This window comes from Acinetobacter sp. TUM15071 (assembly GCF_008980925.1).
Taxonomy (GTDB): Bacteria; Pseudomonadota; Gammaproteobacteria; order Pseudomonadales; family Moraxellaceae; genus Acinetobacter; species Acinetobacter dispersus.
Window position 1 is genome coordinate 173,015 of sequence record NZ_BKGB01000002.1, and the last position, 57,671, is coordinate 230,685.

The window sequence follows — 57,671 nt, forward strand, 5'->3', positions numbered from 1 at the left end:
ACGCCAACTCACCAGACGACTTCGCCCCCACCATTCTTCCAGAGCCTTTCAGCGTATGGAAATGGCGACGAATATCTGTAAGCACATCTTGCTGATGTGGTTGTTCCGTCCATTGAACTAATAATGGTTCTAACTCAACAAAGATTTCATCTAATTCTTCAATAAAAATTTCAAGAATCTCTGCATCTTGTTCAAGATAACTGTCTTCAGGAAGCGTCATCGTTTCAACTAACGTTTTTAATATTTGTTTCATAGCTGCTTCTTTCGTTTTTATCCACCAATCGTGGGTAAAAATTACGTATATCTATCACACAAGATGTAGTTCCATTTCGCCATCACCTTGTTGAGATATCCAACATCTCTAAAATAAATGGAAAGACAGACACCCCCATCTGCCTTTCCAATTCGGTTTAATCAGGTAACTTAAAGTCAGTTACTGATTCACGTAATGATTCAGCCATATTTGCCAGCTCAGAAACTGAGCGCGCTGTATCAAACGTTGCAGTTGTCGTTTGTGAAGTAATTTCCTGCACGACATTCATCGTGGTTGCAATATGGCTGGCAGAAGCAGACTGAAGTTTTGCTGCATCCGAAATGCTTGCAATCAGTTTTGCCAAGTCACCCGATACAGTCTGAATTTCATCCAGTGCAATACCAGCATCTTTTGCAAGGTTCGCACCACGTACAACTTCCGACGTGGTTTGTTCCATTGAAATTACAGCTTCGTTAGTATCTGTTTGAATGGTTTTTACCAAGCTCTCGATCTGTTTGGTTGCTGATGCAGAACGTTCTGCAAGACGTTGTACCTCATCCGCTACCACTGCGAAACCACGACCTGCTTCACCAGCCATCGATGCTTGAATTGCAGCATTTAATGCCAAGATGTTCGTTTGGTCAGCAATATCGTTAATCAGCGAGACGATGTTACCAATCTCTTGTGAAGATTCACCCAAACGTTTAATACGTTTTGAAGTCTCTTGAATCTGTTCACGAATGTGATCCATACCTTCGATCGAACGGTTTACCACTTGCGCACCATTGGTTGCAATTTGTACCGAACGTTGTGCTACGTCAGCAGACTCAGAAGCGTTGGCAGATACTTGGTCAATCGACAATGCCATTTCGTTCATCGCGGCTGATGCACCTGCAATTTCTTGTGCCTGATGTTCAGAAGCTTCCGCTAACTGGTTAGTAATACTCTGCGTATCTTGGGTATAACGTGCGACTTCTTGCGAGGTATCGGTAATTCGAGATACAAGGTCACGTAACTGGTCAATCGCAAAGTTAATCGAGTCGGCAATCGCACCCGTAAAGTCTTCCGATACCGTTGCATATGAACGCAAGTCACCGTCCGCTAAGTCGGCAATCTCATCCAGTAAACGTAAAATCGCGTTTTGGTTACGGTCATATTCATCTTGTAAGCGTGTCACACGCTCTTTATCGGTATTACTACGTAGTGCAAGTAATTGTAGTGCAGAGAATACAAGTAAACCTAAAGCACCAATCAGTACGATACCTGCGATTACGTTACCCCAACCACCTTCTGCTTTATTCGACAAATCATTCAGTGAAGTCAAAAGTGCATCAGACTGAGAGAAAATTTGTGAAGATGCCTGACGTACGCGAACAATCTGGTTGGCGTTTTGCAATACTGTTGCTGCCGCAGATTTCAAAACAGCGTCATAATCAGATTTGATGCTATCGACTGACTCACGTAAAGCAGAAGAACTAATACGGTCTACGCCGAGCTCAGAACTACCGTTTAATTGCGCATTCAGATAAACACCAAAAGTATCAATATCGGCACCGAAGTCATTTGCGGACACGCTAGAATTGTCTGTACCAACCAACACTGAGTTGATCGAACGTAAAATACGTTCTGCAATAAACACCTGGTTTTTAGTGATGATTACCTGACTACTTGGCATGTTTTCACGGACCATCTGGTCGACCATCAAGTTATATTCCGCCTGAATTTCAGGAATCGTTTCACTGATCGAGATGTTGGTATCGTAAAGTTGGTTAATGACTTTTTGTTGTGATGCAATCAGATCAATATTCTTTGAGACATTATCCCAAAGCCCACTCACCTTTTTATATTCATCTGAGCCTTTACCATAGACACTTTCAACTGTATCTAAGTTTTCAGCAAATTGCTTTTCTGACTCAACCAGTTTTTTCATTGCTTCTGGCGTACCAGATGCTGTTGCTTCTGTCGCTTGACGTGAAATCGTTTGCGATAACAAACGTAACTCACCCAAACTACGAGTCAATTGATTCGAACGCGGTACGCTAACGAATAAGTAAATTAAGAGGATGACTGCAAGGGCCAACGCAATTAAAGCACGATAGATAATCGGTTTTGATTTCTCAGTTTCACCGAATAAGCGTGAAAACTGGTCAAGTTGTGCTCGAATATTATCTAAGAACACACCGCCTTTTTTCAGCCCTGCACTATCGCCATTGCCGTTCTTTTTTTTAAGTTTAAAGCCCATATCAGCTTCTCCCCAAATACGCGTTTATCTTCCGTAGCGTATTAAATTAGTTTATAAATTTTATTGATGCATTCATGTACTGAGGATTGTTTAACAAACGACTCAATAAAAATACATGCCATTGTTGATTATGTTGATGGAAATGACCTTGGCAATAATCTTTCAATTTATTATCCAGCTCATTATTTTGGGAGAAAAAACTCTTCTTATTAAAGTGTTGAATCCCCAATACCTGATCAACGACCAACCCCACATAATGGTCTTGATGGCTAATACAAATCACTTTTTGCGTCGGGGAAAACTGACTTCGTTGTCCTGAGATAAAATGTGTTAAATCAGAAACTGAAAGTAGTCTTCCGCGAATATTGGCCAAACCACGTACCCACGCCTGAGTATTTGGTACAGGTGTATATTTCGGAGGATAAATCACCTCCGAAATTTCCCCTAAAGGCGCAACAAAATATTGCCCCAACATCTCAAATGCGATACCAGACCAACGGCTGACTTCGTTTTGAGTTGCAGTATATTGCTTGTTACCTCGCTTGGATAAGCGAAGCAATTCGATAAATCCATTTGCTGCCATACCCTATCCCGTATTGAGAAGGCTCATCTTGAGCAAAAAATTAACTTAATAATTGTTTAATCACATCAATCAGCTGTTGTTCATCAATCGGCTTAGTCAAATAATCACAAGCCCCTTGACGCTTACCCCATACACGGTCTGTAGCCTGATCTTTTGTACTTACGATCACAACAGGAATATGCTGTGTGTCTTTACCTTTACTGATTTGGCGTGTCGCCTGAAAGCCATTCATCCCTGGCATCACCACATCCATTAGCACGAGGTCAGGAAGTTCTGCCTGCGCCATGGTCACCCCATCAGCACCATTGGTCGCTTCTATAACGTCATAACCGTGCTTCGTCAAAATTTCTCTAAAGCGAAATGTTTCAGTAGGTGAATCATCTACAATAAGTATACGAGCCATTTTTTCCTCAATCTTTAATTTTATGCGCTAACGTGGTTGCGAATCGCATTTAACAGCTCATCTTTACTAAATGGCTTGGTTAAATATTCATCCGACCCCACAACACGCCCTTTAGCCTGATCAAACAAACCGTCTTTGCTTGATAACATAATCACTGGAATATTTTGATAATTTAGAGAATTTTTAATTAATGCACAGGTTTGATAACCGTCTAAACGAGGCATCATGATGTCTACAAAAACGATATCTGGATTGGCTTCTGCGATTTTTGATAATGCTTCAAAGCCATCAACAGCAGTAATGACCTCACAACCTTCACGTTGCAACAAGGTCTCAGCTGTACGACGAATCGTTTTTGAATCGTCAATCACCATCACCTTTAAATTTTGAAATTTATCTTCCATTTATTGTCCTGCCCCAATACTCAATACAAATTATGGTTGGTTTAATTTGTTTTATACAGATTAGTTGATATTTTTAACATATCTTTACTTGCATTATCAATGAAGTTTTTTGAACCAATCTATCAGTTTCTCTAAACAATCCTAAACAGTTCACACTTTTGATTAAATTCCTATTTTTTTTGCTGAATAACTATTTTTAAATGTATAAATTAGCACTAATATACAACTGATTATTATTTAAAAATAAGTGATTTAATTAACTTTTTTACGGGGAATGTAATGACTGGTTCGTTAAAGTGCGGTTTCCGCATTCGTCACTTTACAACGATTACTCGTACTTACATTTGTTGTTTTTTCCTTTTGCTATTTATGAGCAGTTCATCTTTTGCAACGACTGAACAGTCTAAAGCGGTTTGGTATCGTTATTATGACAAAAACAGAGTTGCCAATGTCAGCACCTCAGTCACACCAGAACATATCCGCTACGGTTATGAAGCACTTGACCGCAATATGCAAGTGATCAAACGTAACCGACCATATAACGCTGCCGTTGATGCTCAACAATCCTCTCAACGCGAATCGATTGCTCGTCGCCGAGAACAGGACTTGAAGCTAAAGCGCGCCTATGGCAGCCCGCAAATTGCAGCAGCGAAACGAGATCAGATTTTAGCAAACCTAAAAAAACAGCTGAACTACCAACAAGAACAATTACAACAATTACAGAAGGACAAAATTGGCTTTAAACGCCAAGAAATGGAATATCACCGTAAAGGTGAAATGCTGCCAACGCAGCTCAAAAGTAATCTGGAAAATAATGCTCAAAATATCGAGAACGTCAAAAAAACTGTTGAAAGCTTACGCAATGCCTATCATAAGACCGAAGTGGAATATAGCGATATTATCAATCGTTTAAATGCTCTCGGCTCGACCTAAACCCTGAATATGCAATAATCCCCTGATCATCTCGACATTAATCTTTAAACAATTCCAATATTTAAAGCCATTGCGGTACTTTATACTGCGCGAAATTGAATGATTCATGTCATAATGCCAATTGCTCAAAACTGAGCCCATTATTTTGCTCATTTTATAGCACTTTTTAAATAACACTTAACTTTAGGACAGTTTCCATGCGCGCAAGCCGCTTTTTATTTGCAACGTTAAGAGAAACCCCAAATGATGCTGAAGTGATTTCTCACCAGCTCATGTTACGTGCGGGGATGATTCGTAAATTAGCTTCTGGCTTATACTCTTGGTTGCCCATGGGAACGCGCGTTTTAAAGAAAGTGGATGCGATTGTTCGCGAAGAAATGAATCGTTCAGGCGCATTGGAAGTGTTCATGCCGGTTACGCAACCTGCTGCACTTTGGGAAGAATCTGGTCGTTTCGAACAATACGGCCCAGAGCTATTGCGCTTTAAAGATCGCCATGACAATCCTTTCGTGTTGGGCCCAACTCACGAAGAAGTCATTACCGACTTGGCGCGTAACGAGCTAAAAAGCTATAAGCAACTGCCATTGAATTTCTATCAAATTCAAACCAAATTCCGTGATGAAATTCGTCCACGTTTTGGTGTGATGCGCTCGCGTGAATTCATCATGAAAGATGCTTACTCTTTCCATGCTGACCAAGCATCATTACAAGAAACCTATGATGTCATGTATGACACCTATAGCCGTATCTTTACACGCTTAGGCCTGGATTTCCGTCCAGTACAAGCTGATACAGGTTCAATTGGTGGTTCTGCATCGCATGAATTCCATGTACTTGCATCAAGTGGTGAAGATGACATCGCTTTCTCGACAGAATCTGACTTTGCCGCAAACGTTGAAATGGCAGAAGCGCTTTTAGTCGGTGAGCGTGCTGCTGCAACTCAAGCATTAACGCTAGTTGATACACCAAACCAAAAAACCATTGCTGATGTTTGCCAGTTCTTAAATGCTGATGCCAAACAGTCTGTTAAAGCATTACTGGTACAAGGTCCAACTGACGACAAAGGCAATACACCAGTTGTTGCATTGTTCCTCCGTGGCGACCATGAACTCAATGATATTAAAGCTGAAAAGCATCCATTGATTGCTGCACCTTTGGCATTTGCAACTGAAGAACAATTGCAACAACACGGCCTAACAGCTGGTTTCTGCGGTCCACAAGGTCTGCTTGAAAAAGGCTTAACTGTGATTGTAGATCGTGCTGCATCGGTATTGTCTGACTTTGTGGCGGGTGCAAATGAAGTCGACAAGCATGCAACAGGTGTAAACTGGGACCGCGATGCGAAATTCACGGAAGTGTTTGACCTACGTAATGTGGTTGAAGGCGACCCTTCTCCAGATGGTAAAGGTACGATCCAAATTAGACGTGGTATTGAAGTTGGTCATATTTTCCAACTCGGTACAAAGTATTCTGAAGCTTTGGGCTGTAAAGTCTTAGGTGAAGATGGCAAACCATTTACCGTCACCATGGGTTGTTACGGAATTGGTGTAACACGTGTTGTCGCTGCTGCGATCGAACAAAACTTCGATGATAAAGGTATTATTTGGCCACAAGCGATTGCACCTTTTGAAGTTGCAATTGTGCCAATGAATGCACATAAATCACCACGTACGCTTGAAGCAGCTGAAGCACTCTATGCTGAATTACAAGCACAAGGCTATGATGTATTACTAGATGACCGTAACGAACGTCCAGGCGTGAAATTCTCTGATCTTGAATTGATGGGTATTCCACATCGTATCGTGATTGGTGAGAAAGGCTTGGATGCGGGTACTTTTGAATATAAAGGCCGTCGTGATGCTGAAGCGACTAACCTCAATAAAGAAGAATTATTAGCAAAACTTGTTCGCTAATCTCAATTCTATCTGTAAAAAAGCCGTTTCATTGAAACGGCTTTTTTTATTGCTGATTTAAACAGTCAAATCTTTAATGGTTTCTGATGGCCCATTATTTTTAACAGACTCAATGCCTTTATCACGAGACTGTTCATTTGAATACAGCTGACTGGTACCAATCACCTGATGGTTAGCGGCTTTCAAATTAAAATAAGGCTTATCATTCTTAGACGTTAATCGCTCATAGCGTGCATCATCTGGACTATTTTTTTGTACAGATGCAATTCCATTCTGCGCAGCTGCTTTGGTTTTATATAATTCACTATTTAAAATTGGCTCACCATTTCCTGCTTTTAATACAAAACGATATTGCCCATCACTCGCTTGACTTACTTCGAACCATCCTGCCATAAGGACCTCTATTTTTGGAGTTAGTATTGATTGTTATCTCATCCAATATAGATCAGCAATTGCCGTTTAAGAAGATTAAATTTTGTTCATTTTTGGTAATTTATGTAATGAATAAAAAAGGAGCATTTTCATGCTCCCCAATAAAAATAAATTAAACTTTTTTCACAAATTCAGATTTTAATTTCATGGCACCCACACCATCAATTTTACAATCAATGTTATGACCATCGCTTGCATCAGGCACCAAACGAATACTTTTGACCTTCGTTCCAACCTTAACGACAGATGATGAACCTTTAATTTTTAAATCTTTAACAACCGTAACGCTATCACCATCAGCCAATACATTACCGTTGGCGTCTTTAATAATGTCTTGCAATTCTGAAGCAGATGCTTCCCCTTCCTTCCATTCATGTGAACATTCAGGACAAATCAATAAGTCGCCATCTTGGTAAGTATATTCTGATTGGCATTGTGGGCAATTTGGAAAAGACATAAAAGAAACTCAAAACGACTATTATGATGGATAGATGCAGTTTTTCAAAATTTAGGCTTGAATCGCTTTGCCAAGTAAATAATTTTTAAGTACCAAAGCATGATTAAGCTCAGGATCTTTAGCTGCATAAATCAGCGTCAATTGCTGTTGCTCTGCCATTTCTCGGAGCTGGTGCACATAAGGATTATCTTTAAGCTCTTGATAATACCTTTCTTGAAAGCTGAGCCAGTGCTCAGCCTTATGACAAAAGGCCTGTCGCAATTCTGTAGAAGGTGCAATTTCCTTCATCCAAACATCCAAATGCGCACGCTCTTTAGAAATTCCTCTTGGCCACAAACGGTCAACCAATACACGCTGTCCATCGGTTGGTTCTACAGGATCATAAATACGTTTGATCTCGATTTGCACATGACTCTCCAGCACCTTACCCGTTCAACTTTCCATTGAAATATCTATGACCTGCCCTTTGGAATCAAAGCTCACACAAATCACATAGTTGGTAATTTCGTCTGGTAAGGTAAAATCCAGCATATCATAACTGTCTAAATCCTCATCTTGCCACTGATGAGCAAGCACCAAAAACTCTAACACCTGTATAGGTGATGGCGTTGACGTTGCAAAATGCTTTTTCCAATATGCTGGCTCCACTTCCTCCAGATGGTGTTGAATAAACAATTCCACACTATCTTCGGCTTGTTGATTTTCCAAAGCTTCACGCATGGCGATACGCGCAAGTTGTTCACGGCGTTCAACAATCGCTTGTTCTGACATAGCATCCCCCGATGTAATGATCATCAAAACTCTGTATTTAAGATTTAAACTGTTTTCCTTATTGATCTGGTATGTCTGCTTGTACCAATAAGCTCAATAAATAAAGTGATTCTTGCCAACCCAGATAACATGCCTCTACAGGAATCACATCAGGGATTCCCTCTTGTGTAATCTGCACTTCTGTACCGACCAATACTTGCTTCAATTGAATTGTGACTTGAATGTCACCCGGTAAATTCGGATCGTCAAAGCGATCGGTGTAACGCAGAAGCTCATTGGGTACCAGTTCAACATAGGTTCCACCAAAGGAATGCGAGCTCCCCGTTGAGAAATTGGTAAATGACATTTTATAAGTTCCACCTTGTTGTGGATCTAAATGATGAACTTTTGCGGTAAATCCATGCGGAGGCAGCCATTTAACCAATGCATCAGGATCAAGAAATGCGTTATACACACGTGCAGGTGGCGCATTAAATACGCGATGTAATCGAACTGTGCCTGTCATTATTATTCTCCAATATCACTATTATTCTGTTGGATCGATTCATCATAGCGATTTATTGTACAAAAGCTATGCCTTCAATCGCTCATTTGAGCACGAATATCGAGAATCTCAAGCTGCTTTTTTGTGAAAAATGGCGCAAAATAACAATCCATATTTTAGTGTCCAGAACGCAGATTTAGGATTGATCTATGAGTCAGCTTGCTTTTACTGCTTTTAGTTTAAATGGTGTCGATGCACAAAAATTTTTACAAGGTCAAGTGACGGTTCATGTAGAACGCTTGCCTGAAAATGAAAGTCGCTATACTGCTATTTGTGACTTAAAAGGACGTATTCATTTTGGTTTATGGATTAAAAGATTAAATCCAGAAAGTTTTGAACTTGTGACCACTCAGGATCAGGCTGAAGAGTTTTCTAAGCATATTAAAAAGTTTGGTGCTTTTTCTAAAATGAAGCTAGAAGAAGTTGGAACAGTTTATCCAACAGTTGTCGGCACACAAACCGAGTTTTCTGCAACAACGACAGATATCGATACTTGGCAAGTTCAAGCAATCCAGTCTGGGCAAGCTTGGATTACCCAAACAACAGAACATTTGTTCCAACCTCAAGAATTACGTTTACATCAACGTGATGGTGTGCATTTCGATAAAGGCTGTTACCTTGGTCAGGAAATCGTGGCACGTCTTTGGTTTAAAGCTAAACCAAAGCACTGGCTTCATTTAATCCAAGCCAAAGGTGATCTTCCTGCCTCTGCAACTCAACTCAATAAAGATGTTGAAGTGGTGAATAGCGTTGCATTTGAAGAAGGCTATTTAGCACTGGTGATTGCAAAACCCGCTGCTTTAGAAGAACTTGGCGTAACCGTTTTAGATTTACCAGAAACGCTTAATGGTGATGTAGCAAGACCAAGCTAAATACTTGTCAAAATCAGGCTTTGATTTTATATTAAAAACTCATGTGTTATCGCGGCTGCTGAACCCGATCAACTCATGAGTTTTTTAATATGGATGATGTAGCACAACAACGTAATCGAGCGTGGCGACGTAAACAAAAATTTCTATTTCGTGGTCGAGGCTGTAGGCATAGTTCTCTCTATTGGAAGCCTCCTAAACAATGGAAATATCTGTATACACGACAAGATAAACTTGCACGCGCTAAGCAATTAAGAATTGAATACCCTCGAATTTCCAAAGCAAAATATTTACGTGAAGCTCATTTCAACTCTTGGATTTAACATACTGAACACTCTTTTTATTTGCAGTCGCAATCAATGGCGTAGTCCTACAGCCGAACGTATTTTCGCTCAAGGGTATGGCCTACATACCCGTTCAGCGGGAACTAGCCGCCACGCCAAATATACAATTTCATTCAAAGATATCGCTTGGGCCGAGCAAATTTTTGTGATGGAATCTCGACATAAACAACAACTCAAACAACAATTTTCCAAACAACTTATGCATAAGAAAGTCTTTGTGCTCGACATCCCTGACGACTATCAATATATGGATGCTGAACTAATCGAATTACTGCAATTGGCAATGCAGCCTTATTTCAAATAAAGTTGAACGATCGTTCTTGTCGAAAATCGAAATGAAGGTTATTGTTCACCTATTCTCAATACAACCGATTTCTCATGAAAATAATGATCAAAACATGGTTATCTGTACTCAGTCTGAGCCTGCTCAGCGTACAAAACCTGCATGCCGACAGCAAAACCCTTGAGCAAAACTTTAAACAGAATTATCCAGATATTCCAGTCAAATCCGTCAGTCCCTCTCCTTTACCTGGTATTTATGAAGTCTATGCCGCGGGTAAAATTATCTATACCGATGAAACAGCCAAATACCTGTTTTTTGGCAACCTCCTCGATGTAAAAAATAAGAAAAATCTAACCGAAGAGCGTTTAGCTGAGTTTGGTAAGATTGATGTCAAACAACTACCACTCGATCAGGCAATTAAATATGTAAAAGGCAATGGGAAACGTATCCTCTATGTCTTTAGTGATCCTGATTGTCCTTATTGCCAAAAGCTCGAACAGCACATGACTTCAGTTGATAATGTCACCGTGTATCTGTTCTTGTTCCCGCTTAAAAAATTACATCCGCAAGCTGAAGCGGTTGCCAATAAAATTTGGTGTTCGAAAAATCAGTATGAAGCTTGGGAAGACTATATGCTACACCGCAAAGCACCTAAAAATGCTGCACAGTGCGAGACTCCAATACAGAAAAATCTCGCCTTAGGTCAAAAATTACAAATCGATGGGACACCAACCTTATTCTTGCAAAATGGTATGCGACTTTCAGGTAGCCCGCAAAATGCTGAACAAATTGAACAGCTCTTACAAGAAGCCAGTCGCTAAAAACAAAGATAAAATATGAAGGCTTGTTGACCATTTTGCCACAAATGACTCGCAAGCCATTCTTTTAAAATTAACCATAATTATTTGATTTTAATTAATTTAATAAAAAATAAGATCAATAGCACTTTTCGCCTTTGCTACGATTTATACAAAATCCTTATTTACATTTTGCAGCAAGCTTTTATGATGGGAACAGCATATTGAGTTCTGCTATGCAAAGGATGAAAGCAGATCAACGTGAAAGGAAAAAAAGATGAAAAAATTGCTCATTGCGAGTTTAATCACTATTGCAAGCCATGCAGCATTCGCCGCAGACAATAAGACTCCAACCACTAAAGCAGATCCTCTGTTTACTAAAGCAACCCAACTTTACGAAGCGAAGGACTATCCTGCCGCTTTTCAAGAAATGCAACGTTTAGCCAATACAGGAAACTTGCAAGCGATCTATAACATTGGATATATGACTCAAGCTGGACAAGGCACTGCAAAAGATGAGAAAAAAGCTGTGCAATACTATCAAGATGCATCCAATAAAGGATATGGACCTGCAAGCTTTAGTTTGGCTCAAGCCTATCACAAAGGCACGTTAGGTCTTGCCAAAGATCCACAAAAATATAAACAATATTTAGAAAAAGCATCTGTTCAAGGTTCAGATGAAGCAACCGTTGAATTTGCTGATTTATTATTTAGGCAGGGAAAACCTGAATATGACCAATTGGCTGTGCAAAAGTTACTGCCACTACTTCGCAAGGATTATTATCCAGCGAAAAACCTAAAGGCCGTGTATGACCTTGGAATTGGAGTTAAAAATAAAAATCCATTTATGCAACAGCAAGCCATTGAAAGCTTAAAAGATTTAGCTAAAAAGGACTATGCGCCTTCTCTCGTGATTCTTGGTAATATGCTGGCCAATGGAACAATTATCGATCAAGACCTAGACCAAGCGAAAAATATTTTTTCTCGCTTAGCTGCTGTCAATTATCCAAATGCACAAGAATCATTAGCCAAAGTTGAAGAAGCAATTGCTGCAAAAAAAGCTGCACCTGCTCAAACAGCAAAGAAATAAATCGTTAAAGCAGCACCTAAATATTTAGGTGCTGCTTGTCCTTCATTTAGAATTGCTTGCTAACTTTAATTCCAGCACTCCAGTTACGTCCATCTGCAGGCTCGAAGACGCGACTATTGCTATCATTCACGATGACTGAACCTGCATAGTTTTTATCAAACAGGTTATCGACACGTGCAAAGCCATTAATCCCCCAATCTGCGTATTTCCATGCATATCCAGTATATACCGAAGCAACGGTATAACTTGGTGCTGCATCACTATTGATATCATCAACATAGACCTTGTCTAGATACTGAGCATCAATACCTGCATAGAAGCCTTGCTCTGGTTTCCAAGCTAAACCCATAAAGGCTTGGTTTTTAGCCACACCTGGGATTGCATTGCCCTTTTCAACAGCCTTTACAGCTCCGATGGCTGGAATAGCAGCATCAAATTTAGCATCCAAATAACCATAACTGGCATTCATTTCCAAGTCTTTCCAGAGCTTTTTATTCCATGCGAATTCAGCACCTTGGCGTATTGTTTTATCAGCATTTCTAAACGTTGAACGACCATCAGAAGTACCTGCGGAAACAATATCATCCTGAGTCTTGCTCTGGAAAACAGCCAAAGTAAAATCACCAAACGGGTTTTGCGATTTCAACCCCACTTCATAGTTATCACTTGTAGATGGTTTGAGATCGAAGTTAAACCCAGACTTTTTAGGATCAGCTTGATAAGCCATTTCTGTGAAGGTTGGGGTTTCAAAACCTTTAGCATAGCTGGCATAAGCCAACAACTCAGGTGCAATTTGCCAGCTTAAGGCAGCCGATGGTAACACCTTGTTATAATCCGTTTTATCACTATCATTGCCATTGCTTAAATAACGATCCTTAGATTTATAATGCACATTGCTATAACGCACACCAGTATCTAAACGCCAAGTCGGTAAAAACTGCCAAGAGGCTTGTAAATAGGGATCAACATTCCACAAGGTATTGTCTTCATCGCGACGCAATGTGCCTTTCACCCCATAAGACGGCGACCCATTAACAAGATGAAAGTTCTCATACCCTTTGCGGTCTTCATCCATGCTATCAACAGCAAGCCCTGCACTAAAAGTGGTATTCGGCAACAGTTCTTTACCTGTCCAACGGAAATCAGCACCATAATAATTGCGTTCAAAATCAATCACACCACCAGCGTGATTCTTATTTAGTTGTGTAGTGTTAGGGATACATTCTCGAGTGTCTTTTTTAAAACTACATCTTGGTATCGATTGATATTGAGTCACCTGACGATTGCCAAAATATGCCATGGCATACAACTCATGTTGATCATTAATCGGTTTAGACCAAGTCATACCCGTTTGCGTTTGCTCAATGTCTTTACGAACGTTATATTCATTATTCGCATCATTCACCTGACGCGGATTTTGCTGCCATTGGGTTCGATTTAGGCCTTGAGGATCATCAGCATGAATCTTGACATAGTTGGTGATCCAATTAATTTTACTACCATCATCCAAGTTCCACGTCAATTTCGCATTATTTAAGACTTTTTCTGCACTACTGTGGTCTCGATAGCCATCGGTATCAAAATACGAAGAACTGATGATATAGCTCGGTTCATTTTGATTTTTTGCACCGCCCTGTAGTACCAGACCTGCACGATTCTTGTTATGACTGCCACCCGCATAACTCATCTCAATCGAATCTTTCCCCTGACCTTCTTTGGTCGTCGCCAAGATCGCCCCACCTGATGAGTTGCCATATAGTGATGAGAATGGGCCTGTTAACACCTCAAGATGGCTGAGACTACTTAAGTCTATATTTGAAGTCTGCCCCTGACCATCTGGCATCGTTGCTGGAATACCATCGGTATATAAGCGGATTCCACGCACACCAAAGGTAGAGCGCGCACCAAAACCTCGCATCGAGAGCTGCAAATCTTGAGCGTAATTTTCACGATTGCGTAATTGCACACTTGGAATACCTTTGACCACTTCGGTTAAGTTCACCTGCGCAGATTGATCATTCTGAGGCATATCTACTCTAAAGATCGACGCAGGGGTTTCCATATAAGTGGTATCGGTACGTGTTGCTTCAACTTTAATCGTTGGAAGCTGTACTGCAGGTTCTGCATTCGGTGCAGCAGCCCAAACAAGGGAGTTGCTTAACCCCATACACATTGCAACACAACCGTATAAAAGGTTAATTTTCGGTAACGGCATGAAGATTCCTTATTTCTCAAAATTTCAAAGAAAGGCTTTTTAAAAGTAAGAGTCTGATTATTTTATATTTATCTTACACATTTAACTTTAGCTAAAACCATCAATCACGTTACTGATCTGCATTAGCAAATAAAATTAAATACCGTCATAATTGTAAGTGAAACATTTACCCTCATTGTATTGTTGTTGAAACAACTTGAGCTCATTATGCCCGAACTTCCTGAAGTTGAAACCACAAAAACCAGCCTACTCCCCTTGTTAGAGCAACGTGTGCAAGCGGTAAAAGTCTTGAATGCAAGCTTACGTTGGCCGATTCCCAATGATCTTGATAAATTAGTTGGGCAACGCTTAACCCAGCTTAAACGTCGTTCTAAATATATCTTGGCAGAATTTGAACAAGATCAAATGCTTTGGCATTTGGGAATGTCTGGTAGCTTTCGTCTTTGTCAACCCAGTGATGAATTGAGAAAACATGATCACCTCATCATTGACTTTGAAGATCAGCAACTTCGTTACCACGACCCACGACGCTTCGGCTGCATCCTATGGTTAGACCAAGCCAATCAAACCAAATTGATTGATACACTCGGTCCTGAACCACTGAGTGAAGACTTTAACGCAGCTTATTTACGCGAAAAACTCAGTAAAAAAAATGTCGGCATTAAAATTGCTTTGATGGATAATCATGTGGTGGTTGGTGTCGGCAATATTTATGCGACTGAAAGTTTATTCAATATCGGAGTTCATCCAGCACAGCCTGCTTCATCACTCAGCAAAGTACAAGTGGAGAAGTTGGTTATTGAAGTTAAACGTATCTTAAAACAAGCGATTGATTTAGGGGGTTCAACTTTACGTGACTATAGCAATGCCATGGGCGAAAATGGTTACTTCCAACAAACCCTTTTAGCATATGGTCGTGCGGGTGAGATGTGCGTGAATTGTGAAACCACCTTGGAAAACTTGAAGCTAGGACAACGTGCCAGCGTATTCTGCCCACAATGCCAACCACTGAAGTTAAAGAAAGCGTAAGCGAATTAAGATGTAATTAAGGAGGACAAATCATGCAAACAGCGATTGTTCGACACATTCTAGTCAAAGATAAAGATTTAGCTGAGCAGCTAAAAAAGCGCATTCAGTCAGGTGCTGATTTTGCTAAAGTTGCCAAACAATATTCGACCTGTAACTCTGCAAAACGTGGCGGTGAACTTGGCGAAGTAAAAAAGGGACAGCTAGTTTCAGTAATTGATAAACTGGTCTTCACCGCTGCCGAACGTATTCTACACGGTCCGATTAAAAGCCAGTTTGGTTTCCATTTGGTCGAAGTTAAATTCCGTATGGATAGCCTGAGATAGCCCGATTGAGCTTAATGATTTGAATCACGTGCTTTCATCACATAAGTCCATGCTTGGATTGTCTCACCTGTAGCCAATTTAACTTCTACGACTGCTCTTTGATATTGCATACCTTCAAAATCATCGAGCATCTGCCAGTTTTGTTCTAATTTTTCTGTGCTAAATAAATATCCTTCAACCAAAGGATCTGCCTCATTCAACACGATTGCAGGTAAACCTTGATCTGGCCCCCAATCAAGAATATGCACAGTTCCATGTACAAAGGCTTGCTGCCACTCTCCACCAATCTCTCCCAAAATATGTGAATTTTCTCTATTTGGGCAAAGTGTGCCATATACAAATAACCGATTCATGATTGTTTCCCCAAGCAATATGCACAGCATCTTAAAATGAAATCATGCAAGTTTCCATGTCAAAAATGATGAATTCTTTAACAACATCATGTTTTATAGACAATAAAAAACGGCATTAAAAATGCCGTTTTCACTCAAGATTGCTTTAACCTTGTTTTTTTAATTCATCACGAATTTCACGTAACAATTGAACATCTTCTGGTGTTGCTTCAGGCTCAGGTGCAGCCTCTTCTTGTTTACGGATACGGTTCATCACTTTAACCAACAAGAATACAACCCATGCTAATAACAAGAAGTTAATCAGGATCGTTAAGAAGCTACCATAAGCAAATACATTCAGCCCTGCATCCTGTGCCGCCTTCAAGGTCGTCACATTGTTCGGGTTATCGCCGAGGATAAGGAACCAGTTGGTGTAATCTACATCACCACCCAAGATCCAAGAGATCACAGGCATCACGATATCTTTCACTAGTGAATCAATGATTTTACCGAACGCACCACCAATGATGACACCAATCGCTAAATCCATCATATTGCCTTTGATGGCAAATTCTTTAAATTCTTTAATAATACTCATCTATAACTCTCCAGAGTTGAACTTGATCGCAGCCTGTTTTTGCATTGTTTATTACACAGGGGCAGTTATCCACATAATGTTGATAATTTAATATTTTTATCAAAAAAAGAAAGTTATTTCACACTTTAACAACACTTTTTATTTTAATAAAAATATGTGCTTAAGCATCTCTCGACCATTAAGTTTATGCAATAAAAAACCGCTAAATAAATTTAGCGGTTTTTTTCATTTTTCAGTGAAGAAAAATTATTTATCGCGGTTACGCTTACGTTCGTTTTCAGTCAAGTAACGCTTACGAATACGAATCGATTTTGGTGTAACTTCAACTAATTCATCATCTTCAATGAATTCAAGCGCTTGTTCAAGCGTATATTCCATTGCAGGTGTTAAAGTCAAAGCTTCATCAGTACCTGATGCACGAACGTTAGTTAACTGCTTCGCTTTAGTTGGGTTAACAACCATGTCATCAGAACGAGAGTTAATACCGATGATCATACCTTCATATACTTCTAACTGTGGTTTAGCGAATAAACGACCACGGTCTTGAAGTGTGAAGAGTGCATAGCCCAAACAAGTACCTTGAACCATAGAGATCAATACACCGTTTTGACGCTTCGCAACAGTACCTGCTTTTGCTGGACCGTAATGCGAGAAGCTTGATGTCATGATCCCTGTACCAGAAGTCATGGTTAAGAATTCAGAACGGAAACCAATCAAACCACGTGAAGGTACAGTTGCTTCAATACGGATACGGCCTTTACCGTCAACTTCCATATTGGTCATCTCACCTTTACGGAAGCCCATTTGTTCCATTACAGAACCTTGGTGTTGTTCTTCAACGTCAAAAGTTACATTTTCGTATGGCTCTTGTTTTTCGCCATCGATTTCTTTCATGATCACTTGTGGACGTGATACGCCCATTTCGAAGCCTTCACGACGCATGTTTTCAATAAGAACTGAAAGGTGAAGCTCACCACGACCAGAAACTTTGAAACGGTCTGGACTGTCAGTATCTTCAACACGTAATGCTACGTTATGAATCAATTCGCGATCAAGACGCTCACGAATGTTACGTGAAGTTACAAATTTCCCTTCTTTACCAGCAAAAGGAGAGTTGTTGACTTGGAATGTCATCGAAACTGTAGGCTCATCTACAGACAATGGCGGTAAAGCTTCAACATTTTTCGGATCACAAATCGTGTCAGAAATATTTAATGCATCAATACCTGTAATACACACGATATCGCCTGCAGATGCTGTTTCAACATCAACACGCTCTAAACCATGGTAACCCATGATTTTTAAGATACGACCGTTACGAGTCTTACCTTCTTTATCAATTACAGTAACTTGAGTGTTTAATTTTACTGAACCACGTTGGATACGACCAACACCGATTACACCTACGAAACTGTTATAGTCAAGTGATGAAATCTGCATTTGGAATGGACCATCAACATCAACTGCTGGTGGTTCAACGATATCTACGATCGTTTGGAATAACGGGGTCATGTCTTCCGCTAATTCTTCTGGTGAAGGACCAGCAACACCGCGTAAGCCTGAAGCATAAACGATTGGGAAGTCTAACTGTTCGTCAGTACCACCAAGGTTATCAAACAAATCAAATACTTGATCGATAACCCAATCTGGACGCGCGCTTGGCTTGTCGACTTTGTTGATAATAACGATTGGCTTCAAACCACGCGCGAACGCTTTTTGCGTTACGAAACGAGTTTGTGGCATTGGACCTTCTTGTGAGTCTACAAGAAGCAATACGCAGTCAACCATCGACATTACACGTTCAACTTCACCACCGAAGTCGGCGTGTCCCGGGGTATCCACAATGTTGATGCGATATTCAGTGTTTGTACGGGCATCTAACCATTTGATTGCAGTGTTTTTTGCAAGAATGGTAATACCACGTTCAGACTCAAGCGCGTTAGAATCCATAACACGTTCAATCTCGCCTGCGCGATCACCAAGAGCACCTGATTGTTGTAAAAGTTTGTCTACAAGAGTCGTCTTACCATGATCGACGTGCGCAATAATGGCAATGTTACGGAGAGTTTTAATATCTGACATGTAAAATTCGATACGCTTTAAATTTGAGGGCAAATTATACAGAAGAATCCTAAACTTTAGTAGTGACAGTTTATTGACAGAGCACTTTTTTTCTGACGAAGTGTTATAGAATCGTTGGTAAAGCGAGCTAACTCTATTAGAATATTCCACTAATGCCTCTCGCTTTTTATACTCCCATGTCGAATTCACAGCCTCAGCAACAACTTGATCTGGTCTACGGACTCAATGATCGCCCGAAACCTTTTGTTGCATTTTTAGCCGCACTACAACATCTTTTAGCGATTTTAGTCCCGATTGTCACCCCTGGTTTACTCATTTGTTTGGCATTGGGCGTGTCGCGCGAAGACACCAATATGATCTTATCGATGTCGTTGATCATCTCGGGAATTGCGACCTTTTTACAATGTAAGAAAGTTGGTCCCTTTGGTGCAGGACTTTTAATTGTTCAGGGCACAAGTTTTAATTTTATCGGTCCAATTATTGGTATTGGTAGTGCAATGGTTGCTACGGGTACGCCCGTTGAACAAGTCATGGCAGCCATTTTTGGTGTTGTGATTGCAGGTTCATTTATTGAAATGGGCGTTTCTCGAATTTTACCATGGGTAAAAAAGCTGATTACTCCCTTAGTCACAGGTATCGTGGTGCTGTTGATTGGTCTTACTTTGATTAAAGAAGGCCTGATTAGCATGGGCGGTGGTTATACTGCAATGCAGGACAATACCTTTGCCAATGCAGATAACCTGATTATGTCATGTACCGTACTTGGCATTATTATTCTATTGAATCGTATCAAAATTATTTGGGTGAAAAGTTCAGCAATCTTAATTGCACTCGTGATTGGCTATATTCTTGCTGGATTCATGGGCCATTTAAACTTTTCAGTACTCAATGATGCACCTTTAATTCAAATTCCAACACCGATGCATTTTGGACTCAGCTTCTCGTGGAGCTTATTCATTCCAATGGCATTTATCTATCTCGTTACTTCACTTGAAGCAATTGGTGATGTTACGGCAACCAGTAAAATTTCAAATCAGCCTGTGGATGGTCCTGTTTGGATGCAACGCATTAAAGGTGGCGTACTGGTCAATGGTGCTAACTCTTTCTTAGCAGGTATCTTTAACACCTTCCCAAGCTCGGTATTTGCCCAAAATAATGGCGTGATTCAATTGACTGGTGTCGCAAGTCGCTATGTCGGTATCTGGATTGCCGTACTCTTGGTGATTTTAGGCTTATTCCCTGCAGTTGCGGCTGTGATTCAAGCCGTGCCTCAAGCGGTATTAGGTGGTGCTGTCATGGTGATGTTTGGGGCAGTTGCTGCTTCTGGGATCAATATTCTTTCCAGTATTCACCTTGACCGTCGTGCTTTGTTAATTATTGCGATTTCGCTCGCTTTGGGTTTAGGTGTTGCACAAGTCCCTCAAATCCTTGAGCACCTTCCTGAATTATTTAAGAATATTTTTAGTTCAGGCGTCGCAACAGGCGGTATTGCAGCCTTGATTTTGAATATTGTTTTACCTGAAACACATAAATAATCGTCCAACCATCACAAGTGCCCAGTTTCACGACTGGGCTTTGTTTTTGATGAGAGATCAAAATGGATCCACGTAGTGAAGTTGTCATCAGACAGCAAGATTATTTAAGCGGGCAAGTTTTACTGATTAATGCCCCAAATGATCAACTCGCCAAAAATTTACCCAATAAAGTCCAAGCCTCAGTATGGACTTGGAATTATGCTGATCATCAAGGTTTTATCAGCTCTGGAATTCGCTCTCATTTTTCCGTGGAATTCCCACAAGCAACGTTTGATCAGGTTGTTATTTTTGTTCCCAAGTCAAAAGAACTCCTGAATTATATTCTGCACGTTGTGGTTAGCCATTTAAAACTTGATCAAAATATTTTTCTGGTTGGTGAAAAAAAAGGCGGCGTTGAGCGAGCAGCAAAACAATTATTGCAATATGGCAAAACACTGAAACTTGACAGTGCACGTCACTGCCAACTTTGGCAAATGAAGATCGAAAGAACAGAGCAGTTAAAACCACTTGAACACTGGTTAAAAACTTATACAGTTCAAATAGATCAAGAACAGTTAAATATCTGTGCCTTGCCTGGTGTATTTAGTCAAGATCATTTAGATGTCGGAACAGCCGTATTAGTCCCTTACCTTAGTCAAGTAAAATCAGGTAAGATTGCCGACTTTGGTTGTGGCGCTGGAATTATTAGTGCCTATTTGGCCAAACTAGATTCGAATCGGCAAATTTTTGCACTTGATGTTGATGCATTTGCATTACGGTCTACTGAGCTGACCTTTCAACGAAATGGTCTGAATTTAACTCAGTTAAATCTCCAAGCTGTCACTGGTTTTGTAGATGCACCGAATGATTTAGATGCGATCGTCAGCAATCCGCCTTTTCATCAGGGAATTCATACCAATTACGATGCAAGTGAGGAACTTTGCCAACGTGCGAAAAGACACCTGAAAAATTCAGGTGAATTATGGATTGTAGCAAATCGTTTTCTAAACTACCCTCCTCTGATTGAACAAAGCTTTGGTGAATGTCTGGTGAAAGCCGATCAACAAGGATTCAAGGTGTTATATGCCTGTGCAAACAGGGTCAGCTGATACTTTATCTATGGTTGCGGCAGAGAATATTTTTTAGGCGGTATAAGGCTTGGTTGATGAAATTTAGTGATTCTAAATGAGTCAGCCATAACGCTATAGCGGCAAAAAATATTCCTGCCCCGAAGGGTTATGGTTGAAATTCCCTCACTCTTCGTTATGAAACTTAGCAATAGAGTCGCTATTACTTTCGTTTCATGCCTTGATTGATGAAATTTCAGCCTATAACGCAACCCAGATATAAAGTGTCAACAGACCCTTATACAGTTTAAGGAATTTTTATGAGCGATACATCTGCTCCTCAACACCTTCAGCGGAAGCTCGGGGCTCGACACCTGAACATGATTGCCATTGGTGGATCGATCGGCACAGGCTTATTCCTTGCTTCAGGTTCAACCATTGCCACAGCAGGCCCTGGTGGTGCGTTATTGGCCTATGCCCTCATCGGTATCATGATTTATTTCTTGATGACCAGCTTGGGTGAGTTAGCCACGCACAATCCAACGTCTGGTGCATTCTTTACCTATGGTAGCCGCTATGTCGAAGATGGCTTTGGTTTCGCCTTAGGTTGGAACTATTGGTATAACTGGGCGATTACAGTTGCCTTTGAACTGGTTGCAGTTCAGTTCATTATGAAGTTTTGGTTCCCTGATATTCCAGGCTTCTACTGGAGCGCCATTTTCCTTGCCATCATTTTTGGAATTAACGCCTTAACAGTAAAAGGTTTTGGTGAAAGTGAATTTTTATTCTCTTTGATCAAAGTGATTGCGATTATCGTGTTTATCATCATTGGTATCTGGATGATTTTTAAAATCATGATGACACCCAATGTATCGGTATTTCAGCACTGGACTTATAAAGAAGCACCTTTTGTCGGTGGTTTGCAAGCCTTAATCGGTGTGGCCATGATCGCTGGATTCTCCTTTCAGGGAACTGAAATGGTTGGAGTTGCCGCAGGTGAATCGAAAGATCCTAAAAAGACTATTCCATTGGCAATTAAACAAATCTTCTGGCGTATTTTACTGTTCTATATCCTTTGTATTTTCATCATCGGTACGTTAGTCAGCTATGATGATCCACTACTATTAAAAGCAGCACAAAGTGAAGATATTGCCCTCTCACCATTCACTTTATTGTATGAAAAAGCAGGCTTTGCCTTTGCAGCAAGTTTGATGAATGCGGTTATTCTGAGTGCGATCTTATCGGCTGGTAACTCGGGCATGTATTCTTCTACCCGTATGCTATTTGATATGGCAAAACAAGGTCGTGCACCTAAGTGGTTCTCAAGACTGGATGGCCGTGGCGTACCAATGAATGCACTCTATGCGACCACTGCGGTTGCTGCACTGTGCTTCCTGACCACCTTTATTGGCGAGAAACAAGTCTTTAACTGGTTACTCAACATGTCTGGAATGTGTGGTTTCATTGTTTGGCTAGGTATTGCGATTTCACACTACCGTTTCCGTAAAGGTTATATTGCTCAGGGTTATAAAGTTGAAGATCTGGCTTACCGTGCCAAATTCTTCCCATTTGCACCTTGGTTTGCATTTATTCTTTGTTCAATCATCATCTTAGGTCAAAACTACCAAGCTTTACTTGGCGGAAAAATTGACTGGTTAGGTTTAATTTCAACCTATATTAGTATTCCATTATTCTTGGCGATTTGGCTGGGTTATAAGTGGAAACACAAGACCAAACTGATTGCATATAAAGACATGAATGTGAAAGAAGGCGAATAAAAAACCGCTTTTTTACTTGACCCAATTGAAAATATGAGTAAAATCTCGCTCATATTTTCAACGGCACCATATGATAGGAGGACGACAACATGCCATTACCACAAGGAACCACACAATAAGGTTTGGCACTGTCGACTCACGGACAAGTGTACAAATCGATTGATCACTTGTCCGAATGCTCTATTCAACCTAGCATTCGCTAGGTTTTTTTATGCCTATTCGGACGAAAAATAAAGAGGGTCTGTTGACGCAAACATCTGTGAAATGCCAACAGCTCCTCCTACCCGAGACAAGAAAATGGGCATACAAAAAATACTCAATGCAGATGCACAATATGGCGTTCCAGTGAAAATCTTCACGAACGATATTGATAGCGAAAGTATTGAACAACTGAAAAAAATGGCAAAACTGCAATTTGTTTATTCACATATTGCCGTGATGCCTGATGTACATGTGGGTAAAGGCGCTACCGTAGGCAGTGTAATTCCGACCAAACACGCAATCATTCCTGCCGCTGTAGGTGTTGATATTGGTTGTGGTATGAATGCTATACGGCTCAATCTAAAAGCTTCACAGCTTCCAGACAACCTTGCATCACTACGTCATGCAATCGAACGCAAAGTCCCTGTAGGCTTTGAATTACACAAACAGGTGAAAGCAAAAGCTTCAAGTATCATTCCACTTGAAAAACGCTTACAACCCATCATTAAAAAACATCCTGGCTTGGTTCGAATGTTAAGAAAGTTTGATGCAACTTGGCAAAAACAACTAGGAACTTTAGGTGGTGGTAATCACTTTATCGAACTCTGCCTCGATGAAAATCAGGATGTCTGGGTGATGCTACATTCAGGCAGTCGCGGCTTAGGCAATGTCATTGGTACCTATTTCATCGAACTCGCCAAGAAAGAAGCTCAACATCGATTTGGACATGTACCAGATAAAGATTTGAGCTATTTTGCGGAAGGTTCAAATAGCTTTAACGATTATGTGGAAGCGGTTGAGTGGGCACAGGAATATGCGTTTGAAAATAGACGTGAAATGATGCGTCTGATTTTAGAAGCGATTCGTCCACTGCTCCCGCCCTTCCAGATGACCAAAGAAGCAATTAACTGTCATCACAATTATGTCAGTCGAGAACAACACTTCGGTGAAGATTTACTCATCACTCGTAAAGGTGCAATTCGAGCGGGACTCGATGAGTTAGGAATAATCCCTGGTTCAATGGGTGCACGCTCCTATATTGTTAAAGGCAAAGCTGAACCTGATTCATTCTGCTCATGTTCACATGGTGCAGGACGAAAAATGAGCCGCAGTAAAGCCAAACTACTATTTAGTCAGGAGGATTTGATTCAACAAACTCAAGGTATCGAATGCAGAAAAGACAGTGCGGTAATCGATGAGATCCCAGCTGCCTATAAAGATATTGATCAAGTTATGGCAAACCAATCTGACTTGATTGAAATCGTACATACGCTTAAACAGATTTTATGTATCAAAGGATAATCAAATGAAATTCAAAGAAATGCCAAAAATTAAAGCGCGTAATCCCGTAGCGCTTTCTCCTCTTTTACACAAAGGTGGAGTGCATGAAACCGAAAAACCTCGAGCACAACATCGTCGTGAAAGACAAAACACGAAACAGCAGCTTAAAAAGGAAGTTTGGTAGCTTATAAGCAATACCACTTAAGCAAACACCTCACCATTCAGGAGTAATCAAAATGTCTAACCATCTGAATTCTGCGAATAAAAAAAGCGACTCTAACGAGTCGCTTTTTTTATTCGGTTCAAAAACTCAAATTATTGAGCTTGTTGACCTGGTTGTACAAGAACAGTACGGCTACCAGTGATCGCAGCGAATACGCGACGGTTCATAGCACGACCTTCTTTAGTTTTGTTGTCAGCAATCGGTTGATCCCAAGCGAAACCTTGAGTAGACAAACGAGATGCATCAACGTTGTATTCATTTACAAGTGAAGATTTAACAGAGTTAGCACGCGCTAAAGATAAACGTTCGTTTAACTTACGTGGACCAGTGTTATCTGTGTGACCTTCAATACGAGCAGTCGCATTCGGGTATTCAGCTAACTTCTCTGCAACTTTAGCAATTTCAGTTTTGTATTGTGGCTTGATGTCAGACTTGTTCGTATCGAAGAATACGCGAAGTTCCATGTTAAGGTCTTCAGTCAACTCTTGTGGTTGTGGAGCAACTGGAGTTGGTTCAACTGGAGCAACTTCTACGACTGGCGCAGCAGGTTTCAAGTGACCACCAAGAACTACGTTTAAGCCAGCAAGAGCTGTATAGTTCCAGAACTTCTCATCAAAATGGTAAGTACCACGAGCTTCAGTACGAAGAGATAAAGCATCGTTTAAGCGCCAGAATACACCACCACCAGCATTCGCTAATGTACCTTCTTGCTTACCACCATAAATATCATCACCTTCGTATTTGTAGTGACCAGCACCAGCTAATACGTATGGCTTGATTTTGCTATCGTAGTTTTTAGTAATCAAATCAGATGTTACATAAGCATTAGCAGCAATATTACGACCTTTATAGTCGTTATTTGTACTTGTATCACCTTTAATTTGACTATATTCAACTTCAGCACCTAACCAAGGTGTAATTTCAACACCAAGCGCAGCACCAACGAATAAATCATCTTCAAGTTCTGCACCTGGAGTTAACTGACCTTTATCGCCACGGTTGTTATGTTCAGTATCGAACATTGTATAACCAAGCATTAACGGAGTTACTGTTACGCCTGCGTTCGCAGCAGCTAAAGGAGCAGCAACAAGCATAGCAAGTGCAATACGACTCAATTTCATGGATATCCTCCAAAAACAAAAAATTGTTTGTTCTCTAAAATTCTAATAGCTTTTGAATACTGAGAAATAGTCTTATTGTATCTTTTTCAGTCATTCACCTTATGTGAAATCATACAAATACCAGATCAATTTTCCAAGTATTTGGCAACATTTAATCAGCAGCTACTGAAAATGACTTAATTTCCCGCCCAAAAAACTAGAAACTCTAATTTTACAGCATCTAACAGGCCGTGAGAGCTTATCACTTTTTAATCAAAATTTTAACAAGCTATCAAAATCTTTTCAATAAAACTAAAGAATTCTCACAAGCGATCTAAAGTTAAGGCAAGATTATGCCAGTTTTTAGCTGTTATGTTTTAGTTTTACATCAATGCTACAAAAACCTATGTCGATAAAAAAGCGACTCTGACGAGTCGCTTTTTTATTCAGTTCAAAAACTCAAATTATTGAGCTTGTTGACCTGGTTGTACAAGAACAGTACGGCTACCAGAAATCGCAGCGAATACGCGACGGTTCATAGCACGACCTTCTTTAGTTTTGTTGTCAGCAATCGGTTGATCCCAAGCGAAACCTTGAGTTGTCAAACGAGTTGCATTCACGTTGTATTCATTTACAAGTGCAGATTTAACAGAGTTAGCACGCGCTAAAGATAAACGTTCGTTTAACTTACGTGGACCAGTGTTATCTGTGTGACCTTCAATACGAGCAGTCGCATTCGGGTATTCAGCTAACTTCTCTGCAACTTTAGCAATTTCAGATTTGTACTGTGGCTTGATGTCAGACTTGTTCGTATCGAAGAATACGCGAAGTTCCATGTTAAGGTCTTCAGTCAACTCTTGTGGCTGTGGAGCAACTGGAGTTGGTTCAACTGGAGCAACTTCTACTACTGCTGCAGCTGGTTTCAAGTGACCACCAAGAACTACGTTTAAGCCAGCAAGTGCTGTATAGTTCCAGAAGTCTTCATCGATGTTATATGTACCACGAGCTTCAGTACGAAGAGATAAAGCATCGTTTAAGCGCCAGAAAGCACCAAAACCAGCATTACCTAAAGTACCTTCTTCTTTATTACCACGAGTACCACGGTTTACATCATCAAACGTATATTTGTAGTGACCAGCACCTAACAATACATATGGCTTGATTTTGCTGTCATAGTTTTTAGTGATCAAATCAGAAGTAACATAGAAGTTACCGTTGATTTGTTGTTGCTTGTATTCAGCGTTTGCAGCTGCTGCATCAACATCACCTTTAACTTGGTTATATTCAGCTTCGAAACCTAACCATGGAGTTAATTCGATACCTAATGCAGCACCAACAAATAAATCATCCTGAAGCTCAGGACCATTTGTTAAATGCTTATCGCCATTATTATGTTTAGTGTCTTGGAATGTGTAACCAAGCATTAACGGAGTTACTGTTACGCCAGCATTCGCAGCAGCTAAAGGAGCAGCAACAAGCATAGCAAGTGCAATACGACTCAATTTCATGGATATCCTCCAGAGATAACAATTGTTTGTTGTGTAAGCTAAGCCTATGATTTTTCGCCCCTAGAACAAGAATGTTCTACAGCATTATTTTAAGCCATTCACTTCACTTTGAATCATACAAACACTTGACGAATTTTCCAAGTGCTTGATAACTTTAACCTCGTAAATTATTGACAAAATTTCTTACAATTTCCGTTGTAGTTCAGTAAATTTTCAATTCCCATTAGATATCTTAATAGATTAATGTTCTAGAGCTTATGTTTTTTAGAATATCTTAACTTTTTTTTTAGTCATGCTGATCAGCGAAGAAAATTCAATCTAACACACTGTTAATAAAAAAGTTAATAAAAATAAACAGGTAAAATATGTTTAAACCTTCTGGCTTTACCTTGATTGAGTTAATCATCACCATTGGAATTCTGGCAATTTTAAGTACACTTGCAATCCCTTATTTCCGTGACTTGATGATCTCAAGTGAAGTGAACCAGCTTAAAAGAATCCTCACAATTCATATACAAAAAGCAAAGACTGATGCGCAACTTTATCATAAAAATGTGATGCTGTGCCCAAGTTCAGATCTTGAGAATTGCCATAAAGATTGGAATAAAGGCTTTATCGGATTTATTGATAGCAATAGAAATCAGCGCCGCGATCAAGGGGAAACCTTACTCTTTAGTTCGCCTCTCAATCACAAATACGGTTACCTCGGCTTTAAGTCATTCGGTCAATCCTCCAACTATCTTATTTTTCAAGCAGAAAATGGACTTCCTTTCGCTTCCAATGGCAGTTTTGTCTACTGTTCAGAGTCACCACAGCACCATACTAAAATTGTTTTAAGCCGGATGGGCAATATACGTTTTGAAAAACTATCCACTTGCTAAAAACTCTTCAGTCTAGCCTAAAATAGTTAAAACGCTTTATTCCAATCCTTTTTTTACTATACTGCTTAAGTTTGGAACATTTTTATAAATTATAAGTGTGGAGACACATCATGACTGATATCGTAATTGTTAATGGCGCGCGTACAGCGATGGGCGGCTTCCAAGGTGCATTATCTGGTGTAACTGCGCCAGAATTAGGTGCTGTTACCATTAAAGAAGCAATTGCGCGTTCTGGTCTACAACCGACTGACGTAGAAGAAGTAATCATGGGTTGTGTTTTACCCGCTGGCTTAAAACAAGGTCCAGCGCGTCAAGCTATGCGAAAAGCAGGTTTACCAGACTCTACTGGTGCAGTGACCATTAACAAGCTTTGTGGTTCTGGCATGAAAGCGGTGATGCAAGCAGCAGACATGATTAAAGCAGGTAGCGCAGAAATCGTCGTCGCTGGTGGTATGGAATCGATGACCAATGCGCCATATGTATTACCGAAAGCACGTGCTGGCTATCGCATGGGTCATGGCGAGATTAAAGACCACATGTTCCTAGATGGCTTGGAAGATGCTGAAACAGGTCGTTTAATGGGTTCATTTGCTCAAGATATGGCAAATAAGCGCAGCTATACACGCGAACAAATGGATGACTTTGCTATTCGTTCATTAAAACGTGCACAGAAAGCGATTACTGAAGGTTACTTTAAAGATGAGATTGTTCCCGTAACAGTTTCTACTCGCAAAGGTGATGTGGTTGTTGATCAAGATGAACAACCATTAAGTGCAAAGATCGATAAAATCCCATCATTAAAACCCGCTTTTGCAAAAGACGGTACCATTACTGCTGCCAATGCGAGTTCAATTTCTGATGGTGCTTCCGCACTGGTATTAACGTCAAGTGATGTTGCTGCACAACGTGGTTTACAACCTTTGGCAAAGATTCTTGCAACTGCGTCAAACTCTCAACACCCATCTGAATTTACGATTGCCCCTGTCGGTGCAATTGAAAAAGTATTGAAAAAAGCAGGCTGGGATGCACAAGACGTTGATTTATGGGAAATCAATGAAGCATTTGCAATGGTTACCATGTGCCCAATCGATGATTTCAAATTAGATGCTGAAAAAGTTAATATTAATGGTGGTGCTTGTGCATTAGGTCACCCTGTTGGTTCTACTGGTTCACGTATCATCCTGACATTGATTCACGCGCTTAAGCGTACTGGCGGTAAGAAAGGTGTTGCAGCCTTGTGTATCGGTGGTGGTGAAGCGACAGCTGTTGCGATTGAATTGATCTAAATATTTTTCAATCTGTTCAAAAGAATCCTGCTTGATGCAGGATTTTTTATTTTTAGGATTACAAAAAATAATGCACCTATAGTCAAAATATCGATAAGTTATGCTGTGTATAAAAAAACAACAAGGAGTACATCATGCAACTTAATCATTATCTAAATTTTAAAGGACAAACAGAACAAGCATTCAACTTTTATAAATCTGTGTTTGGTGGTGAATTTGCCATGCTCAGCCGTTATGGCGATATGCCACCCACTGAAGGCGTCAGCCTTTCAGAAGCGGATAAAAACTTGGTTTTACATGTTTCCTTACCGATCAATGAATTTACCGTATTGATGGCTTCAGATGTTAATGATCAATTCTGCGCTCAAAATAGTGTCTTCACTCAAGGCAATAACCACTATATTTCAATTAATCTTGATCCGGATGAACAAGACGAGGCACAACGATTATTCGATGCCTTGTCTGCAAATGGTCAAATTGAAATGCCTTTAGACAAGACCTTCTGGGGTGCACTCTATGGTGCTTTTACCGATCAGTTTGGGATCAAATGGATGATCAATTGCCAGTTAGATGAGTGAGTTAAATCCATGAAACATGGCTTCATAGAAATACATCGTTATTTCTATGAAGACTACACATCAATATTGGAATACTGCGCAATAATCATAAGTCCAATCGTAATAAAGCCGATGCCAACCCAACCCGCTAAATCAATATGCTGCCCTAAAAAGACCTTAGCCAAAGCAGCAGTTGCAATAACACCAAGCCCCGACCACAGCACGTATAAAATCCCAGCCTGCATATATTTCAAAGCAATCGCAGCACACGCAAAAGAGATTAAGTACAAAATCAATGCAATGCCTTGATCGAATTTATTCACTAAACCATTGCCCTTTGCAGAATAAAATGTAGATAGCACATCAGCGGCAATCGCAAAAAGTAACCACACCACCCCAGGATTTATTTTTGAAATAAAGTTCAACATTTTATTCTTCAATTGATTTACTAAAACCATACCCCATAAAAAAGCTGAACCGTAGTTCAGCTTTTTTGATCTCTAGCGACTTATGCACCAGTCTGATAGCTCGCCTGAGGCACAGCAGTTGAAGCTTGATACGGATTGGTAAAATCTTGAAGCCCAGCAGCAGCTTCATGAATATCTTTACCTTCTTTCACAACAAAAGTATCAAAGCCAGAACGTTTTAAATAATTTAAAACATCCTTAAAGATATCACCGACTGCGCGTAACTCACCTTGATAACCTTGACGACGTAATAACGCAGCGAATGAATAGCCACGACCATCATTAAAACCAGCAAATTCAATAAAAATGGCATCTAGCTCATTCAATGGAAATTGATGTGTTTCAGGTGAATCATTCACAGTAATGTAAAGCGCCTTTTTGCCTTGTACATTTGCCAATTGATCCAACTGCGCAGTTGTTACAACCACGTCACCTTGTGGAAGTACACCATCGTCTGCAATGACTTGATAAGTATTGTCTGCAATTGTGCCATCTTTAAAGAGCACTTGTAGCGTTGTATTAAGCATAAGCACGCTCCTTAAATGGTTGAATACCAACACGGCGATATGTATCGATAAAACGCTCACCTTCAGTACGTAAGTCAAGGTAAGTATTCAAAATCTCATCAATCACATCTGGCACGACTTCAGCTGCAAAAGAAGGTCCTAAGATATCACCGAGTGATGCATCATGATCTGCATGACCACCTAAAGTGATTTGATAGAATTCCGCGCCTTTCTTATCGACACCTAAAATACCGATATTACCGACATGGTGGTGACCACACGCATTCATACAACCCGAAATATTCAAATCGAGTTCACCAAGGTTGTAAATGGTGTCTAGGTCATCAAAACGACGGCTGATCGCTTCTGAAATTGGAATCGATTTCGCATTTGCCAATGAACAGAAATCACCACCCGGGCAGCAGATAATATCGGTAATAAAGCCGATATGTGCACGTGCCATGTCGCTGTGTTCAAGCGTTTGCCACAATTCAAATAGATCTTTCTGCGGCACATCAACCAATGAAATGTTCTGTTCGTGCGTGGTACGGAACTCACCGAAAGTATATTTATCGGCTAAGTCAGCAATTAAGTTCATTTCTTCACTGGTGACATCACCAGGTGCAATACCCGCACGCTTTAAAGAAATCGTAACGATGCGATAACCTTTCACTTTATGTGCATTGGTATTAACGTTAAACCACTGTTTGAATTTCGGATGTGCAGCGAATAAGTCTGTGAAGTCTTGATCTTCTAAATCTTGATAATCAAATGGTGTAAATTCTTCATCCAATTTTTTCAAGATTTCAGGTTGAATCTTCAATGCTTCACGCGTGTGCTCAAATTCAGCTTCCACTTTTTGTGCAAACACTTCTGGTGTCAAAGCTTTCACCAAAATTTTGATACGCGCTTTGTATTTATTATCACGACGGCCATGTAAGTTATAGACACGTAAGGTCGCTTCTAAATAAGCAATTAAATCTTCGCGTGGTAAAAATTCACGGATCACGCTACCAATAATCGGGGTACGGCCCAGACCACCACCGACCATGATTTTATAGCCCATCTCACCTGCATCATTACGAACCAGATAAACACCGATGTCGTGGAATGCTGTTGCAGCACGGTCTTTTTCTTCTAAAGCAGATACTGCAATTTTGAACTTACGTGGCAAGAAAGCAAATTCAGGGTGAAACGTACTCCACTGGCGAATCAGCTCACAGGTCGGACGTGGGTCAGCAATCTCACCTGCAACCACACCAGCAAACTGGTCAGTGGTGGTATTACGGATACAGTTACCCGAGGTTTGTACGGCATGCATTTGTACCGTTGCTAGCTCAGCTAAAATGTCAGGTACATTTTCCAATGCAGGCCAGTTCAACTGAATATTTTGACGAGTTGAAACGTGGGCATAACCACGATCGTACTCTGTCGCAATTTCAGCAATTTTTCTGAGTTGTTTAGTATTCATCAAGCCATACGGCACAGCGATACGGAGCATAGGTGCATAACGTTGCACGTACAGACCATTTTGCAAACGTAATGGACGATATTCGTCTTCTGTTAATTTTCCAGCTAAATAGCGTTCTGTTTGATCGCGAAACTGAGCAACACGTTGGTTAATCAGTTGTTGATCGAAATCCGTATATAAATACATGGCGTATGGCTAGTCATTCATTATAAAGGCGACTAGCATAGCGAGCTTTTATTCATCAACAAAATGCTTTTTTTGCATATTTAATAACGGTTTTATTGATAAGCCTATCTAATTGCCACAAAAAGAAAAAGCCCAGACGAATCTGAGCTTTGACAATCAATTTCTAAATGAAATTAGTTCTTATCTGGCAATGCATAAGCGACCAAATAATCCCCCATTTTAGTGCCGAATGAACCATGTCCACCGGCCATAATCACCACATATTGTTTGCCATTGGCTTCATACGTCATTGGTGTTGCTTGTCCACCCGCAGGTAAACGTGCTTCCCACAACTTATCACCATTTGAAACATTAAAGGCACGAATGTAGTTATCTTGGGTTGCACCGACAAACATCACATTACCCGCAGTCGAAATCGAACCGCCTAAACCTGGTACACCAATTTTCACTGGTGGTAACTGGAACAAGGTTGGCAAGCTGTCACGAATGGTACCAATACGTTTTTTCCATACCACTTCATGTGTTTTTAAGTCCACACCAGCGACAAAGCCCCAGCCTGGTTGTTTACATGGTAAACCCAATGGAGATAGGAACGGACTGATATCAACACCGTATGGCGTACCATACATTGGTTGCATGCCCTGCTCAGTACCAGCACCACGCGCCACAGGTTGGCGGTTTGGATCGGCTGGAATTAAACGACTCACGAATGGCAAGCCAATCGGGTTCATGACTGCGACCTGACGATCAGCATTCACTGACATCCCACCCCACTCAAATACACCTAAGTTTCCTGGGAATACCAAGGTTCCATTTTCAGAAGGTGGTGTATAAATACCATCGTAATTCAGACGTTTAAATTTCACACGACACATCAACTGATCAAACATGGTGGCACCCCACATGTCTTTATCCGTCAATTTATCTTTCGGTGCTAAATCAAAGTCAGAGAATGGTTGAGTTTTTGAGTAGAACTCACCTTTGGTTTGTGGTCCCCATTTCACAGTTTGCGGAACAGGCTTCTCGGTAATTGGTACAATCGGCTGACCATTACGACGGTCTAAAACAAAGGCATTGCCTGTTTTAGTCAATACATAAATCGCTGGAACTGTTTGACCTGATTTATCTTGAATATCGGCCAATGACGGTTGAGATGGTACGTCCATATCCCACAAATCATGATGTGTGGTTTGGAAGTGCCAGACCAGTTTACCTGTCGTAGCATTGATCGCCAGCATTGAGTTGGCATAACGCTCTTTCAACTCAGTACGATCTCCACCCCAGATATCTGGTGTACCCACACCTGTTGGGACATAGACGATATCTAGTTTTGAGTCATAGGCAAGTGGCGCCCATGCGTTTGGTGAATTATGAACAAATTGAGTGTCTTGACCAGGCATTGTATTTGGATCAGCTGCGCCTGTATCAAATACCCACAATAATTTACCTGTGTTCACGTCATAACCACGAATTACACCTGATGGCTCTTTATTCGAATGGTTATCGGTCACTGAACCTGCAATCACCACAGTAGTACCAGAAACCACACCCGGAGATGTTGGGTTATAACCACCTGGATAAGCATATGGCATGAATTCTTGTAAATTCACTTCGCCATTTTGACCAAAGTCAGAACATGCTTTACCAGTATCTGCATTAACTGCAACTAAACGACCATCATTCACAGGAACAAAGACTTTACGCGGACACTCGGTTGAGGTCGACTTTTTCGCCTGTAAGCTGGTTGCAAATTCAGTAGTATTGGCAGCATCGTAGTACATCACACCACGACAAGTTAAATGCTGGAAGGTTTTATCGGTTTTGAGCTTAGGATCAAAACGCCATTTTTCCTTACCTGTCGCAGGGTCAATCGAAATTAAATGTTGATGTGGTGTACACATAAACATGTTATTGCCGATCTTGATTGGTGTTACTTGGTTAGTGGTTTCACCCGAATCATTTTCAGTTCGGAAATCACCAGTACGTAATGTCCAAGCCACTTTAAGATCTTTGACGTTTTTATCGTTGATCTGTGTCAATGGAGAATAACGTTCCCCCCCCTGACTACGACCATATGCAGGCCAATCTTCAGGGGCAATGCCATCTACTGCTTTCGCTTGTGCTGGCTGTGGCGTTTGAATCACACCATTAATTTCTTGTGGATCATTAAAGATCGAGTACACCATCACCACAATTGCAATGGCTAAAGTCGATGACAATGCCACTTTACTTGAAGTGAGGTTATCAATCCCACGTGTCACCGCTGGAATGAGTAACCACAAACCTAAGATGCCAATGATATCAAGGCGTGGTGCCAGTGCCCAGAAGTCGGTCCCAACTTCCCATACACCCCAAACCACACTACCTAACATCAATGCCGCATAAACCCATAATGGACCTGAGGCACGTTTATAGAGTTGTACTGCTACAATCAGCAACAGCACGCCTGCAATTACATAATAAAAAGACCCGCCAATTGCTGCGAGCCAGATACCGCCAACGAGCAAGAACAATGCAATGAGGGCGATAATCACCACCGTCAAGGTTCTAAGCCCAGATTTTGAAGCAGATTGATTCATATGATCACCTTGCATCTTTTATATTTTAGATCCATAAAAAGCAAATAAAGTCTCTTTTTATGGTCGAGTTCAAATCACAACAAGAACTTTGCAGATATCGCCCATCGTATGAACTGCATCTGCAAAATTGCTCGAGTATCAAAATTAGAAAATGGTTTGGAACTTAATACCGCCAACCCAAGTCTTATCCCCGTCCTTCAATGCACCAACATGGTGGACATATTGAATATTTGGACGGATGGTGAGCCAGTTGGTGGCATGAATGCCGTAATACAGCTCAGTGTTATATTCTTCATCCAATAGACTATTGTTTTTGTCATTGGCGTGAATGCGGGCAACACCTAAGGCAATCTCATCTTGAGGACGTTGATCCAACAAACCTTTATAGACCAATCCAACATTTTGCATGTCTTTGATGGCATTGGTTTTAGAATCATGCACTGTGACATTGACAAAACCAGTCAAACCGCGATCTGACTGACCATCATGACGAGTTAACTGTTGTTTCGCAGTAAACCAGCCGCCTTGTTTATGTCCAGTCTTGGCAGGATTCTCGATTTCTGCAGCATCCGCGGTACTGTAGTAATAACCAAAACGATATTCACCTGGCAGAGCAAGTGCACCCAGTTTAGGATTCCAGACCACTTCTGCTGGAATAATCGCACCACGAGAGCCATCGGTACTTAGGTTAAAACCTTTGCCACGCTGCAAATTCTCAGGGTTATATTCATATGCTCCGATTTGTGCATAAAGATCTGGCTGTAGGTTATATTTGACACGCAATGCCCATTGGCTCACAGGCCAGTTGTACCATTGGTCACCAACCCAGTTGCCCACTTGAGAACCACATAGTGATAAGTTCTGGAAATCACAGTTAAAACTGTTGAAATCTTCACCTTCACCGAAACGACCCACTTTAATATCTAAAGCTTGATCTAAAAATTTCTTTTTGATCCAGAGATCGGTTAAGCGCCACGTTTGACCACGCCCCCAAACTTCTTGTACAGAACTTTGGTGACCTTGTAAGCCATCTGCAGTTTGTGACAAAGACTGGCCATCACGGTATGTAACCGTGATCTGAGCCTCAGTATCTTGCCAACCTAAAATTTTATTTAGGTCGAAGTTTGTACCCAACGCCAATTGTCCAGTGAATTCACTGCCATGACTTGAATATTGTTTAGAATCTAAAACCCCTGCAAATTCACCTGTGTAATCAGCAGAAAATTTGTAACCCTGTTCTTGCAACGCAGTGCGTTGACCGTTCCAATCACCAAACAGCCATTGACCATTTGGGTCAAATGCGGAAGATGCTGCTTGAGTATGTTGTGTGAAAAGACTCAATGATAGAACGGATAAACAAGAAACAATCAAAGATTTAGAGATTGTCATGTTTACGTAACCTTTTATGTTATTGTGTATAAAAGGTTACTCTCATTTTTAAATTACAACTTATTCAAAATGTTAACAATCTGTACAATATTTTAACAATCAGTGATAAGTCGCACATATTTTCTACCATTTACCCTCACCTAAACCCTGACCAATAAAGGCATACTTCATTTGCGAACGGGAAAACTTGATCGGACAGGCCAATTGGGGCTCAGTTTGTGATGCATTTTCAGATACTGGCACATCAACCACCCACCCTCTTTGTTGAGCCATTGGCGAGACCAAAGCTTCATCCAGACTGAGAACTGGTTCTACACAAATATCCAAGCGTTGGAACAGCTGTTGCCATTCAGCAAAGTTTTGTGTTTTAAACTTTTCCTGCAAAGCTTGCTTTACCGCTTGACGATCTTCAGGGTCAAACGATGTTCCTTTTGCAAGCAGTACAGGTAATTCTAGTGCTGTAGCCAAGCCTGTCATAAATTGTGGCTCTAAACTTCCCACTGAAAAATAGCGACCATCTTTGGTTTGATAATAATCATAGAAGCTTGCACCATTCAGCATTCCCGCCTCTGGCGCTTGTGGCGTTTGCCCTGCTAGACTTGCAGAAGCGGCCATACTATTCAGACTCGCCACACAATCAGTCATCGAAATATCAAGATATTGCCCCAGACCACTGCGTTGACGCTCGACCACAGCCGCAAGAATACCAATCACTGCATGCAAGGAACCACCTGCCACATCGGCAATTTGAATGCCCAAGGGTGGCGGTCCACCCTCTTGACGACCACTATGCCCAGACACGCCTGCCAATGCTAAATAGTTAATGTCGTGTCCTGCCCGATCTTTATAAGCCCCTGTTTGACCATAACCTGTAATCGAACAATAGATAAGTCGTGGATTAATCTCGGCTAAAGTCTCATAGTCCAAGCCCAAACGGCGCATCACATCTGGACGAAACTGTTCAAGCACAATATCGAACTCAGAGATTTTATTTTTGATCAGTTCAATATTGGCTGCATCTTTGAGATCAAGGGCAATCGACTGCTTATTCCGATTCAGATAACTGTGCGCAGTGGCCTGACCATTGGCATAGGGTGGCATAATCCGTACAAGGTCTGGACGAGTCGGTGATTCCACATGGATAACTTCTGCACCCATGTCGGCAAGGTACATACTGGCAAATGGCCCTGGTAATAAAGTCGAAAAATCGAGGACTTTCAATCCCTTTAGTGCAGATGGCATAATAATTTTTACTCAATTTGTTCAAATTTTCTTTTATACTAGGTGTGGATAAACACAAAAACAATGTCATGTTCAGCCATTTACCTTGATAGTTTCGGCAATTTAACATGTATACAAGGCGCAATTATTTTTCTTGTCAATTGCCCAATTTGATATTTTAGACGGTTATTTAGGTCAATTATCGTGAATAGTAAAGAAACTGAAGGATTCAATATGAGCCGTGATACGATCAGCATCCACTTCGTGAATGCGGCTTTAACAGGTGTTAAACGCCTAGGCATGGACGTTGAAACGTTACTTTCACATGTCGGCATAGAGGCTGAATTACTCCGCCAACCGAAGGCTCGAATCTCTCCTGAGCAGTACACCCGTTTTGTAAAAATGTTATGGATGGTTACCCAAGACGAACACGTTGGTTTCGATGTACAGCCACGTCGCTTGGGTACATTTGCAATCATGTGCCAATTGATCATCCACTCCAAAACACTTGGACAAGCACTGGAACTCTCCTCTCAATTCTACAAACTGTTTGGAGATGAATGGTCGGTAAGCTTAGAACGTGACAAACATGAAGCACGTTTAGTCCCACACATTCCTAAAGCTTTAGATCCTGATCATTTCATTACTGAAAGCATGCTGATGATCTGGCACGGTCTAGCATCATGGTTAATTGAACGTCGCCTACCTTTAGAGCGTGTGCATTTTGGTTATGAACGTCCTAATCATGCTGATGAATACGATGCATTGTTCTTCGCCCCAGTGATGCAATTCGATGCACCACGTACCGAAATCACCTTTGCTGCAGATTATCTGGATCTCCCAATCCGTCAAGATGAAAAGACTTTAGAAGAGTTCTTAAAAGCAGCACCTGCCCAACTGTTAGTGAAATTCAAAAATACCAACTCGTTGACTTCACGTATTCGTGATGTATTAAAGAGTCAGATTGGCGAAGAAATGCCAACACTCAATGATGTCGCGGCAATGTTGTATTTATCACCACAAACTTTACGTCGTCGTTTGGCTGCGGAAGGAAAAAGCTATCAAGGGGTCAAAGATGCCTTGCGTCGTGATGCTGCGATTCATTTATTGTTGACGCCAAATCTCACCCTTGAAGATGTAGCACAGCAAGTCGGCTTTAGTGAAACCAGTACTTTCCACCGTGCATTTAAGAAATGGACAGGTGTAACACCTGGTTTATATCGTCAGTTGCACGGCCATCATAACTAATAACGACAATGCAGTGTTCAACCATATACAGTTGAACACTGCATTTTAAATATGCTAATAATCAAGCAGACCTCTACAATGTGCTTGAATAACAATGATTATTAAAAAAGCTGACTTTTCTCACCCACAAGTTCAAAATTTGATTTATATCCATTTGCATGGTCTACATCAAAATACCCCACTTGAACATAGTTTTGCATTAGACCTCAGCAGTCTGCAAAAAGATTCCATTAGCGTCTATACCTTATGGAAAGATGGGCAATTACTGGGCTGTGGCGCAATCCAAGAACTGACACCCGACCATGCAGAAATCAAATCTATGCGGACTCACCCTGCCCATTTACGTCAAGGGGTCGCAGCACAACTACTGGAATATTTGCTAGAACTTGCCCAGCAACGTCACTATCAAAAAGTCAGTTTAGAAACAGGAAAAGATAGTCACTTTGATGCAGCAATCAAACTTTATAAGAAGTTTGGCTTTGTTGAAGGTGCAGCTTTCGCAGAATATACCGAATCACCCTATAACCAATTCTTTCATTTAGATTTGTCGAATGAGTCCATAAACTCAAGCTTGAGATGATCTACGCATTGAATAGCCATTGCTCAATGCCTTTTGGATAAACAGGATATTGAGTCAGTGCGATTTGTTCTCGACTTAGCCACTGTGCGATATAGCTATGTCCATTAGTTTCGCAACCCTGTATCTCGTGTCGCTGATACATATGCGAGCCTAAAAATTCAGCATCATATACAAACACAATTTCATGACCTTGCTGCCCATCAAAGCTAAATAGATTTTCCATGACGCAGACTAGTTTAGGTTGTGTCAGCTGCTGCTGAATTTCTTCCAAGACCTCTCTTTCAATTGCCTGAATAGATGTTTCCCCGAACTCGATACCACCACCGATCGGTCTGAAAAAATATTCATTCTTGTTGGAATCATACGCTTTTACAAGTAACACCTTTTCATTATGACGAAATAGGCATAACGCTTTTGCTCGAATAGACGTCATTGCACGGCCTTAATCTGTTCTAAAAACTTTTCTGCTTGTTTTGGGGAAGTCAGACGAATAAATTGGATATGTTGATATCGAGTACCATTCATCATCGCCAAATACTTTTTTCTATTTTTAGCATGATGACTGATCATCCATAAAATAATTGAATCCTTAGACATAAAACTGATCTTAAAACTTTCTCGATTATTCGAGTTTGGCCACAATCTTTTTTGCGTCACTGCCCGAGCAATTGCTCGTTTGACTGATCGATACAGATTTAAAGAAAATGAATAGTCCAACCAAATAATGGTATCAACATATCTCAGCTTCAAATCTTGCGTTCGAGAATAATTACCATCAAGTACCCATCCACCCGTCGCTCGATCCATTTGACTTTGCAATTTGGGGAAAAATTCGTGATCAGGTGTTTCTTGCCAATCATCTAGCCAAAATAAATCATCCATTTCAATATGAGTCACAGCTAGCTTTTGAGCAAGTTGACGAGCAAAAGTAGTTTTTCCAGCAGCAGATGTGCCTACGACATTGATAAATTTCATCTCACAACACCTTATTTTTGAGCTATTACTTTACTCACATTGATGATGAGTCTTTATATGTTCAGATGCTTTATAAAACGTCTGGTTTGCGCTGGGGTTGTTAAACGAATAAACCGAATATGCTGATAGTCAGGATTCTGCATCAAATCGAAATATTTATTACGATTTTTAGGATAGGATTTAATTAACCAGATAAAAATAGATTCTTTGGACAGCATCAATTTTAAACTTTCCCGATTATTTGAATCTTCCCATAACTTTTTCCGACTGATCACACGCCCGAATGTACGCTTGGTCAAACGATATAAATTGATGTAAAAGGCATAATCTAACCAGATGACGGTATCTACTTTCTCCATCATCATTGGAGTAGTACGGGTATAAAGACCATCAATGACCCACCCTGCTGTAGCATTTTTCATGGCGATTTTTAGCTTCGAAAACAAGGCTTCATTTGTCGATTCTTGCCAATCATCCAGCCATAGTAAATTATCAAGTTCGATATATTGTAATTGTTGTTTTTGTGCCAACTGTCGGGCAAGTGTCGATTTACCCGAACCTGTGGTACCAATAATATTAATAAACTTCATTTGTTATTAGCACAATCAAAAGGCAGGTGAGTTTAAACAACTTGCATCGGCTTGTGAACCAGTCGATGCAAGTTATAAATCAATCACTTGTCTCTTGCCGCTTGAATCAGTTTCGCAGCATTGTCCCCTGTCACCTGCCAAGTGAGACAACGCACGCTGCCACCCATTGGACAAACACTTTCAGCATTTACGGGAATGACTTTCTTGCTGGTATTCTGCTTAATGATCGTGAGTGCTTTTTGATCATGCGGCATATTAAAAGTTGGCACATAAATATTGTTCTGTGTGACCGTGGCATTCAAATTCACACCACATGCAGACTCAAAACCTTCCCATTGACCTTTGGGATTGGTTTTATATTCAACAGGCACTTCCACAATTTTTGCAGTTGGAAATGAAGCCTTTAACTCCTTCATTACGGTTGTTCTAAATGATGGTGTTTTTGAATAGTCATTCACAAGCAATGTATTTTTATCCACCCAACTGACCATACCATCTGAATGTGCTAGCACTTCTTCATCTGGCTCTAAAATGGCAACTTCAGTTGCACCCAATGTTGTTTTTAACTCTTGTTTGGCCTCGTTATAGCTAAGCTCATTATCTTCCATAAAACGTGTTGTGGTAATGACACGACCCGCATAGTCATCAACGAGGTTCCCCCCATCAATCATCAAATCAGTTTTGGCTCTTTGAATTTGATAACGGTCAGCAAATTGATTAAAGCTTTTTTGCACATCTTTACTTTGTTTCTTGGTCATCGAGGCCCAAGTATAGGTAAATTGCACAGGCTGCATTGGATTAACCGTAGTAAAGTCGCGCATCCAGATATCACGGACATCATCTACCAGTAAAATATCTTCAGGCACTTTTCCCGTGAAATAAGGCTTGGTATCCTCATCCACCAAAATCACGACATTATCATTGCCCAAAATCGATTTTGCATAATCAATCTGAAAATCTACAATTCGTTGAAAAGCGGATTTGTAATAAGGATCATGTACAGAAGGCGCAGACAACACCAATAACATTCTGTCGTCAGCGACTTGATTTGAATAGGTTTGGCTCACCTTGTTTTTATCCTCGATTGCTTTGTTATTTTCAATATTCCGTCCAGATGAATCACATCCAAAAAGTGACAAGATCAATGCCATAACAGCATAGTGACGCTTTAATTTTATCATGTGCTTTCGCCCATCTTTTCTATCAATCATTTCCAAATGCTAGTCTAATCGAAGATCTCGCAAGACAAGTCAAAGAATACCAAAATTAACGCTTGGCTTGATCACTCATGCAATCTATCAAATTGGCGAAAAGCATCAAACTTGCCAATGTTTATCATCATTGCACTGACACTTAAATTGAGTACACTCGATAAACAACAATTTTAAGGTGATACAAGGAAAACCTATGAGCGAGGCCTACATTATTGATGCCATTCGCACACCACGCGGAAAAGGGAAAAAAGACGGCTCACTTCATGAAGTCAAACCGATTACTTTACTCACATCATTATTGAATGAATTACAACAACGCCATCAACTTGATACATCAAAAGTCGATGACATCGTCTTAGGTTGTGTCACACCGATTGCTGACCAAGGTGGTGATATTGCTAAAACTGCTGCCATTGCAGCAGGTTGGAATGATGATGTTGCTGGTGTGCAAATCAACCGTTTCTGTGCATCTGGCTTGGAAGCAGTCAATTTGGCAGCACAAAAAGTCCGCTCTGGTTGGGAAGATATCGTTGTCGCAGGCGGTGTGGAGTCCATGTCACGCATCCCGATGGGCTCTGATGGCGGCCCTTGGGCACTTGATCCTGAAACCAACTTAAAATCTTCTTTTGTGCCACAAGGCGTTGGCGCGGACTTAATTGCAACCTTAGACGGCTATAGCCGCGAAGATGTCGATGCTTTTGCAGTCGGCTCACAACAAAAAGCAGCGGCAGCACAAGCCAAAGGTTATTTCGATAAATCCGTGGTGCCTGTTAAAGATCATTCGGGTGTACTGATCTTAGAAAAAGATGAATTTATTCGAGGTGCTACCACCGTTGAAGGTTTGGCAAAACTGAATGCCAGCTTTGAAATGATGGGACAAATGGGCTTTGATGCCGTTGCCTTACAGAAATACCCAGAAGCACAAAAAATTAACCATGTTCATCATGCGGGTAACTCATCAGGCATCGTTGATGGTGCTGCAGTGGTGTTATTGGCTTCTGAAAAAGCCGTCAAAGAACAAGGCTTAAAACCACGTGCCAAAGTACTTGCAACGGCATTGGTGGGTACAGACCCGACCATCATGCTCACGGGTCCTGCGCCTGCTGCACGTAAAGCCTTAGCCAAAGCTGGCCTAACGATTGATGATATTGATCTATTTGAAGTCAATGAAGCGTTTGCGGCCGTGGTGATGCGTTTTATCAATGAACTCAACGTTCCAGCTGAGAAAGTCAATGTTAACGGCGGTGCAATTGCGATGGGTCATCCATTGGGTGCAACGGGTGCCATGATTTTGGGTACTTTGCTGGATGAATTAGAGCGTCAAGGTAAAAAACGTGGCCTAGCCACATTATGTGTTGGTGGTGGAATGGGGATTGCCACCATTATTGAAGTTGTATAAACACCCAACGCTCCCAGAAATATGATACTCGGAAAGGTCATTCGCAACCTGCATAGTATATGCAATTTATTGTTTCTACGATCAATTTTATAAATGAAGAAATTGAACAGGTTTTGCGAATGACAATGGTTTTGCCTACTTTTGCCGAAACAAAAGTAGGTCGAACCGAAGGTTTATCCTGAAATTAGATGAGAGCTAAACAAGACCCTGCTATGCGTATTTTCATAAATACAGATAAACGGGTGACTTGAAACAAAGCTTATAAAATATTGGACGATGATATATGAGCGCTATTAAATACGAAAAAAACGCTGACAATATTGTAATTCTTACCCTTGATTCATCGGATCAATCTGCCAATACCATGAATGCAGAATTCCGTGATTCACTCAATGAAGTCAGCCAAAAGCTCAAAGCAGAAACGGATCTAAAAGGCATTATTTTCCGTTCTGCCAAGAAAACTTTCTTTGCTGGCGGTGATCTAGATGAGTTGATTCAAGTTCAACCTGAACATGCCACTGAGTTCTTCAAAATGATTGAAGAACTCAAGGGGGACTTACGTGCGATTGAAACTTTAGGTGTGCCCGTTGTGGCTGCCTTAAATGGTACGGCGCTTGGTGGTGGCTGGGAAATTGCTTTAGGCTGCCATTACCGTATTGCCATCAATGATCCAAAAACCAAATTTGGTTTGCCTGAAGTGACCTTAGGCTTGCTGCCAGGCGGTGGTGGTATCGTGCGTATGGTACGTTTACTTGGCTTACAAAATGCATTTCCATTCCTAATGGAAGGTAAGCAGTTTGGCGTGGATAAAGCGAAGTCGCTCGGTTTGGTACATGACACTGCTGAGAACGAACAAGAGCTGTTAGACAAAGCCATTGCTTGGGTCAAAGCCAATCCGAAGTCGCAACAGCCATTCGATATCAAAGGCTACAAAATCCCAGGAGGCGATCCGAAAACGCCTGCTGTGGCACAAGTGCTTGCGATTGCCCCTGCGATGCTACGTGATAAAACCAAAGGCTGTTACCCTGCGCCTGAAGCGATCATGGCGGCAGCAGTAGAAGGTGCGCAGGTTGATGTTGATACTGCTTTACGTATCGAATCACGGTACTTTACTCAACTCACAGTCGGTCAAATTTCTAAAAATATGATCGGTACTTTTTGGCATGGTCTAAATGCAATCAAGTCTGGCGCAAGTCGCCCTGCGGATGTTGCAAAATGGCAAGCGACTAAAGTGGGCGTGTTAGGTGCAGGTATGATGGGTGCAGGCATTGCCTATTCAACTGCAATCAAAGGCATTCCTGTAGTTTTGAAAGATGTCTCTGTTGAAAATGCAGAAAAAGGCAAAGCATATTCGCAAAAACTACTGGATAAACGTGTTTCACAAGGTCGTATGACCGCAGAAAAGCGTGACCAAGTTTTAGCACTGATTACTGCAACGGCAAATGCGGCGGACTTGCAAGGCTGTGACCTGATCATCGAAGCAGTATTTGAGAACCAAGAACTGAAAGCCAAAGTGACTCAAGAAGCTGAACAATATTTGGCTGAAGGTGGAATCTTTGCATCGAACACCTCTACCCTACCTATCACTGGTTTGGCGACGGCGAGTAAAGATGCTCAAAAGTTCATTGGACTACATTTCTTTAGTCCAGTCGATAAAATGCAATTGGTTGAAATTATCAAAGGTAAACAGACCTCTGCTGATACATTGGCGAAGGCTTACGACTTTGTTCAGCAAATTGCCAAAACACCTATTGTCGTGAATGACAGCCGTGGCTTCTTCACCAGCCGCGTGTTTGGTACATTCATTCAAGAAGGCATGCGTCTACTTGCAGAAGGTGTGCATCCAGCGAAGATTGAAATGGCCGCTCTCAAAGCAGGTATGCCGGTTGGCCCACTCGCTATTCAGGATGAAGTCTCTTTAACTTTGACTGAGCATGTGGCTGGTGAAACCCGCAAAGCATTGCAAGCAGAAGGTAAAGATTTGCCAAAAACCCCAGTGGATGACGTGGTACACACCATGATTCATGAGCTAAACCGTAAAGGCAAGGCTGCGGGTGCTGGTTTCTATGACTATCCTGAAAATGGTAAAAAACATTTATGGGATGGACTCAGTCGTTGGCAGAAAGAGAACAATATTTCTGAACAAGACATGATTGACCGTTTCCTATTTGTACAAGCACTGGATACTTTACGCTGCTATGAAGAAGGTGTTTTAGAGTCTGTGATTGATGCCAATGTCGGTTCGATATTCGGGATTGGCTTTGCCCCTTGGACAGGTGGTGCCATTCAATTCTTGAATCAAAATGGCATTCAAAAATCCTTGCAGCGTGCCGAGCAACTGGCGGCACAATATGGTGAGCGTTTTACACCACCAAAATTATTGAAAGAAAAAGCGCAGCAAAACACTGTGATTCAATAATCTCAATCTAGCCAAGCCAATTGGCCCGTACGGAACTCCTTGTCTGTACGGGCTTTTTTATATGCTCGACAAAATCGCAGCAAAACATCTGAGTAATACATCACAATTTATGCTATAACTTGCTCAATTCTGATTTATTTTTTTGCATCATTTGGAAATTTCTTATGTCTGAAAAACTCTGCCCAGAAACTTCGCCTTGGGGTTGGAAAGCATTAATTATCACCACAATTCTCAGTGTACTGTTTATGGTGATTTTCTACTTGGCTATTAATAATGAACCAGATTATATGCCAATGAATCAAAAGAAAGCGGCTACCCCAGTTGAAATGTCACAATCATCAGTGATAACAGAAACAGGGACAACGGAAACACATCAACACAATCACTAAAGTGTTATTGTCGAATATGATAAATCCGTGTAAAACATGGGTTTATCATGATATTCGAGATTTTCAATGCTTCAACAAAATCGTCAGGCACTGGTCGTTGAAGGCGGTGGAATGCGCGGTGCATTCACCAGCGGTGTCTTAGATGCATTTTTACAGCAACAATTTAATCCCTTTGATCTTTGTGTCGGTGTTTCTTCTGGTTCAACCAATGTCGCCAACTACCTCGCTGCCCAACAAGGTCGCACCTTACAAATCTATTTAGATCATTCTCTACGTACCGAATTTATCCAATATCGTCGCTTTTTCAAGGGTGGTGACTTACTGGACTTAAAATGGATGTGGGATGTGGTAGAAAAAGAGCATCCACTCAATCAAGCCCATCTATTTGCCAATCATCCTGAATTTTATATGGTATTGACCCATGCCATTTCAGGTGAAGCCACTTATATCAAAGCGTCCAAAGACAATATCTTAGAAGGTCTGAGAGCATCCAGTTCAATTCCTGTCTTAACTCGTCAAGCGGTTGAAGTCTTTGGTGAACCTTATTTTGACGGTGGTGTTGCAGATGCCCTTCCCATCCATTGGGCAGCGCAACAGCATGATGTATCTAAATTAATGGTGCTCAGAACACGTCCTCAAAATTATTATAAAGCCAGCAGTAAAGGTGATCAGTTCCTTGCGAAATACCTGTTTAAACAGCAGCGTGGTTTTGCGCAAAGTTTATTAACGAGGACTCAACGTTATAACGATGCCGTCGAATTTACTCGCACACCCTCTGAACAGAAAATCTTGGAAGTTTGCCCACCTGATTTTAAAAATATGGCAGGTCGACTTTCAAAGAATAAAGCCAAGATCCGTTATAGTTATGATGTAGGAATAGAAACAGGGTTAAAGGCAATCGAAGACTGGAACAAGCTTTAATTTTTATACAAACAAATCCAATTTTCCTTTGGATGGCGAAGCGTTTTTTCTTAGTTCAACGATGGCAGCATCTTTGGTCTACGCGTCCCTATCCAAAGTGTGAGCCAATTTTTTATTCAAAATTTCCACTTGGCAAATCAGCCTCAAAAGGCGCAAAATCTAGTTTTATGTTTTGTTATTTTTGGAATTTATTATGAATAATCAACCATCCCCAAAAAAAGATTCAAATGAAGAAACCGTATTGGGATGGAAATTTGTCATTATTGTCGGTGTGCTCAGCACGATCTTTTTAAGCTTTTTCTATTTGGCCATGACCCAAGAACCTGATTATATGCCAGGCGCACAACGTAAAGCGCAACAACAGGAACATGCTCAAAATAGCTCTTCAGCGAGTTCTGAAGTGGCTGCCCAAACTCAGCAACAGCCATAAACTCAGTCCAATTCAAGCTCATTCACTTCATTCTGAATTTACTGTAGAAGTGGCATCCGCATTTCAATATGAGGGATGCCACATTCATCATATTCATCCCCTTGCACCACAAAACCAAGCTGCTGATAAAATGACATCGCATGGACTTGTGAAGACAAATGCAGGAATGCACGTTCCTGCTGCTTTGCAAAGGCAATAATATCCAGCATGATCATTTGACCAAGACCTTGCCCCCGATAGGCCTTAAGCACAGCAACGCGCCCCACACTATTATTTTGTAATAATCGTGCTGTCGCAATCGGCTGATCCTGATCATAGATAACAAAGTGTTGTGAGATCGCATCTTGCTCATCCCACTCATCCGCTTCAGCAATACCTTGTTCCAGAATAAAAACCAATGTTCGGATCAATTTCGCATCTTGCTGTAATTGATCCCAATTTCCCTGTTTGACTTGGTACATCGTTTTCTCTGTTTTAATTAACACTTACAGCCAATATTCTCGACTGGCATCTGATCTTGCAATAATAATTCCAGACTCTGTTTTTCAATGCCATACATGGCTTTTAAAGCTTGAATCTGTTGAATGATTTTGGCATCAGGTTGTTGAATATCTTTGCGCTTGGTCGCAAGAATCATTTTATTCTTACTGGTATGCTCCAAAGACACAAACTCAAAAACTTTGGTTTCATAACCATAAGCTTTAAGCAGTAATGCACGTAATGTATCCGTTAACATTTCTGCCTGTTGCCCCGCATGAATACCAAATTGCAACATCGGTTGTAACACCTCAGGACTTTGCAGCTGTGGACGAAGTTCTTTATGGCAACAAGGCGCACACATAATCATGGATGCATTGAGACGAATCCCAGTATGAATAGCAAAGTCAGTGGCGATATCACAGGCATGCAATGCAATCATCACATCTAACTTTTCTGGTTGATAACTACGAACATCCCCTTCAAAGAAATCAAGATGACTAAAACCCGTCTGATCAGCAACATTCTGACAAAACTCAACCAAGTTTGAACGTAGTTCAACGCCCGTAATTAACGGTGTTTTCTGCTGCGCCTGCAAATAGTCATATAAAGCAAAAGTTAAATAACCTTTGCCTGAGCCAAAATCAACAATATTCAATTCTTGCTGTGAAGCGTCAACCTGTTCATACGCATGCGAAAAGATTTCAATAAATTTATTAATCTGTTTCCACTTGCGTGCCATGCTTGGGACAATTTGCCCTTTTTCATCGGTAATCCCGAGATGTTTTAAAAATGGACTTTGCTGTTGCACATAACGCTGCTTTTCACGATCATGCTGCTGTTGTCCTACTTTGTCGGCAGAGTCTTGCTTCTTCTGACGATTCAGCATGGCTTTCTTTTTGTTTTTCTTAAGCTGAATATCTTGCTCCAAGCTAAATAAGTTGGCCTGTTTACACTGATTCAATAATTCAGCAATTTTCTCTAAACCTTCATCTATCGTATAGTTTTTGGTCACATCTTGCGTAGTATGGTGATATAAGCAAGACAACATTACTTGTCCTTGCAGCTCAATCACACGCAAGCTTATCTTTTCTAGTTGCGCTATTTCACCTTTATATTGACTCAAGATGAGGCGATCAAAGCTTTTATTTTCAATAGATTGCTGGATATCCAAGAAAAACTGCTGTTCTTGTTCAAAAGAAAATTGCGGCGCAAACATAATGAAAACCTGACAAATAGAAACTAAATTTTAAAGCGTCTTACTTTAAAAGGGAAATTGCATTACGATACAGTTGTATTTTTATGCAACCTGAAAGCTTGATGAACACAAAAACACTGCTGGACTATGACCCGAAAGAAGAACTGATTAATGCCTATAGCCATGGTATTGGTGCTGCACTGGCTTTAATTGCCTCAATCTTTATGATTATTAAGGGCCAGTATTTACCATTGGGACAGTGGATCAGCTTATGGGTCTATGGTTTTAGCCTTGTTCTCTTGCTTGCAAGTTCCATGCTTTATCACTTTGCGCTGGATGAACGTAAGCGTTATTGGTATAAAAAACTGGATCATACTGCGATCTATTATCTCATTGCAGGCACCTATACCCCATTTTTGAGTATCGCGATTCCAACCGCCAAAGCACATTATTTGCTGATTGCATTATGGGCCATTGCCCTGATCGGTACACTGTTCAAACTGGTCTTTATTCATCGTTTCCAGAAAATTTCTTTAGCTGCTTATTTAGTTATGGGATGGTTAGCCGTTTTGGTTATGGATGATATGCAGCGCTATCTTTCCAAAGATGCTGTGCAACTGCTGATTGCAGGTGGTTTGGCTTATACCATCGGCACATTGTTTTATGCCTTAAAAAAGGTAAGATATACCCACGCAATTTGGCATGTTTTTGTGCTATTAGGCGCAGGATTACACTTTTTGGCAATCTACTGTTATGTATTATAAGTCCATATATAGCATTAAGTTTTCGAAGTAAAACTGCACATTCAAAAGGAATTTTCAAGACAACCTCTATTCTGTTTCTTGAATGAATAACATGAAGGTCTTGTATGTCGTCAAGCACTACGACTGCCACCCCAGAAGTGGCCAGCAATTCAAAAGTACGGGTATTATTTGCCAGCCTTGTCGGTACGACGATTGAGTTTTTTGACTTTTATATCTATGCCACCGCAGCAGTACTCATTTTTCCACATTTGTTTTTCCCAGAAAGTAGCGATGGCGCTGCGGTGCTCAAATCTCTGGCAACCTTTGCGATTGCCTTTATTGCACGTCCTATTGGTGCTGCGATTTTCGGACATCTCGGTGATCGGATCGGACGAAAAGCGACATTGGTTGCAGCCTTGCTGACCATGGGGATTTCAACCGTCTGTATTGGTCTGTTACCAACCTATGCACAAATTGGTCTCGCTGCACCACTGTTGCTTGCCTTGTGTCGTTTAGGCCAAGGTTTGGGCTTAGGTGGTGAATGGAGTGGTGCGGTACTGCTTGCCACGGAGAATGCTCCAGAAGGCAAACGCGCTTGGTATGGGATGTTCCCACAACTCGGTGCCCCGATCGGTTTTATCCTTGCAACAGGTTCATTTTTATTACTCAATGCTTTTATGTCTGAACAGGCGTTTATGACTTGGGGCTGGCGTATTCCATTTATCGCCAGTGCAGTATTGGTTTTAGTCGGCTTATATATCCGTTTGAAGTTGCATGAAACACCTGCCTTCCAAAAGGTATTGAATAAGCAGAAAGAAGTAAATGTCCCTTTCAAAGAAGTCATGACCAAACATTTTCCAATGTTGGTGCTCGGGACAATTGCAGCCATCTGTACCTTTGTCGTGTTCTATCTCACTACCGTATTTGCCTTGAACTGGGGAACCACAAAGCTCGGCTATGCACGTGGTGACTTCTTGGTGTTACAACTGTTTGCAACCCTCTGTTTTGCTGCCTTTATTCCCCTATCTGCAATTTTTGCAGAGAAATTTGGTCGTAAAAATACATCGATTGCAGTGTGTATTCTTTCAGCCCTATTCGGATTGTGTTTCGCACCGCTATTAGGTTCAGGTAGCCCGATTTTGGTGTTCTTGTTCTTATGTATCGGTCTTTCAATTATGGGCTTAACCTATGGACCAATTGGCACAGTCCTGTCTGAAATTTTCCCGACTTCCGTTCGCTATACAGGCTCAGCTTTAACCTTTAACTTGGCGGGTATTTTTGGGGCTTCTTTCGCACCATATATCGCAACAAAACTGGCAGAAAGCTATGGTCTGGGTGCAGTCGGTTTATATCTCAGCCTAGCTTCTATCCTCTCTTTAATCGCATTCTTACTGATGCGCGAAACTAAAAATGATGATGTAAACAACCAGATCTAATCATCTTTTTTTCAGATGATCTGTGTAAAACATCAACTCAGATCATCTGAAATACCATTCAATTGCATAGTTTTTATCTTATAAAGTTGCTTTTATAACAGCATTCTTCCAAATATTTTTTATGCTAAAATAACCGCCTTCATTTTTTTTAGACGATTGTGTTATGTACGCAGTGATTATCGTTGCCGTATTTTTAATCAGCTTTTTATATACCTATTTCCGGGGTAAAGAAAGATTAAAAGCATCTCGACAATTATTTGACCATTCGACATTTTTAGCGCCAGTGAACATGTTCATGACTGGTTTTTCTAAATTGCCGAACCAACCCTTCTTTGACGTGGCACAGTTTCCAGAACTGAAACCATTGCAAGATAATTGGCAAGTGATTCGAGAAGAAGCAATTCAACTGCAAAACCAAATTAAAGCGTCTGAAAAAAATAATGATGCAGGCTTTAACACCTTCTTTAAACGTGGTTGGAAACGTTTCTATCTAAAATGGTACCAAGACAGCCATCCTTCAGCACAGCAACTCTGCCCAAAAACAGTGGCTCTGCTGGAAAGCATTCCTTCGGTGAAAGCCGCTATGTTTACCGAACTACCATCGGGTAGTTATTTGGGTAAACACCGTGATCCTTATGCAGGTTCTGTACGTTATCACTTGGGTCTGGTCACACCAAATAGCGATGATTGCTTTATTGAAGTCGATCAAGAGCGTTATAGCTGGCGAGATGGTGAAGCAACCGTTTTTGATGAAACTTTTGTGCATTGGGCTGAAAACAAAACTGATGAAACCCGTATCATCTTATTCTGTGATATCGAACGTCCAATGAAATGGGGCTGGGCACAAAAGCTGAATTATTGGTTTGGTCGTAATGTGATGTCTGCAGCCAGCTCACCAAATGATGATCAAGACAAAACTGGTTTTATTAACCGTATTTTCAAATATGGTTATGCGGTCCACCATTATGGCCGTGGCTTAAAAGAGCGTAATCGCCCGCTCTACTATGTGTCTAAGTGGGTGCTATTTGCTATTTTGATTGGCTTAATTTTATTACCAAGTTTTTTATAAAAATATTCTTCCATAAAAAAGAGATGCAATTGCATCTCTTTTTTATTTTAAACAAATTGTAATTAATTTGCTTTTGCTGTCTGTGTGCTTGCAGTTTGTGCAGCTGCAGCATTAGCCGCTTGAACAGCCGTTTCACCGATTAAAGCAATCTTAGCTTTTTCTTGGCTTTGTGCTGATAATGCAGGGTTAGATGCCACAATACGATTGATATTGGCAGAGTTTGCAGGTGCAATTGCTGCAGTTTGCAATACAATTGGGCGATTACCGGTATCACCTAGCGTATAGCGAATGCCAGTACGCGGGCTAATCACTGTAGTCACTTCACGTTTTATTTGCGCTTCTGCTGTATTTGTACCTTTTGCTGCCAACACTTTATCCACAGTCGTGGTTTGTGGCGCATCATTTGCAAATGCAAAACCAGATACCGCCGCACTTGCCAAAATTAAAAGTTGTAATGGTTTTTTCATTGTCTTCCCGCTTTTAATGCGAACTCAATCAAGATCTATAAGTCCAATAATGAAACTACAAAGCGTGCTTGGACTCAAGTAAATTCTCGTAAAAAAAGCAGAGACCAATGCTCTGCTTTTTTATTTCAGCTTAATCTAAGTCGAAGCTTAGATTTTACCGTGACATTGTTTGTACTTTAAACCTGAACCACATGGGCAAGGTGCATTACGACTTTCTGGTACTGGGAATGTATGGTCAACAACTTCTTCAGAAGCTGTGACTTCACCAGTGAGACCATCGACATCATCATGCTCGAAAGAAAGACGCATTGATTCAGCCTGACGTTGTTGCTGTGCTTCAAGTTCTGCTAATTCTTCTGCTGTCGGTACATGCACACGAGAAAGGTCCGTCACGACATCAGACTTGATCACACCCAACATATTTACAAATAAGTTGAATGCTTCTTTTTTGTATTCTTGCTCAGGGTTTTTCTGTGCGTAGCCACGTAAGTGAATGCCTTGGCGTAGATAATCCATTGCAGCCAAATGATCTTTCCAGTGACGATCAAGCGAGTTCAACATAAAGTGACGCTCTAGCATTGCTGCTGATTCATCACCCATTTGTTCACGACGTTGACGATAACGCGCAATCACTTCATCAGAAATACGTGCCACTAGACCTTCTTCATCTAAACGACGATCTTGGTCTAACCATTGCTGCACTGGTAATTCAATGCCTAAATCCGCATGCAAGGCATTTTCCAAACCTTCAATATCCCATTGATCATGGATTGATTCTGGTGGAATAAAGTTAGCAATTAAACCTTTGATCACTTCATGATGCATTTCTTCGATGTAGTCTTGTAGCGAGCTTTCAGCCAAAACATCATCACGTTGTGAGTAAATAATCTTACGTTGTTCGTTGTTTACATCATCATACTTCAATAAGTTCTTACGAATATCAAAGTTACGTGCTTCAACTTTACGTTGTGCATTTTCGATTGAACGGCTTACCATTTTATGTTCAATCGCTTCACTTTCCTGCAAGCCCATTGCACGCATCATGGCAACCACGCGGTCACCTGCGAAGATACGCATCAAGTCATCTTCAAGTGATAGATAGAAGCGAGATACACCTGGGTCACCTTGACGACCGGCACGACCACGCAACTGGTTATCAATACGACGTGATTCATGACGCTCAGAACCAATGATATGTAAACCACCTGAACTTAAAACGTCTTCGTGATCTTTTTCCCATTGTGCTTGTAAGCGTGCTTCATCTTCAGGCGTTGAATTCTCGATTTTGGCAAGTTTCGCTTTCCAGTTACCACCGAGCAAAATATCCGTACCACGACCAGCCATGTTGGTTGCGATCGTTACTGCATTCGGACTACCCGCTTGCGCAATAATATCTGCCTCACGCTCATGCTGCTTCGCATTCAAGACTTCGTGATGGATACCTGCTTGTAATAACTTAGAAGAAAGGATTTCACTTGCTTCAATAGTTGCCGTACCAATCAAAATCGGTGCAACACCCTGCTGACGAATATTGGTAATTTCTTCAATAATCGCAGTGTATTTACCATTACGGTTTAAATAAATTAAGTCATTATGATCGACACGTACCATTGGACGATGTGTCGGAATAATCACAACATCTAAACCATAGATTTCTTTCATTTCCGAAGCTTCAGTATCGGCAGTACCTGTCATACCTGAAAGCTTTTTATATAGACGGAAATAGTTTTGGAAAGTTGTAGTTGCAAGCGTTTGGTTTTCAGGTTGAATTTCCATGCTTTCTTTGGCTTCAACCGCTTGGTGCAAGCCTTCTGACCAGCGACGACCAGGCATGGTACGACCCGTGCTTTCATCCACAATAATGACTTCTTCTTTTTGAGTCTGTGGATTCACACCAATGATATAGTGCACGTTCTTTTGATAGAGATAATGTGCACGAATCGCTGCAGTCACATGGTGAACCAAATTCAAATTGGTTGCTGAATACAGGCTTTCACCTTCAGCTAACAAGCCCATTTCAATCAGTTTTTGCTCAACTGTTTCATAACCAACTTCAGTCATTTCCACTGAACGTTGTTTCTCATCCACCCAGAAATGTCCGCCATCAGCCACTTTCTCTTCTTTTTGAGGGCGCAATGTTGGAGGAATATTATTAATGAGCTGATAAAGATGAGATGAATCTTCACTTTGACCAGAAATGATCAATGGCGTACGCGCCTCATCAATTAAAATTGAGTCAACTTCATCGATGATGGCGTAGCTTAAACCACGCTGTTTTTTCTCTTGTAGAGAAAAAACCATGTTGTCACGTAGATAGTCGAAACCGAACTCGTTGTTGGTACCGTAAGTAATATCTGCGGTATAAGCTTGTGCTTTTTCATCAGGCATTTGCATGGAGTAAATCACACCAATACTCAAGCCTAAGAACTCAAATAATGGACGGTTTAACTCAGCATCACGTTGCGCCAAGTAATCATTCACGGTAATCACGTGAACGCCTTGTCCGCTTAATGCATTGAGGTAACAAGCCAAAGTACCCATCAAGGTTTTACCTTCACCTGTACGCATCTCAGCAATTTTACCTTCGTGCAAGGTAATACCACCGATGAGCTGCACATCATAGTGACGCATGCCCATGACACGTTTTGCAGCTTCACGACAAACCGCAAAAGCTTCTGGTAATAATTTATCTAAACTTTCACCATTATTAAAACGTTGTTTGAATTCTGGAGTTTTTGCAGAGAGGTCTGCATCGTTAAGAGCAGATATCGTCGGTTCAAGCGCATTGATTTGTTCAACAATTTTACGCATGCGTTTGAGCTCGCGCTCATTTTTTGTACCGAAGATACCTCCGATCAGACTTGCCAACATGAATAAACTCTCTAATCCTGTTTGTTATAAGGTTTGTCAATTTCAACAAACCCTAGGTCGGTTAATTTTTTCTTAGCTGTTATTATGGAGTCAGAAATAAGAACTACAAGTGCTTTGCATCCAAACAGGTAAAAAAATCTGCGAGGCGATTCTGACATTACACAACCAAAGAGCGTTAATGTAGCAAATTTGCCCTTAACTTACATCGATTTGAATGTGTATTTCTGATCATTTTTTAGCATAGCCGCGTATTGATATCTCAAAAACTCATAACAAAATGAAAAAACAATCTTTTTCTTTATAAAGCGAATGCTGCATATTGAATACAGACAGAAAACATAAAGAATGTATAGAGGACTGATCATGACATTACGTTTAGGCGACATCGCCCCAAATTTCCAACAACAATCAAGCCAAGGTGATATTGATTTTTATGGTTTTTTAGGGGATAGCTGGGGGATCCTTTTTTCCCATCCTGCAGACTACACCCCAGTCTGTACCACGGAACTTGGCTATACCGCAAAGCTAAAAGATGAGTTTAATAAACGCGGTGTGAAAGCCATTGCACTTTCTGTAGACGATGTTGAATCACATCAAGGCTGGATTCAAGACATCAACGAAACACAGAATACTACTGTTAATTTTCCAATCATTGCCGACAAAGACCGTAAAGTATCTGAGCTGTATGGATTTATTCATCCAAATGCCAGTGAAACTCTAACTGTACGTTCATTGGTCATTATTGACCCGAACAAGAAAGTTCGTTTGATTATTACCTATCCTGCATCCACAGGTCGTAATTTTAATGAAGTATTGCGCGTAGTAGATTCACTACAATTAACCGATAAGCATAAAGTTGCAACACCTGCTAACTGGCAACATGGTGAAGATGTGGTGATTGTTCCATCATTAAAGGATGAGGAAGAAATCAAACAGCGCTTCCCTAAAGGTTACAAGGCCGTCAAACCGTATTTACGATTAACCCCCCAGCCTGAACTAGATTAAAGCGTATGCTTTAATCGTAGTGCAAGACAAACGAAGTGCGTAGCAATAAAGACGAGCAACGCTCGTTCCTGAGAAGTGGCTAAAGCTTCGCAAGAAGATGAACAGCTATGCTGTGAATTAAAGGATTA

58 protein-coding genes (1 of these 58 cut by a window edge) are annotated in these 57,671 nt (G+C 40.9%); 28 read left to right on the forward strand and 30 right to left on the reverse strand.

Annotation, left to right across the window (positions count from 1 at the left end):
* From GBI66_RS02835 to pilG, 5 genes are all read right to left on the reverse strand, one after another.
* Positions 1 to 253 carry the 5' end (the start) of an Hpt domain-containing protein gene (locus GBI66_RS02835; protein WP_151715094.1) on the reverse strand. Its footprint begins 4,841 nt before the window's first position, so only the first 253 of its 5,094 coding nucleotides appear in the window; it begins with the start codon at positions 251 to 253; its stop codon lies off the left edge, out of view.
* A 157-nt stretch (positions 254 to 410) separates the two neighbouring features.
* Positions 411 to 2,495: a methyl-accepting chemotaxis protein gene (locus tag GBI66_RS02840; protein WP_005192856.1), complete on the reverse strand. Its 2,085-nt coding sequence runs from the start codon at positions 2,493 to 2,495 to the stop codon at positions 411 to 413.
* Positions 2,496 to 2,541: 46 nt separating this feature from the next.
* Positions 2,542 to 3,078 (reverse strand): chemotaxis protein CheW, encoded by a 537-nt coding sequence (locus tag GBI66_RS02845; RefSeq protein WP_005150072.1) that lies wholly within the window; start codon positions 3,076 to 3,078, stop codon positions 2,542 to 2,544.
* Between the two features lie 40 nt (positions 3,079 to 3,118).
* A complete protein-coding gene (locus GBI66_RS02850) occupies positions 3,119 to 3,481 on the reverse strand; it encodes a PleD family two-component system response regulator (protein WP_004652355.1) in 363 nt (120 codons plus the stop codon).
* Between the two features lie 20 nt (positions 3,482 to 3,501).
* Positions 3,502 to 3,885, reverse strand: coding sequence for a twitching motility response regulator PilG (pilG, locus tag GBI66_RS02855; RefSeq protein WP_004652356.1), 384 nt, complete (start codon positions 3,883 to 3,885; stop codon positions 3,502 to 3,504).
* A 279-nt stretch (positions 3,886 to 4,164) separates the two neighbouring features.
* On the opposite strand from pilG, the gene GBI66_RS02860 reads away from it, so the two are divergent.
* A complete protein-coding gene (locus tag GBI66_RS02860; protein ID WP_005192860.1) occupies positions 4,165 to 4,818 on the forward strand; it encodes a hypothetical protein in 654 nt (217 codons plus the stop codon).
* Positions 4,819 to 5,015: 197 nt separating this feature from the next.
* Complete coding sequence (locus GBI66_RS02865) at positions 5,016 to 6,731, forward strand: proline--tRNA ligase (RefSeq protein ID WP_005192863.1); 1,716 nt, start codon at positions 5,016 to 5,018, stop codon at positions 6,729 to 6,731.
* Between the two features lie 57 nt (positions 6,732 to 6,788).
* Here the strand turns inward: GBI66_RS02865 and GBI66_RS02870 are convergent, their stop codons facing one another.
* From GBI66_RS02870 to GBI66_RS02890, 5 genes are all read right to left on the reverse strand, one after another.
* The gene (locus tag GBI66_RS02870) at positions 6,789 to 7,124 is read right to left on the reverse strand and encodes a YegP family protein (protein WP_005192866.1); all 336 of its coding nucleotides are present in this window, start codon (positions 7,122 to 7,124) and stop codon (positions 6,789 to 6,791) included.
* Between the two features lie 151 nt (positions 7,125 to 7,275).
* Positions 7,276 to 7,620, reverse strand: coding sequence for a zinc ribbon domain-containing protein YjdM (locus tag GBI66_RS02875; RefSeq protein ID WP_005208695.1), 345 nt, complete (start codon positions 7,618 to 7,620; stop codon positions 7,276 to 7,278).
* Positions 7,621 to 7,671: 51 nt separating this feature from the next.
* Complete coding sequence (locus GBI66_RS02880) at positions 7,672 to 8,028, reverse strand: DUF488 domain-containing protein (protein WP_151715095.1); 357 nt, start codon at positions 8,026 to 8,028, stop codon at positions 7,672 to 7,674.
* A 24-nt stretch (positions 8,029 to 8,052) separates the two neighbouring features.
* A complete protein-coding gene (locus GBI66_RS02885) occupies positions 8,053 to 8,415 on the reverse strand; it encodes a DUF2004 domain-containing protein (RefSeq protein ID WP_151715096.1) in 363 nt (120 codons plus the stop codon).
* Positions 8,416 to 8,449: 34 nt separating this feature from the next.
* On the reverse strand, positions 8,450 to 8,902 hold the full coding sequence (locus GBI66_RS02890; protein ID WP_171067587.1) for an SRPBCC family protein: 453 nt from the start codon (positions 8,900 to 8,902) through the stop codon (positions 8,450 to 8,452).
* A gap of 182 nt (positions 8,903 to 9,084) precedes the next feature.
* On the opposite strand from GBI66_RS02890, the gene GBI66_RS02895 reads away from it, so the two are divergent.
* The 5 genes from GBI66_RS02895 (at position 9,085) to GBI66_RS02915 (ending at position 12,318) form a co-directional block, all read left to right on the forward strand.
* Positions 9,085 to 9,807 (forward strand): folate-binding Fe/S cluster repair protein, encoded by a 723-nt coding sequence (locus tag GBI66_RS02895; protein WP_151715097.1) that lies wholly within the window; start codon positions 9,085 to 9,087, stop codon positions 9,805 to 9,807.
* 89 nt (positions 9,808 to 9,896) lie between these two features.
* On the forward strand, positions 9,897 to 10,127 hold the full coding sequence (locus tag GBI66_RS02900) for a hypothetical protein (RefSeq protein ID WP_151715098.1): 231 nt from the start codon (positions 9,897 to 9,899) through the stop codon (positions 10,125 to 10,127).
* A complete protein-coding gene (locus tag GBI66_RS02905) occupies positions 10,099 to 10,452 on the forward strand; it encodes a low molecular weight protein tyrosine phosphatase family protein (protein WP_228267278.1) in 354 nt (117 codons plus the stop codon). The genes GBI66_RS02900 and GBI66_RS02905 overlap by 29 nt, the downstream gene beginning before the upstream one ends.
* 74 nt (positions 10,453 to 10,526) lie before the next feature.
* The gene (locus GBI66_RS02910) at positions 10,527 to 11,252 is read left to right on the forward strand and encodes a DsbC family protein (RefSeq protein WP_005208712.1); all 726 of its coding nucleotides are present in this window, start codon (positions 10,527 to 10,529) and stop codon (positions 11,250 to 11,252) included.
* A 253-nt stretch (positions 11,253 to 11,505) separates the two neighbouring features.
* Complete coding sequence (locus GBI66_RS02915; protein ID WP_005192888.1) at positions 11,506 to 12,318, forward strand: tetratricopeptide repeat protein; 813 nt, start codon at positions 11,506 to 11,508, stop codon at positions 12,316 to 12,318.
* Between the two features lie 46 nt (positions 12,319 to 12,364).
* Here GBI66_RS02915 and GBI66_RS02920 read toward each other — a convergent pair whose 3' ends face one another.
* On the reverse strand, positions 12,365 to 14,533 hold the full coding sequence (locus GBI66_RS02920) for a TonB-dependent receptor (protein ID WP_151715099.1): 2,169 nt from the start codon (positions 14,531 to 14,533) through the stop codon (positions 12,365 to 12,367).
* 207 nt (positions 14,534 to 14,740) lie between these two features.
* Between GBI66_RS02920 and mutM the strand changes: the two genes are divergently transcribed.
* Both mutM and GBI66_RS02930 read left to right on the forward strand, forming a co-directional pair.
* Positions 14,741 to 15,562: a bifunctional DNA-formamidopyrimidine glycosylase/DNA-(apurinic or apyrimidinic site) lyase gene (mutM, locus tag GBI66_RS02925; RefSeq protein ID WP_151715100.1), complete on the forward strand. Its 822-nt coding sequence runs from the start codon at positions 14,741 to 14,743 to the stop codon at positions 15,560 to 15,562.
* Positions 15,563 to 15,594: 32 nt separating this feature from the next.
* Positions 15,595 to 15,885 (forward strand): peptidylprolyl isomerase, encoded by a 291-nt coding sequence (locus GBI66_RS02930; protein ID WP_005150039.1) that lies wholly within the window; start codon positions 15,595 to 15,597, stop codon positions 15,883 to 15,885.
* A gap of 11 nt (positions 15,886 to 15,896) precedes the next feature.
* Here the strand turns inward: GBI66_RS02930 and GBI66_RS02935 are convergent, their stop codons facing one another.
* The 3 genes from GBI66_RS02935 to typA form a co-directional block, all read right to left on the reverse strand.
* On the reverse strand, positions 15,897 to 16,238 hold the full coding sequence (locus GBI66_RS02935) for a gamma-glutamylcyclotransferase family protein (protein WP_151715101.1): 342 nt from the start codon (positions 16,236 to 16,238) through the stop codon (positions 15,897 to 15,899).
* Between the two features lie 145 nt (positions 16,239 to 16,383).
* Complete coding sequence (gene mscL / locus GBI66_RS02940) at positions 16,384 to 16,815, reverse strand: large conductance mechanosensitive channel protein MscL (RefSeq protein WP_004652374.1); 432 nt, start codon at positions 16,813 to 16,815, stop codon at positions 16,384 to 16,386.
* Between the two features lie 246 nt (positions 16,816 to 17,061).
* Positions 17,062 to 18,897 carry a translational GTPase TypA gene (gene typA, locus GBI66_RS02945; RefSeq protein WP_005192901.1) on the reverse strand — a complete coding sequence of 612 codons (1,836 nt, stop codon included), beginning with the start codon at positions 18,895 to 18,897 and terminating at the stop codon, positions 17,062 to 17,064.
* Between the two features lie 176 nt (positions 18,898 to 19,073).
* Between typA and GBI66_RS02950 the strand changes: the two genes are divergently transcribed.
* From GBI66_RS02950 to GBI66_RS19410, 5 genes are all read left to right on the forward strand, one after another.
* On the forward strand, positions 19,074 to 20,432 hold the full coding sequence (locus GBI66_RS02950; RefSeq protein ID WP_151715102.1) for a uracil-xanthine permease family protein: 1,359 nt from the start codon (positions 19,074 to 19,076) through the stop codon (positions 20,430 to 20,432).
* 62 nt (positions 20,433 to 20,494) lie between these two features.
* Positions 20,495 to 21,520, forward strand: a complete 1,026-nt coding sequence (locus GBI66_RS02955; RefSeq protein WP_151715103.1) for a class I SAM-dependent methyltransferase — start codon at positions 20,495 to 20,497, stop codon at positions 21,518 to 21,520.
* 278 nt (positions 21,521 to 21,798) lie between these two features.
* Positions 21,799 to 23,256: an amino acid permease gene (locus GBI66_RS02960; protein ID WP_005206090.1), complete on the forward strand. Its 1,458-nt coding sequence runs from the start codon at positions 21,799 to 21,801 to the stop codon at positions 23,254 to 23,256.
* A 297-nt stretch (positions 23,257 to 23,553) separates the two neighbouring features.
* Positions 23,554 to 24,759 (forward strand): RtcB family protein, encoded by a 1,206-nt coding sequence (locus tag GBI66_RS02965; protein ID WP_151715167.1) that lies wholly within the window; start codon positions 23,554 to 23,556, stop codon positions 24,757 to 24,759.
* A 4-nt stretch (positions 24,760 to 24,763) separates the two neighbouring features.
* Positions 24,764 to 24,922 (forward strand): hypothetical protein, encoded by a 159-nt coding sequence (locus GBI66_RS19410; protein ID WP_005192918.1) that lies wholly within the window; start codon positions 24,764 to 24,766, stop codon positions 24,920 to 24,922.
* Positions 24,923 to 25,053: 131 nt separating this feature from the next.
* On the opposite strand, the gene omp38 (GBI66_RS02970) is transcribed toward GBI66_RS19410, so the two are convergent.
* Positions 25,054 to 26,082, reverse strand: a complete 1,029-nt coding sequence (gene omp38, locus GBI66_RS02970; protein ID WP_151715104.1) for an outer membrane protein Omp38 — start codon at positions 26,080 to 26,082, stop codon at positions 25,054 to 25,056.
* Positions 26,083 to 26,525: 443 nt separating this feature from the next.
* The gene (gene omp38, locus GBI66_RS02980) at positions 26,526 to 27,569 is read right to left on the reverse strand and encodes an outer membrane protein Omp38 (protein ID WP_005150024.1); all 1,044 of its coding nucleotides are present in this window, start codon (positions 27,567 to 27,569) and stop codon (positions 26,526 to 26,528) included.
* 365 nt (positions 27,570 to 27,934) lie between these two features.
* Here omp38 (GBI66_RS02980) and GBI66_RS02985 point away from each other — a divergent pair, with 365 nt between their 5' ends.
* From GBI66_RS02985 to GBI66_RS02995, 3 genes are all read left to right on the forward strand, one after another.
* Positions 27,935 to 28,450, forward strand: coding sequence for a GspH/FimT family pseudopilin (locus tag GBI66_RS02985; protein WP_151715105.1), 516 nt, complete (start codon positions 27,935 to 27,937; stop codon positions 28,448 to 28,450).
* A gap of 110 nt (positions 28,451 to 28,560) precedes the next feature.
* The gene (locus GBI66_RS02990) at positions 28,561 to 29,736 is read left to right on the forward strand and encodes a thiolase family protein (protein ID WP_151715106.1); all 1,176 of its coding nucleotides are present in this window, start codon (positions 28,561 to 28,563) and stop codon (positions 29,734 to 29,736) included.
* A 134-nt stretch (positions 29,737 to 29,870) separates the two neighbouring features.
* On the forward strand, positions 29,871 to 30,314 hold the full coding sequence (locus tag GBI66_RS02995; protein WP_151715107.1) for a VOC family protein: 444 nt from the start codon (positions 29,871 to 29,873) through the stop codon (positions 30,312 to 30,314).
* Between the two features lie 53 nt (positions 30,315 to 30,367).
* On the opposite strand, the gene GBI66_RS03000 is transcribed toward GBI66_RS02995, so the two are convergent.
* From GBI66_RS03000 to GBI66_RS03025, 6 genes are all read right to left on the reverse strand, one after another.
* Entirely contained in the window at positions 30,368 to 30,721 is a 354-nt protein-coding gene (locus tag GBI66_RS03000) for a multidrug efflux SMR transporter (protein WP_151715108.1), read from the reverse strand.
* 80 nt (positions 30,722 to 30,801) lie between these two features.
* On the reverse strand, positions 30,802 to 31,287 hold the full coding sequence (locus GBI66_RS03005) for a DUF934 domain-containing protein (protein WP_151715109.1): 486 nt from the start codon (positions 31,285 to 31,287) through the stop codon (positions 30,802 to 30,804).
* On the reverse strand, positions 31,280 to 32,923 hold the full coding sequence (locus GBI66_RS03010; RefSeq protein ID WP_033133886.1) for a nitrite/sulfite reductase: 1,644 nt from the start codon (positions 32,921 to 32,923) through the stop codon (positions 31,280 to 31,282). The genes GBI66_RS03005 and GBI66_RS03010 overlap by 8 nt, the downstream gene beginning before the upstream one ends.
* A 173-nt stretch (positions 32,924 to 33,096) precedes the next feature.
* Positions 33,097 to 35,502: a glucose/quinate/shikimate family membrane-bound PQQ-dependent dehydrogenase gene (locus GBI66_RS03015; RefSeq protein ID WP_151715110.1), complete on the reverse strand. Its 2,406-nt coding sequence runs from the start codon at positions 35,500 to 35,502 to the stop codon at positions 33,097 to 33,099.
* A gap of 144 nt (positions 35,503 to 35,646) precedes the next feature.
* On the reverse strand, positions 35,647 to 36,870 hold the full coding sequence (locus GBI66_RS03020) for a carbohydrate porin (RefSeq protein ID WP_171061108.1): 1,224 nt from the start codon (positions 36,868 to 36,870) through the stop codon (positions 35,647 to 35,649).
* 144 nt (positions 36,871 to 37,014) lie between these two features.
* Positions 37,015 to 38,133, reverse strand: coding sequence for a CaiB/BaiF CoA-transferase family protein (locus GBI66_RS03025; protein ID WP_151715111.1), 1,119 nt, complete (start codon positions 38,131 to 38,133; stop codon positions 37,015 to 37,017).
* A gap of 213 nt (positions 38,134 to 38,346) precedes the next feature.
* Here GBI66_RS03025 and GBI66_RS03030 point away from each other — a divergent pair, with 213 nt between their 5' ends.
* Positions 38,347 to 39,360, forward strand: a complete 1,014-nt coding sequence (locus GBI66_RS03030) for an AraC family transcriptional regulator (RefSeq protein WP_004652394.1) — start codon at positions 38,347 to 38,349, stop codon at positions 39,358 to 39,360.
* A gap of 94 nt (positions 39,361 to 39,454) precedes the next feature.
* On the forward strand, positions 39,455 to 39,940 hold the full coding sequence (locus GBI66_RS03035) for a GNAT family N-acetyltransferase (RefSeq protein ID WP_151715112.1): 486 nt from the start codon (positions 39,455 to 39,457) through the stop codon (positions 39,938 to 39,940).
* 1 nt (position 39,941) lies between these two features.
* On the opposite strand, the gene GBI66_RS03040 is transcribed toward GBI66_RS03035, so the two are convergent.
* The 4 genes from GBI66_RS03040 to GBI66_RS03055 form a co-directional block, all read right to left on the reverse strand.
* Entirely contained in the window at positions 39,942 to 40,373 is a 432-nt protein-coding gene (locus tag GBI66_RS03040; RefSeq protein ID WP_151715113.1) for an NUDIX hydrolase, read from the reverse strand.
* Positions 40,370 to 40,915: an AAA family ATPase gene (locus tag GBI66_RS03045; RefSeq protein ID WP_005192949.1), complete on the reverse strand. Its 546-nt coding sequence runs from the start codon at positions 40,913 to 40,915 to the stop codon at positions 40,370 to 40,372. The genes GBI66_RS03040 and GBI66_RS03045 overlap by 4 nt, the downstream gene beginning before the upstream one ends.
* 53 nt (positions 40,916 to 40,968) lie before the next feature.
* A complete protein-coding gene (locus tag GBI66_RS03050) occupies positions 40,969 to 41,505 on the reverse strand; it encodes an AAA family ATPase (RefSeq protein WP_151715114.1) in 537 nt (178 codons plus the stop codon).
* Positions 41,506 to 41,588: 83 nt separating this feature from the next.
* Positions 41,589 to 42,686: an agmatine deiminase family protein gene (locus tag GBI66_RS03055; protein WP_151715115.1), complete on the reverse strand. Its 1,098-nt coding sequence runs from the start codon at positions 42,684 to 42,686 to the stop codon at positions 41,589 to 41,591.
* A gap of 226 nt (positions 42,687 to 42,912) precedes the next feature.
* On the opposite strand from GBI66_RS03055, the gene GBI66_RS03060 reads away from it, so the two are divergent.
* The 5 genes from GBI66_RS03060 (at position 42,913) to GBI66_RS03080 (ending at position 48,277) form a co-directional block, all read left to right on the forward strand.
* A complete protein-coding gene (locus tag GBI66_RS03060) occupies positions 42,913 to 44,118 on the forward strand; it encodes an acetyl-CoA C-acetyltransferase (protein ID WP_151715116.1) in 1,206 nt (401 codons plus the stop codon).
* 283 nt (positions 44,119 to 44,401) lie between these two features.
* Positions 44,402 to 46,537, forward strand: a complete 2,136-nt coding sequence (locus GBI66_RS03065) for a 3-hydroxyacyl-CoA dehydrogenase NAD-binding domain-containing protein (RefSeq protein WP_151715117.1) — start codon at positions 44,402 to 44,404, stop codon at positions 46,535 to 46,537.
* Positions 46,538 to 46,701: 164 nt separating this feature from the next.
* Positions 46,702 to 46,926: a hypothetical protein gene (locus tag GBI66_RS03070; RefSeq protein ID WP_151715118.1), complete on the forward strand. Its 225-nt coding sequence runs from the start codon at positions 46,702 to 46,704 to the stop codon at positions 46,924 to 46,926.
* Between the two features lie 66 nt (positions 46,927 to 46,992).
* The gene (locus GBI66_RS03075; protein ID WP_151715119.1) at positions 46,993 to 47,847 is read left to right on the forward strand and encodes a patatin family protein; all 855 of its coding nucleotides are present in this window, start codon (positions 46,993 to 46,995) and stop codon (positions 47,845 to 47,847) included.
* Positions 47,848 to 48,040: 193 nt separating this feature from the next.
* Positions 48,041 to 48,277, forward strand: a complete 237-nt coding sequence (locus GBI66_RS03080) for a hypothetical protein (RefSeq protein ID WP_005206134.1) — start codon at positions 48,041 to 48,043, stop codon at positions 48,275 to 48,277.
* Positions 48,278 to 48,315: 38 nt separating this feature from the next.
* Here the strand turns inward: GBI66_RS03080 and GBI66_RS03085 are convergent, their stop codons facing one another.
* Complete coding sequence (locus tag GBI66_RS03085) at positions 48,316 to 48,738, reverse strand: GNAT family N-acetyltransferase (protein WP_151715120.1); 423 nt, start codon at positions 48,736 to 48,738, stop codon at positions 48,316 to 48,318.
* Between the two features lie 17 nt (positions 48,739 to 48,755).
* Positions 48,756 to 49,973: an SAM-dependent methyltransferase gene (locus tag GBI66_RS03090; protein WP_151715121.1), complete on the reverse strand. Its 1,218-nt coding sequence runs from the start codon at positions 49,971 to 49,973 to the stop codon at positions 48,756 to 48,758.
* 101 nt (positions 49,974 to 50,074) lie between these two features.
* On the opposite strand from GBI66_RS03090, the gene GBI66_RS03095 reads away from it, so the two are divergent.
* The 3 genes from GBI66_RS03095 to lpxO all read left to right on the forward strand — a co-directional run bounded on the left by GBI66_RS03095 (position 50,075) and on the right by lpxO (position 53,200).
* Positions 50,075 to 50,716 carry a hemolysin III family protein gene (locus GBI66_RS03095; protein WP_151715122.1) on the forward strand — a complete coding sequence of 214 codons (642 nt, stop codon included), beginning with the start codon at positions 50,075 to 50,077 and terminating at the stop codon, positions 50,714 to 50,716.
* Positions 50,717 to 50,820: 104 nt separating this feature from the next.
* The gene (locus tag GBI66_RS03100; protein WP_005208771.1) at positions 50,821 to 52,131 is read left to right on the forward strand and encodes an MFS transporter; all 1,311 of its coding nucleotides are present in this window, start codon (positions 50,821 to 50,823) and stop codon (positions 52,129 to 52,131) included.
* A gap of 163 nt (positions 52,132 to 52,294) precedes the next feature.
* A complete protein-coding gene (gene lpxO, locus GBI66_RS03105) occupies positions 52,295 to 53,200 on the forward strand; it encodes a lipid A hydroxylase LpxO (protein WP_005208773.1) in 906 nt (301 codons plus the stop codon).
* Positions 53,201 to 53,262: 62 nt separating this feature from the next.
* On the opposite strand, the gene GBI66_RS03110 is transcribed toward lpxO, so the two are convergent.
* Complete coding sequence (locus GBI66_RS03110) at positions 53,263 to 53,667, reverse strand: hypothetical protein (RefSeq protein ID WP_005192975.1); 405 nt, start codon at positions 53,665 to 53,667, stop codon at positions 53,263 to 53,265.
* Positions 53,668 to 53,814: 147 nt separating this feature from the next.
* Positions 53,815 to 56,538, reverse strand: coding sequence for a preprotein translocase subunit SecA (secA, locus tag GBI66_RS03115; protein ID WP_151715123.1), 2,724 nt, complete (start codon positions 56,536 to 56,538; stop codon positions 53,815 to 53,817).
* 363 nt (positions 56,539 to 56,901) lie between these two features.
* On the opposite strand from secA, the gene GBI66_RS03120 reads away from it, so the two are divergent.
* Entirely contained in the window at positions 56,902 to 57,543 is a 642-nt protein-coding gene (locus GBI66_RS03120) for a peroxiredoxin (RefSeq protein WP_151715124.1), read from the forward strand.
* Positions 57,544 to 57,671 lie beyond the last annotated feature (128 nt).

Excerpts from the sequence above, each read along its gene's own strand:
- GBI66_RS02950 (WP_151715102.1), top strand. The coding sequence starts at position 19,074 with ATGTCGAATTCACAGCCTCAGCAACAACTTGATCTGGTCTACGGACTC.
- GBI66_RS02850 (WP_004652355.1), bottom strand. The coding sequence starts at position 3,481 with ATGGCTCGTATACTTATTGTAGATGATTCACCTACTGAAACATTTCGC.
- GBI66_RS03095 (WP_151715122.1), top strand. The coding sequence starts at position 50,075 with ATGAACACAAAAACACTGCTGGACTATGACCCGAAAGAAGAACTGATT.
- GBI66_RS02910 (WP_005208712.1), top strand. The coding sequence starts at position 10,527 with ATGAAAATAATGATCAAAACATGGTTATCTGTACTCAGTCTGAGCCTG.
- GBI66_RS02930 (WP_005150039.1), top strand. The coding sequence starts at position 15,595 with ATGCAAACAGCGATTGTTCGACACATTCTAGTCAAAGATAAAGATTTA.
- GBI66_RS03085 (WP_151715120.1), bottom strand. The coding sequence starts at position 48,738 with ATGTACCAAGTCAAACAGGGAAATTGGGATCAATTACAGCAAGATGCG.
- GBI66_RS03030 (WP_004652394.1), top strand. The coding sequence starts at position 38,347 with ATGAGCCGTGATACGATCAGCATCCACTTCGTGAATGCGGCTTTAACA.
- GBI66_RS02870 (WP_005192866.1), bottom strand. The coding sequence starts at position 7,124 with ATGGCAGGATGGTTCGAAGTAAGTCAAGCGAGTGATGGGCAATATCGT.
- mutM (WP_151715100.1), top strand. The coding sequence starts at position 14,741 with ATGCCCGAACTTCCTGAAGTTGAAACCACAAAAACCAGCCTACTCCCC.
- GBI66_RS02875 (WP_005208695.1), bottom strand. The coding sequence starts at position 7,620 with ATGTCTTTTCCAAATTGCCCACAATGCCAATCAGAATATACTTACCAA.
- GBI66_RS03035 (WP_151715112.1), top strand. The coding sequence starts at position 39,455 with ATGATTATTAAAAAAGCTGACTTTTCTCACCCACAAGTTCAAAATTTG.
- GBI66_RS03120 (WP_151715124.1), top strand. The coding sequence starts at position 56,902 with ATGACATTACGTTTAGGCGACATCGCCCCAAATTTCCAACAACAATCA.
- GBI66_RS03060 (WP_151715116.1), top strand. The coding sequence starts at position 42,913 with ATGAGCGAGGCCTACATTATTGATGCCATTCGCACACCACGCGGAAAA.
- GBI66_RS03040 (WP_151715113.1), bottom strand. The coding sequence starts at position 40,373 with ATGACGTCTATTCGAGCAAAAGCGTTATGCCTATTTCGTCATAATGAA.
- GBI66_RS02840 (WP_005192856.1), bottom strand. The coding sequence starts at position 2,495 with ATGGGCTTTAAACTTAAAAAAAAGAACGGCAATGGCGATAGTGCAGGG.
- GBI66_RS02960 (WP_005206090.1), top strand. The coding sequence starts at position 21,799 with ATGAGCGATACATCTGCTCCTCAACACCTTCAGCGGAAGCTCGGGGCT.
- secA (WP_151715123.1), bottom strand. The coding sequence starts at position 56,538 with ATGTTGGCAAGTCTGATCGGAGGTATCTTCGGTACAAAAAATGAGCGC.
- GBI66_RS02865 (WP_005192863.1), top strand. The coding sequence starts at position 5,016 with ATGCGCGCAAGCCGCTTTTTATTTGCAACGTTAAGAGAAACCCCAAAT.
- GBI66_RS03080 (WP_005206134.1), top strand. The coding sequence starts at position 48,041 with ATGAATAATCAACCATCCCCAAAAAAAGATTCAAATGAAGAAACCGTA.
- GBI66_RS02995 (WP_151715107.1), top strand. The coding sequence starts at position 29,871 with ATGCAACTTAATCATTATCTAAATTTTAAAGGACAAACAGAACAAGCA.
- GBI66_RS02935 (WP_151715101.1), bottom strand. The coding sequence starts at position 16,238 with ATGAATCGGTTATTTGTATATGGCACACTTTGCCCAAATAGAGAAAAT.
- omp38 (WP_005150024.1), bottom strand. The coding sequence starts at position 27,569 with ATGAAATTGAGTCGTATTGCACTTGCTATGCTTGTTGCTGCTCCTTTA.
- typA (WP_005192901.1), bottom strand. The coding sequence starts at position 18,897 with ATGTCAGATATTAAAACTCTCCGTAACATTGCCATTATTGCGCACGTC.
- GBI66_RS02920 (WP_151715099.1), bottom strand. The coding sequence starts at position 14,533 with ATGCCGTTACCGAAAATTAACCTTTTATACGGTTGTGTTGCAATGTGT.
- GBI66_RS02965 (WP_151715167.1), top strand. The coding sequence starts at position 23,554 with ATGGGCATACAAAAAATACTCAATGCAGATGCACAATATGGCGTTCCA.
- GBI66_RS02845 (WP_005150072.1), bottom strand. The coding sequence starts at position 3,078 with ATGGCAGCAAATGGATTTATCGAATTGCTTCGCTTATCCAAGCGAGGT.
- GBI66_RS03070 (WP_151715118.1), top strand. The coding sequence starts at position 46,702 with ATGTCTGAAAAACTCTGCCCAGAAACTTCGCCTTGGGGTTGGAAAGCA.
- GBI66_RS02895 (WP_151715097.1), top strand. The coding sequence starts at position 9,085 with ATGAGTCAGCTTGCTTTTACTGCTTTTAGTTTAAATGGTGTCGATGCA.
- GBI66_RS02885 (WP_151715096.1), bottom strand. The coding sequence starts at position 8,415 with ATGATCATTACATCGGGGGATGCTATGTCAGAACAAGCGATTGTTGAA.
- GBI66_RS02985 (WP_151715105.1), top strand. The coding sequence starts at position 27,935 with ATGTTTAAACCTTCTGGCTTTACCTTGATTGAGTTAATCATCACCATT.
- GBI66_RS03015 (WP_151715110.1), bottom strand. The coding sequence starts at position 35,502 with ATGAATCAATCTGCTTCAAAATCTGGGCTTAGAACCTTGACGGTGGTG.
- GBI66_RS03110 (WP_005192975.1), bottom strand. The coding sequence starts at position 53,667 with ATGAAAAAACCATTACAACTTTTAATTTTGGCAAGTGCGGCGGTATCT.
- GBI66_RS03055 (WP_151715115.1), bottom strand. The coding sequence starts at position 42,686 with ATGATAAAATTAAAGCGTCACTATGCTGTTATGGCATTGATCTTGTCA.
- GBI66_RS02915 (WP_005192888.1), top strand. The coding sequence starts at position 11,506 with ATGAAAAAATTGCTCATTGCGAGTTTAATCACTATTGCAAGCCATGCA.
- GBI66_RS02900 (WP_151715098.1), top strand. The coding sequence starts at position 9,897 with ATGGATGATGTAGCACAACAACGTAATCGAGCGTGGCGACGTAAACAA.
- GBI66_RS02955 (WP_151715103.1), top strand. The coding sequence starts at position 20,495 with ATGGATCCACGTAGTGAAGTTGTCATCAGACAGCAAGATTATTTAAGC.
- mscL (WP_004652374.1), bottom strand. The coding sequence starts at position 16,815 with ATGAGTATTATTAAAGAATTTAAAGAATTTGCCATCAAAGGCAATATG.
- GBI66_RS03010 (WP_033133886.1), bottom strand. The coding sequence starts at position 32,923 with ATGTATTTATATACGGATTTCGATCAACAACTGATTAACCAACGTGTT.
- GBI66_RS03075 (WP_151715119.1), top strand. The coding sequence starts at position 46,993 with ATGCTTCAACAAAATCGTCAGGCACTGGTCGTTGAAGGCGGTGGAATG.
- GBI66_RS03005 (WP_151715109.1), bottom strand. The coding sequence starts at position 31,287 with ATGCTTAATACAACGCTACAAGTGCTCTTTAAAGATGGCACAATTGCA.
- GBI66_RS03050 (WP_151715114.1), bottom strand. The coding sequence starts at position 41,505 with ATGAAGTTTATTAATATTATTGGTACCACAGGTTCGGGTAAATCGACA.
- GBI66_RS03090 (WP_151715121.1), bottom strand. The coding sequence starts at position 49,973 with ATGTTTGCGCCGCAATTTTCTTTTGAACAAGAACAGCAGTTTTTCTTG.
- GBI66_RS03045 (WP_005192949.1), bottom strand. The coding sequence starts at position 40,915 with ATGAAATTTATCAATGTCGTAGGCACATCTGCTGCTGGAAAAACTACT.
- GBI66_RS02990 (WP_151715106.1), top strand. The coding sequence starts at position 28,561 with ATGACTGATATCGTAATTGTTAATGGCGCGCGTACAGCGATGGGCGGC.
- GBI66_RS02860 (WP_005192860.1), top strand. The coding sequence starts at position 4,165 with ATGACTGGTTCGTTAAAGTGCGGTTTCCGCATTCGTCACTTTACAACG.
- GBI66_RS03100 (WP_005208771.1), top strand. The coding sequence starts at position 50,821 with ATGTCGTCAAGCACTACGACTGCCACCCCAGAAGTGGCCAGCAATTCA.
- GBI66_RS03025 (WP_151715111.1), bottom strand. The coding sequence starts at position 38,133 with ATGCCATCTGCACTAAAGGGATTGAAAGTCCTCGATTTTTCGACTTTA.
- lpxO (WP_005208773.1), top strand. The coding sequence starts at position 52,295 with ATGTACGCAGTGATTATCGTTGCCGTATTTTTAATCAGCTTTTTATAT.
- pilG (WP_004652356.1), bottom strand. The coding sequence starts at position 3,885 with ATGGAAGATAAATTTCAAAATTTAAAGGTGATGGTGATTGACGATTCA.
- GBI66_RS19410 (WP_005192918.1), top strand. The coding sequence starts at position 24,764 with ATGAAATTCAAAGAAATGCCAAAAATTAAAGCGCGTAATCCCGTAGCG.
- GBI66_RS03000 (WP_151715108.1), bottom strand. The coding sequence starts at position 30,721 with ATGTTGAACTTTATTTCAAAAATAAATCCTGGGGTGGTGTGGTTACTT.
- omp38 (WP_151715104.1), bottom strand. The coding sequence starts at position 26,082 with ATGAAATTGAGTCGTATTGCACTTGCTATGCTTGTTGCTGCTCCTTTA.
- GBI66_RS03065 (WP_151715117.1), top strand. The coding sequence starts at position 44,402 with ATGAGCGCTATTAAATACGAAAAAAACGCTGACAATATTGTAATTCTT.